Here is a 57,671-nt window from a genome sequence, read left to right on the forward strand (position 1 = left end):
GAGAACATCTCTTCCGTCGGGCCAACCTCCATCAGCCGACCGAGATACATCACGCCGATGCGGTCCGAGATGTGCTCCACCATGCCGAGATCATGGGTGATGAACAGATAGGTGAGCCCAAGCTGCTCCTGCAGATCCTGCAGGAGATTGATGTTTTGCGCCGCCACGGAGACGTCGAGAGCAGAAACCGCCTCGTCCGCCGCGATGAAGCTGGGATTGAGCGCCAAGGCGCGGGCAATGCCGATGCGCTGACGCTGGCCGCCGGAGAAGGCATGCGGATAGCGGGATACATATTCCGGGCGAAGACCGACAAGCCGCAGCAGTTCCGCCACCCGGTCCTCAATCTCCGAGGGACTTCCGACTCCATGAATCGTCAACGGTTCGCCCACGAGATCGAGAATCGTCATGCGCGGATTGAGGGACGAATAGGGATCCTGGAAGATCATCTGCATTTCGCGGCGGATCTCGCGCATCTCGCGGTCACCAAGCGAGGTGATATCCACGATCGACCCGTTCGAGCGACGAAACAGGATTTCGCCCTCGGTGAGATCATAGGCCCGCAGGATCAGGCGCGCGATGGAGGACTTCCCGGAGCCGGACTCACCGACGAGGCCGAAGGTTTCGCCCTTCTTGATGTCGAAGGTGATGTCGTCGACGGCACGCACTTCCCCGACTTTCTTTCGTAGCCAGCCGCCATGAACGGGGAAGTATTTCTTCGCCCCACGAATGGAGATGAGGGTATCGTCCTGCATGGCCTCGGCCTTTTCACTGGTAACAGTCATTCTGCGGCCTCCGAACGAAACTCTTCGGCGAAATGACAGCGCGACATCTGGCCATTCGGAAACCGGACTTCCGGCGGGGTGATAACATTGCAGATTCCGCCGACGGCCCGCATGCAGCGGGGATGGAAGGAACAGCCCGGCGGCACATTGAACGGATCAGGCACGGTGCCCGAAATAGTCTTAAGGCGCCGCGCCTTCTGTCCGCCGAGCTTCGGAATGGAGCGAAGCAAGGCCTGCGTGTAGGGATGTTTGGGCTCATAGAAAATTTCGTCGACGGTGCCCGTCTCGACCACACGCCCGAGATACATCACCGCCACGCGATCCGCGATGTCCGCCACCACGCCGAAATTATGCGTGATGAAGACGATGGCCATGCCCAGTTCCTGCTGCAACGACTTGAGAAGATGTAGGATCTGCGCCTCGGTCGTCACATCCAGCGCCGTTGTCGGCTCATCGGCAATCAGGAGCGTGGGGTCACAGGCAAGCGCCAGTGCAATCATCGCACGCTGGCGCATGCCGCCGGAGAGATGATGCGGATAACGATCGACGATATCGTTCGGGCGGGGCATCTGCACCTTGGTCAGAAGCTCGATGGCGCGCGCTCTTGCGTCTGCCTTTGAAACATTCCGGTGCAACATGACGGTGCGCATGATCTGCGTGCCGATGGTGTGAACCGGAGACAGTGCCGTCATCGGCTCCTGGAAGATCATGCCGATTTCGTTGCCGCGCAGGTCACGCATGGTGCGGCTCTGGCGGTCTTCGGAAGAGATCAGAACCTCTTCGCCGCTTTTGCGACGAAACCGAATTGCGCCGCCGGCATCGAGCGCCTGTTTCGGCTGCAGCCGCATGATGGAACGGGCCGTGACGGATTTGCCTGAACCGCTTTCGCCGACGATACCGAGAACCTCACCGCGATTGATGTGGTAGGACACGCCGTTGACGGCTTTCACAAGGCCTTCGCGCATGGGGAAGTGAACATTCACGTCATCCAGTTGCAGAAGGCGTTCCGGCGGGAAAGGATTGTTGGTCTGTGTCATAATTTTCTCCTGCCTCAGCGACCATAAGGATCGGCCGCATCGCGCAGGCCATCACCGAGGAAGTTGAAGGCCAGAACCACGAAGATGATGGCGATGCCGGGTGATAGCAGCCAGGGCGCCAGACTGATGGAGCGCAAGTTCTGCGCGTCCTGCAGCAGCACACCCCAGCTGACGACGGGTGGACGCAGGCCGAGACCGAGGAAGCTGAGCGCCGTTTCACCGAGGATCATTTCCGGGATCGCGAGGGTCACGGCGGCAATGATATAGCTGGTCATGGCAGGCAGCATATGGCGCGTGATGATGCGGTATTCCGATGCACCGGCCAGCCGTGCGGCGAGAATGTAATCCTCATTGCGCAGGGCAAAGAAACGGCCACGCACGACACGCGCCAGATGGGTCCAGCCGATCAGGGCCAGAATGAATGTGATCAACACATAGACGAACAGCGGATCCCAGGCGATTGGCAGCGCAGCCGCCAATCCCATCCAGAGCGGAATTGTCGGGACAGAACGGATGAACTCCATCAGACGCTGAATGAGAGCATCAACGAGGCCGCCATAATAGCCGGCGATCGCGCCGATGAAGAGGCCGATGACGAAGGAGAATGCCACGCCGATCAGACCAGCGGACAGGGTAACGCGAGCGCCATAGAGCAGCCGCGTGAACAGGTCACGTCCAAGGGAATCCGTACCCAGAAGGTTCACCTTCTGGCGTTTGTCGGCAGCACCGAAGAGATGGATCTTGGTGGGAACCAAGCCAAGCAGATCGTATTCCGGTCCTTCGACAAAGAAGCTGATCGGTACGATTTTCGTCGTATCTCGCTCATAGATCACGCGCGCCGTTTCCGGGTCGCGGGAGCGTTTCAGCGCATAGATGAACGGGCCCTGGAACTTGCCATCGTGGAACAGGTGGATGTTTGCCGGAGGCACGAACGTGTTCAACTTGTCGATGTCAGCCGGGCGATAAGGCGAAATGAAATCGGCAAACAGTGCCGAGAAGAAACAGAAGATCAGAAAGAACAGCGAAGCCATGGCAAGCTTGTGCTTGCGGAAGCGCCACCAGATGAGCGTCCACGGCTTAGCCGTATAGCTGCGGCCTTCCTTCGTGGTCTGCTCACCGGCAAGAGGCGGCACTTCGCGTTCTTCGGAAGCCATGACGGCATCGTAAATCGGATCGGACATGGTGTTGGAAATCTGGGTCATGAATCTAGTCTCCTTACGCCATGCGAATGCGCGGATCGGAAACCGCAAGCAGGATGTCGGATAGCACCGTGCCGATGACGGTGAAGACGCTAAGGATGAGGATAAAACTTCCGGCCAGATACATGTCCTGCATCTGCAAGGCTTTCAGAAGCAGCGGGCCTGTTGTCGGCAGGTTGAGGACCACGGCGGCAATGATATCGCCGGAGAACAGAGCGGGAAGCGCCCAGCCCACCGTCGAGATGAATGGATTGAGAGCAATGCGGACAGGATAGCGCCAGACAACCGTGCGTTCGGTAAAACCCTGCGCATATGCCGTTTCGACATAGGGCTTGCCCAACTCGTCCAGCATGTTGGCACGCATGACGCGGATGAGACCCGCCGTGCTGCCAAACGCCAAAACAACGATCGGTACCCAGAGATGTTCGAGCAGATCGACGAACTTGCCCCACGACCAAGGTGCCGTCTCGTATTGTCTTGAGAACAGCCCACCGACATCCATGTTGAAATAGGCGTAACCCAGCCACATCAGGATGAGCGCCAGCATGAATTCCGGAATGCCTTTGCCGATGAAGCCGAAGACAGTGAAGATGTAGTCAAAGAACGAATACTGGCGCGTCGCGGAATAAACGCCGATCGGGATCGCAATGATCCAGGTGAAGATCATCGAAAGGGTGGAGATCGCCAGCGTCAGGCCGAGCCGGTCCCAGATCATGTCCTTGACGTCCATGTTCCATTCAAGCGACCTGCCGAAGTCACCATGCATGACGATGGCACTGATCCACCGCCAGTACTGCACCAACAACGGATCGTTGAGGCCGAACTCCTGCCGCATCGCCGCTTCCTGCAGTTCAGTGATGTATTCGCCCGAATGCCGCAGCTGCGCCACGTAGGCGGTGACATAGTCGCCCGGCGGAAGTTGGATGATGACGAAGGAAATGAAGGACACGAAGATCAGAGTGGGAATGGCCCACAGGATCCGGTTGACGATGAGGCTGAGCATGGCTTCCCTTTCCGGGCACCGGGCGCATGGTCACCGGGCCTGTTGCCACGAAAGGTGACAAAAGGCTCGCCGAAACAGCTTTGGTCCGGTTCAGTTCAATGGAAAATGACGCCCACGATCACCAAGTGCCGCGGGCGTCTCTTCATCATTTTGCGAAGAAGAACTGCGCCGGGAAGGCCAATCCTTCGCCGCGCGTCACGTCGTCGTTGATCAGACCGTCGCGGACATTCTTCACGGTATTCTTGGCAATGACCAGCGCCGGGGTTTCACCCACGAGACCAATGACATAACCCTGTTCGACAAAGGTGCGGATCATCTCGTTGACGGCCTTGTCCGCCTCTTCCTGGGTGCCCGCAACGGAAGCCTTTTCCCAGGCAGCCCAGAGCTTGCGGATCGGATGATCCTTTGGCGGCTCAATGCCCGATACGCCCTTGGTTTCGTGCCACTTGTAGTATTCCTGACCGTATCCATCGTCACCAAGGATGAGGCGCGGATCGGAAGGCACGATGGAAAGGCGGTCGAAGGAGGTGTACTGCATCTCGAAGCTGTTGTTGTCGCGGTTTGCATCGAACGCCGTACGGTCGATAATACGCGCCTGAAGCTCGATACCGATGTCCTTCCAGCTGTTACGAACCAGTTCCAGCGTGTTCGCAAACGCATCCTGGTTGGCTTCAACAACGATGGTCACGCGCTTCCCATCCGGGCCCAAGCGGAAACCGTCGGCATCCTTCTTGTTCAGACCGATCTGGTCGAGCAGCTTGTTTGCCTTTTCGGGATCGAATTCAGCCCAGTGCTTTTCAAGGTCTTCCTGATAGTAAGGTGAACCGGAGACCGGCGATGCAGAGCGCGCTTCTCCGAGACCGGACTGGGCCAGCTCGTTGATCGTATCGCGATCGACACCGATGCTCAGCGCCTGACGGAACTCGGCCTTCGCATACAGCTCCTGCAATTGCTTGTTCTTGGTGGTGAGGTTGGGCACGAGCGACCAGACTTCGGAGTTGGTCCACTTCAGAACCTTGTAGTTCCCCTTCTTCTCGTTTTCCTTGTAGAAGGTGAAGTCACCATTGTTGGTGAAGCGCTGTTGCATATCCAGCTGGCCCTGCACGACCATCAGGTTGAAGCTTTCCTGCGCGTCGAAGAGCTTGTGCTCGACGCGATCGATATAGGGCAGTTGGTTACCCGCCTTGTCGACCATGTAGTAATAAGGATTGCGCTCCATCACCATGACATCGGCCGGTGGAGGTGTCACGATCTTCCAGGGCGTAATGACCGGCAGAGCGGGGTTCTGGTTCCAGGCCGTGATCGGGCCCTTGGAGCCCCACAGATCCTGCCACTTCTTGACGCCCTTTTCCGAAACGGCCTTGTCGAGAGCGGCCTTGTCCACATACTTCGGATGGAAGTTCTTCAGGTAATGCTTCGGCTGAATGAAGGTTGGGCGGTCAAGGCTTGGCTCTCCAATCGAGTCCTTCGCCATGATCGTCAGGAAGTAGACGTAAGGTGTTTCGAACGACACCTTGAAGGTGCGCGCATCTACGATATCGACCTTCATCGGCTTGCCGCCAGGCGCATAAAGCGTATCAATCACCGGCACGATGTCACGGTTCATGAACACGTCTTCATACCAGAACTTGACGTCTTCCGTCGTGACCGGCTGGCCGTCGGACCACTTGAGGCCTTCAAGAAGCGTGAAGGTGAATTCCTTCGCATCCGGGCTCATCTTGTAGCTTTCGATGAAGGTTGGCATCAGCTCAAGCTTGCCATCCTCGCCCATGACGAATTTCACGGCGCGTTCTTCAAGCAGCTTGGTCGGACCCCAGCGATCGCCAGGCCCCTTGTAGGCGCGATGCCACGTGCCCCCAAATGTACCTGCCTCACCGAGATCCAGCACACGGGGCTTTGCAGGAAGACGCTTTTCAACCGGCGGAAGCTTCCCGGCCTTCACCTGCTCGGCCAGCATCGGCGACTCCTGAAACGCAAGCGCCGTCGTGGCGGCACAACTCGTCAGAAGAGCAACTATTGATGCAATGAAAATTTTTCTATTATTGCGCATGCCCGTCCTCCCAGATGGAAAAATTTCGGCGATAACCACTATATTTCCCATTAAATCGCCCTGAAACGGACGATCTTTCATCGGAGTGTGAAAATCAAGGACAAAAATATTTTCATTTTTCGCATCAGCGAAGGAGGTTCGATGCCGCGCTATCCCGCTCGATGAGACGGCAACCCAATTCAATGCGTTGGGTCGGGTGATCGTGTCCGCTGATAGAAAGCCGCTGCTCCAACGCCTTCAGTGTGGCCACGGCGAGCGAGTCGAGCGGAACCCGGACTGTCGTCAGAGACGGAACTGTGAGGTCGCCTGGGGCGACCCCGTCAAATCCGACGACGGCGATGTCACCGGGAATCTGGAAACCTTGCGCCTGTAACTCGCTCAACGCCCCGATCGCAAGATTATCTGCGGCACAGAAGACTGCCGTGTGGCCATCCAGGCCGCCGTGGCGAGAGATGAACGACCTCAACGCCTCCCGCGCATGGTCTGGTTCATACCCATCCGCATAAATCGTGCGACCAAGGTCCATTGGAAGGTTCTGTTCCATATAGGCATCATGGAAACCGTCGAGGCGCCGCATTATGGTACTGCGTCCGCGCCATGTCAGATGAAGAATGCGCCGGTGGCCGCGCGAAAGAAGCCACTGCGTTGCAAGCCGTGCTGCATAGCGGTTCGCGGGCGCAACCGTATCTACCGACATGGTCGGGTCTTCGCCATTGAGTAAGACAATGGCGTAGTTCGAAGCCGCGAGCGGCCGTAGAAGTTTCGGATTATCATCGTAGACGAGGATGATCCCTTCTGCGTTGACCGCCTTGGCGCCCGCAAGAATCTCTGCCGCGTTCAACTCAGGTGAGCCGTTGTGCGCTACGATCTTGATACCGCGCCGCTCGCATTCGCGGGAGAGCGCAGTCAGCAGCGTCCACGAAACCAGGTTGATGTCGTTGTGCGGCAGATTGCCGGGCGGCACGGCAAGGTAGATCGTGCTGAGGGAGGCGATTGCGCCTTTCTGCTGCCGCTTGGCGAGATAACCCAGCCGCCGAGCCGCCTCCAGAACCTTGATCCGAACCTCGGCGGAAATCGGCGCCGTTCCATTCAGCACGTGCGACACCGTGCTGAGCGCAACGCCCGCCTCCTTGGATACATCCTTGATGCCGATCTTGCGCTCTGTGCGACGGTCCAAATTCTATCCCCTATTCGGCGTAAAATGGATTGGTGAACAGCTTGGGTTCCTTGCCATGCCACACTTCGAAGCGAACGAACTGTCCCTCGAAGCGGTGATCCAGCACAAAGCTTGCGGCATCGGCGTGTTGTACACCAATCTGCCCCTTCTCGGTAATCACCCGAACCTCGTCTCCTACACTCAGGCCACTGAATTCGACCGGAACACTTGTGCCAACAGACACCTGCGAACCAAAGTCGGGAGTAGTTTCGCCAAATGGCTTTGCCATCGCTTCGTCCGGCGAATGACATACGACATTGCGACCCGCCCGAACCGCCTCGAGGATCGCCGCAATAGAATGGCCTTTCGACAGAAGCCGGTTTGCGGGCCGTCCATGACGACGACGGTTCTTGAGATGGAAATCGCTGCCACCCGTCGCCGGGATCCGACGGCCCTGCACCAGCAATTCCTGCCAGAATGCGAGCCCCTGCTCGTTCATCACGGACCAGTTGCCGTTCCAGATTTCGTAGGCATCGAAGCACACATCGAAACCTGATTGCCAACGCCCACCATCGGAATTCTGAAATGGGTGGTTGATGACAATCGTTGCCCCGTTTGCCTTCGCCTCCAGCATCTTGTCGGCAACATCTTTCGGCGAGCGGCAGCGCCAGTCCTCGACGGGTTTTGCCACGCCATGAAAGTTCGTGTGGCCATAGAAGGAGGTCAGTTCCATCGCGGGGATGACCAAAATGTCGGGATCGTCCGGGCGAATGAAATTCTGCGAAATGGTGTTGTGGTCGGTAATGGATACGAAATTCAGACGCGCGGCGCGGGCGCGGTAGATTGCATCCAGAACCGTGACACCGCCATCCGAGTGCTCCGAATGACTGTGCAACTCCCCGACCAACCACTGCTTCTGTTTGTTGATCAAGCGGATCTGGACATCAACCTTGCAGTTCGGCCCGATTTTCACGATCCCGAGCACCACATGCCACGAGCCAGGCAGCGGCCCTGCATCATAGCCCGGGGTCGCGCGATCTTCTTCAACCGTGATGTGGCCGCGTTCTGAGCCGGTCCATCCACGCATGCGGCCGTTTCGCGCGACGCCGAGATCGATCACGCTGCCACCGCCGCCGAAGGGATAGTGATAGCTGACTTCGATGCGGTCTACATCAGGACCAACCTCGAAGGGAATTTCGACAAAGGATTTTTCGCCTTCCGGAAATGCGTCGATCGTTACATCGATCTGATGATAGGGCGCGTTCATGACTTGCCAGTTCCTGTCAATTTCAGTGTCACGATTTCAAATGGTTTGAACGTCAGCGCCACATGACCATCCGGGGAGATCTGCAATTGCTGCGGGTCGCGTTCGAGGAGATCCACGGTCTCGATTGTTGCGATGGCGCTATGAAGCCGAAGCGCAATTGTTCTCTGTCGTGCTCCCGTCTCCCACAGGCGAACGATGAGGGCATCATCGCCTTCCGCCCGTTTGACCGCTTCGACTGCGACGCCTTCTCCTTCAACCTCGAAGGGCAGCGCAGCCGCAAAGCGCCCAGAAACCACGCGGAGTGGATTGTTGAATTCCTCGGCTGCCTCATGGACTGCGACGAGATTGCCATCATGCAACATCAATGCATAGCGGAAGCGATGTTGGCCCTGATCTGCCTGCTCCCATGGATAGGTCGGCGAACGCAGCAACGTCAGTCTCAGCATATTGCCCTTGGCGTCGTAGCCATATTTGCTGTCGTTCAGCAGAGCCGCACCAAAGCCCGGTTCCTGCATCGATACCCAGCGCTGCATGGAGCATTCGAACCTTGCGCGATCCCAAGATGTGTTTCGATGGCTTGCCCGGCTGACATGGCCAAACTGGATCTCAGCCTCGACCGTTGCAGAGTTCAGCGCCAGCGGGAAGGCAGTCTTCAGCAGCGTATTATGCTCATGCCAATCGATATAGGTATCGAACTCCACTTGCCGCGCGTCCGCTTCAAGAGAAACGATCTGTACAATACGCGAGTTTTCATAAGCCCACTCGAAACGGAGGGCCGAGCGCAGAGGCCCCTGCTCCACAATCCGGCAATCAACCGGAGCGCCCAGCTCATAGGGCTGATCCTCGAAATCGGCATCGATATCCCAGGCATCGAACTGCACGGGCATGTCACGGAAGATCTGGAGCTGGTTCGCAATCGCTCCTGACGGTAGCAATTCCCGATCTGCGAGACGGTCGAAAATCGAGGTAATACCGCCCGTGTCATTGAAGCGCACGACAAGGTTCGGGTTTTCGAGCGAAGACAGCGTCACAACGGGCGCCGGGCCCTGTTCCGGCGATGCTTGAACGGAACTTAGGCCGAGCGCCGCCGTGTTGGCAATTGGGATGGCGAACTCTTCTGCGCCATCCGCGCGATGTATGACCTGCCGAGAGGCAGCGCCAATGTCCTGCGTGGTAACGGCCAGACCACTGCGCAGGCGCGGCAGCGTATTCAACACGGAAAGCCCCTCACCTGTCCGCAAGGCATCGAGAAGTTCGGCAGTCAGCCGTGCAGCCGTTTCAAAAAACTCTGCATAGTCGCGGTCACTGTCATCATAGACCGCGCCGATGGAGGAACCCGGCAGGATATCGTGAAACTGGTTCAGCATCACAATATCCCAAAGCGCGCGAATTTGCCTCAAGGGGTAGGCATGACCCGCTTGCCGCTGTGCGAGAACAGCCAGCATTTCGATCTCGCGCAAGGCGATTTCCGCCAGACGGTTGTTGCGCTTGTTCTTGGCAACCGATGTCAGCGTTCCACGATGGAACTCCGCATAAAGCTCGCCGACCCATACTGGATAATTCTCGGGGTTTGCCTTCATCCGCTCGATCAACCGCTCGAAGAAGGGTCGCATCGGGGCGTGTTCAACTTTCGGGCAGCCAGGAATGCCGCGTTCCATGCGCCGAATGTTCTGCAGCATTTCCCGCGTTGGGCCACCACCGCCGTCACCGTGGCCATAGACCAGGAAAAGTTCTGTGTTCAACTCTTGCTGGCCGTGCCTGCGCCAGGTGCCCATGACGTGGCTGGGTTTCAGATCCGGGCAGTAGGTCGTGCCGATGCTTCTTGAGTCGTAAGGCTGCGTTGTCAGGAAATAGGCGGGCACTTTCGTGCCATCGATACCCTGCCAGAACAGGGTCTCATCCGGCATCCGGTTGGTATCGTTCCAGGACAGCTTGTGTGTGACGAAACTGTCGAGGCCCGACTTCTCCATCAATTGAGGCAGGGAAGCGGAATAGCCGAACGTATCTGGCAACCAAACCATGCGTGGGCGGATGCCAAAGGTCTTTTCATGATAATCGACACCATACAGGATATGGCGAACCAGGGCTTCGCCACCGGCAATATTGACATCCGGCTCCAGCCACAGCGCGCCTTCGATCTCGAAACGGCCCGTCTTTACTTCAGCCTCGATCCGCTGGAACAGTTCAGGATAATCGTGTGACAGATAGTCCAGAAGCACGCATTGGTTATACATGAAGCGGTAGTCTGGAAAGTCCTGCATCAGCGCCAGCGCCGTCGCCATGGAGCGAGCCATTTTCTGGCGCGTTTCTCGCACCCGCCAGAGCCATGCAACATCGATATGGGTATGACCCGTCACGGTGATCGTCGGCTTCGCCTCGAAATCCAGCGTCTCATAAATAGGTTGGGCCGCAAGTCGTGCCGCAGCAACAGAACGGAGGAAGCGCGCATCATCGCCTGGCCGAAGGTCGACCAGATCCAGCGCCTTCTCCACATGGTTCATGATGAAATGACGGCGCGGATCATCTTCGGCCAGAAGGCGTGCAACATCGAGCGGTGCGCGCAGATCATAGTAGAGATCATCGACTTCAAGATCATGCGTGTAGAGCGCGCAGGCGAACCCCAGCTGCCTGCGGTCTTCGATCGTTCCAGCTTCAATGAGGATATCAAAGGCCTCGCCTCTTTTGCTCTCAGCGGTGAGCAGAAACTCGCGGTGATTTCCGTCCACTCCTTGGCGTATGGCGCCATTGACCCGCACGAGACATTGCGGATCGCTTCTGCCCATCACGCTGCCAAACGCCGCCTCTACTCTGACGACGATGCGTTTTCCTTCGGCTTCTGGCGGAAGCGTGATCTTGCCACCGAACCAGTAATAGCCATCCGGTTCACCCCAGATGAGATCCCGGGACACGGCCGTCCATCCGGCACGATCGCTGGCCACCATGGCAGGGCGATTGGCCGCGGAACCGGGCGCGTAAACCAGCGGGACATTGATGTCCAAAGGAGTAAAGATGCGCTCACGCAGGCGCGCCAGCAGGTTATCAAGCTTCTTCAGGCGTTTCATGAGGTCATTCCAGATGCAAGGTCAGGAGCAGATAGGTCTGTGTCGCAAAGCCCTAGCGGTAGCTTTCACGACCACACTGCAGCTTCGCGCTCGCGCACGACGATAGCCTCTGCGCCCCAACCAGACGGAAGCGGCGATGGGCGCCGGAATTCGACGTCGGAAAGCTGAAGCCCGACCACGTTCAATGCGAAGAAAGCAGGCATGCCTCCGGGATAAGGCACAAGACCGATCACCTGCCCGTTCTCGTCCTTGACGAAGGCATTGGCGCGACCTGCAGCATCTGGCGAAGGGGCCAGATCGAAATGCGTCGGGCGCATGTCATACCGTTGCCCACGGAAGCGGCCATCCCGCTGGTCAATCGCCAGTTTCCGGAAGGACACGTTGCGAATGCCGGACGCGCTGTCAGCAACAATGTTGATCGCGCCCTCCATCGTGCCGGTGATGTTTTCGAAGACGATATCCTCGACAGAGCCTGCGGGCGTGCCCGGCCGCCGGTCCACGACATTGATGGTGATCGCTTCGCCCGACCCCCAGAAACCGTCCGGCGTCTCGCTGGCCTCAAGGCGAATATTGCGATGAACGATATTGCGCACTCGGCCACCGTCTCGCGAAAAGATGCCGAGCGCGCGATTTGAGCGAACGATCTCGCAATCCTCGAACAGGATGTTTTCGAAATCGCCGTAGCTTTCGGTGCCGATTTTCAAGGCACAGCTTCGGCTTTCGATCCTGCTATCGCGAACCGTGATATCCCGGCAGGCACCGACGGCTTTGCCATCCGATCCCCTGCTCGTCTTCAGGACGACGCCGTCGTCGGCAGTCGCGATATCGCAGTCACGGATGGAAACGCGTTCGCAGGAGTCGATCACCATGCCGTCCGTATTTGGCATCTCTCTGTCATTATCCACTTTGACGCCGCTGATCGTCGCATCATGGGTCGAGATCAGGTGGATCGTCCACATCGGAGAGCTTCGGACCGAGAAGTCGGAGAGAGACACATTCCGGCAACGATCGAAGACGAGGACCCTTGGCCGGTGCGCCGCCGGAATATGCGTGCCCATGTCGTCCAGCCGACCGACAACGTAATCCGGTCCAGGCGCCTTGATGACGCCCTTGCCCGAAATGCGCACATCGGCGGCATCCTGCGCGAGAATCATCGCTGTGTTGGAGTCTTCGGCAATGACATCAATCGTGTTGTCGGCATAAGCCGCATAATCGGACAGAAACTGGAGCACTGCACCTTCGGACAGGTGCAGATCGAGACCGCTTCGTAGCCGCAGCCCCCCTGATATGTAGAGACCGGGCGCAAGTACCAGCCTCACTCTATCTCGCGCGGCCTTATCGATCGCTTCCTGTAACGCAACGGTTTGACAGCCTTCTAAAGCAATAAAAACATTTTCATTGCGTGACATGGCTTAATCCTCCCCAGGCATGCAAATGATGCAATGGCGTAGAGTTTTAGCCGGATTATCGAGCCTTACAAGTGAAAATAGGCGATCAAGCGCAAGTAAATTCGCTGGTATCACGCTCTCAATAATGAAATTATTTTTATTCCGCCGCTTTCAAGCGACTTTCAACCAGGAGACCACTTTCATCTAGGATGGGATGCGCCACGGAAACGATGTGCGCATTGATGCGCTTGAGGTCGCGTAGCAGATCAAGGTGCAGCGAGCTGGTCTGGAGGCTCTCGGTATTGCCTTCCTGCAATCGCTTCAAATGCTGCTCGGCGGACTGCTTTTCCATCCGGCGAACTTCGACCTTGATTTCCATCATCCGCTTGGCAAGCGCAAAATCTCGGGTAACGAAAATGGTCTGCGCAACGCGCAGGTTGTCCAAGGTAAGGTTCATGAGCTTGGTCAGCTCGGCATAACCATCCTCCGAAAACTTCAAACCAAGCGAGATCTTCTTGCTGATCTGCGGAACGAGCCCCTTTTCGATGATGTCGCCGATATGCTCGAGATTGATGGCATAGTCGATGATGTGGATCGAGCGTCGGCTGTTTTCCTCATCCAGTCCAACGCGGCCCAGTTTGGAGAGATAGACCTTCACTTCCTGCTGAAGATTATCGACGCGCTTTTCCAGTGGCCCCACGTCTGCGAGTTGCGAGAAGTCGCCGCGAGTGAATGCGTCGGATGTCTTGATCAGCATCCGTTCGATCAGGTCGCCAACCCCAAGCACTTCACGCGTGGCACTTGCCAGCGCGACAACGGGTGTCGATAGCTCTGCCTTGTCGAGGAAACGGGGTTGCGTGTCGTTCTCGACCTCCTGCGGAATGAACTTCGCCATAGCGTTAGACAGCAGCGAGGAAAACGGCCAGGCGAGCGCTGCCAGCACAAGATTGAAGGCGAGATGCGCATCAACCGCCAGCATTGAATGGGGCGTTGGGAGTGTTTCCAACAGAGAACCGCCGTAGCCTGCAAGTGGAAGTGCAACCGCGCATCCAACACCGCGGACCACCAGATTGCCGAGCGTGACGCGTCGCGCGGGTGCTGCTCCTCCAAGCGAAGCGATAAACGGTGGAATGGCGCCGCCAAAATTCGAACCCAGTACCATGACGACAACCAGTCCGGTTGGTACTGTTCCAGACGCTGCCATCGACAGGATCAGGATGACAGCCGCCAGACTGGAGGACGATACGAAGGCGATAAAGGCGGCGAGAGCAAACGCCACGATCCAGGCATTATCCAGAAGGCCGATGAATGCCACCAGCGCCTCCGAATGCCGCAGCGGTTCGGTTGCAGCGCTCATCAGATGCAGAGACAACAGCATCAAGCCGATACCGATAAGGGCGCTGCCAAGCCCTTGGCGGCTGGTCGAGCGCCCGCGATAGACGACGATCCCGATAAAGATCAGGAGGGGGGAAAGCCAGCCGATGCCAAACCCTACAATCCAGGCGGTGATCGCGGTCCCGACATTTGCGCCGAGAAGGACGATTTGCGCCATGCGTGGCTTGATCAGATCCTTTTCGACAAAGGAGGCTGTCATCAGCGCCGTCGCGGTAGAACTTTGCAGGGCAATAGTGGCAAAGAAGCCGGAAAAAAAGGATCGAAAACCGTTTTTTGTGCCGGATGCGAGGCCGGTCCGCAGTTTTCCGCCGAAGGCTCTGGAGACGCCATCCTTCACCTGTGCGAGACCGAAGAGCAGCAATGCAACTGCTCCAAACAGGTTTATCATGACGGCTGTCGAGCCCATTTCTCGTCTCTTTCTCTGACTCGCAAATCGGAATCGAGCGAACAGTATCTCAGGATTCAGCCAAAACTCTGAATGTTACGTTAGCGCCGGGCGCACTTTGGTCCTGACGATTCGCACGATGAACAGACTATCACCATCTGCGCGGAAAGATGCTGCTCGCGCGACCTCAGGAGACCACGCGAGCGACGGCTGGTACATTTCAGTCTATGCGAACACCATTTGCGTCGAAGTAGTGGAGATCTGCCGCAGACGCTGCGACCGACAGCTTATCACCCGTTTCGATCCGCGAACGGCCAGAAACACGGAATGTGATATCCGCACCGGACGGCAGGGTGCCGTAGACATAGCTTTCTGCTCCAACCAGCTCCACTGCACCGACGGTCACATCGGCGCTGAAGGCGGCATTGGCAACAGAGCCATCCTGCAGTTTCAGATCCTCGGGACGAACGCCAATCGTCGCGGCCTTCCCGGCACTGATTTGGCCCAGCGCAAAACCGCCGCGAGCAACATCAATGAGGTTCATGGAAGGAGAGCCGATGAAGGTTGCCACAAAGGTGGTAGCTGGTCGCTCATAGAGTTCGATCGGGGTTCCGACCTGCTCGATCTTGCCACCGTTAAGAACAACCAGCCGGTCGGCCAGGGTCATGGCCTCCATCTGGTCGTGCGTGACATAGACGCTCGTCGTTCCCAGTGCGCGCTGAAGACGCTTGATCTCGACACGCATCTGAACGCGCAGTTTGGCATCGAGGTTCGACAACGGCTCATCGAACAGAAACGCTGATGGTTCGCGAACGATCGCGCGACCCATGGCGACACGCTGACGCTGACCACCGGAGAGCTGGCGTGGCTTGCGCTCCAGATACTGCTCGATTTCCAGCGTCGCAGCAGCCTTCTTGATCCGCTGATCGATGACATCTGCTGGAGTGTTGCGGTTCTTCAGGCCGTAGGCCAGATTCTGGCGCACCGTCATGTGCGGATAGAGCGCATAGTTCTGGAAAACCATGGCGATATCGCGCTCCGACGGCTCCAGGTCGTTGACCACGCGGTTCCCGATGGAGATCTCGCCCGACGAGATACCTTCCAGACCGGCAATCATGCGCAGAAGCGTGGACTTGCCGCAGCCGGAGGGGCCGACCAGCACGAGCAATTCGCCATCTGCAATGTCGAGCGACACGCCCTTGATGGTTTCTACCGCGCCCGCATAGGTCTTGCGTACGTTATTCAGGGTAATCTTGGCCATTACTTTTCAGTCTCCACAAGGCCCTTGACGAACCAGCGCTGCATCAGAACCACCACCAGAATGGGCGGGATGATAGCAAGGATCGCCGTGACCATGACATAGTTCCACGGGGTTGCTGCGTCTGCGAAATCCACCATCTTGCGCAGACCAATGACGATGGTCGACATGCGTGCATCATTGGTTACGAGAAGCGGCCACAGATATTGTGTCCAGCCGTAGATGAAGAGGATAACGAAGAGCGCCGCGATGTTGGTACGCGACAGGGGCAGCAGGATATCCTTCATGAAGCGGAAGGGGCCTGCATTGTCGATACGAGCGGCTTCGACCAGTTCGCCAGGAATCGTCAGGAAGAACTGGCGGAACAGGAAAGTGGCGGTGGCCGATGCCATCAAGGGAAGCGTCAGCCCCATGTAAGTATCGATCAGCCCCAGATCGACAATGACCTTGTAGGTCGGCAGGATGCGAACCTCGACGGGCAGCATCAGCGTCACGAAGATCATCCAGAAGAAGACCATGCGGAACGGGAACTTGAAGAACACGATCGCATAGGCCGAAATGAACGAGATGATGATCTTGCCGATGGCAATGGCGAGAGCCACCACAAGCGTGTTGAACAGCATGCGCTCGAGGCTGACGCCAGCAACACGCTCAACACCGCCTGTCATGGCGCTGGTGTAATTTTCCACAAGGTGGTCGCCGGGCAGAAGCGAAATCGGCGGCCTGAGGATCTCTGCCGACGTCATCGACGAGGCAACGAAGGTGTAATAGATCGGGAAGGCCACGATAATGATGCCGATGATCAGCATCAGATGGCCGAAGAGGTTTGCGATAGGTCGTCTTTCGATCATCTCGGCCTCACGAATAATGCACGCGCTTCTCGACGAAGCGGAACTGGAATGCAGTCAGGGCAATGACGATGATCATCAGGATGACCGACTGGGCTGCGGAGGAGCCGAGGTCGAGGTTTACGAACCCGTCATTATAGACCTTGTAAACCAGGGTCTCCGTGGCCTTTGCCGGGCCACCATGCGTGACAGCATGAATGATGCCGAACGTATCGAAGAAGGCATAAACGGTATTCACCACCAGCAGGAAGAACGTCGTCGGCGCCAGCAACGGGAACACGATGGTCCAGAAGCGCCGCGATCCGCGCGCACCATCAATGGCTGCAGCCTCGATAAGAGACTTCGGAATAGCCTGCAGGCCCGCAACAAAGAACAGGAAGTTGTAACTGATCTGCTTCCAGGCCGCCGCGACGACCACCAGAACCATTGCCTGATCGCCATTCAAAAGCGGATCCCATGCAATGCCGTTACGGCGCAGGATATAGGCGAATGTACCCATGGCGGGGTTGAACATGAACAACCACAACATGCCGGCAATGGCGGGCGCTACGGCATAAGGCCAGATCAGAAGCGTGCGATAGAAGCCCTGGCCTTTCGTGACGCGATCGGCTGCTGTTGCCAGCGCAAGCGCGACCACCATAGCAAGAATTGCCGTGGCGGCGCTGAACACAACGGTTACCTGCAGAGAATGAATATAATTCTCATCCGACAGGACGTACCGGAAATTGTCCAGTCCAACAAAGCCGCTTGCAAGACCAAAGGGATCTTCCCTTTGCATCGATTGATAAAGCGCCTGACTGGCAGGCCAGAAAAAGAAGATCACTGTCAATATGATCTGCGGTGCGACCAGCAGATATGGCAGCACCTTGTTGGGAAAAACGACGCGTTGCACGGCGGCTGTCCTGTGAATGCGCGAGCCCGGAAGCAGATGTGCCTTCGGGTCAATCCACGCGATTTGAAATCAGGGAACGACAGGCATATCGAGGCCCGCCTGTCCCGGCAAAGGCAGCCCGCGACAAATCCATGTCGCGGGCGCCTTTTGGAGAAGTTAGCGGCGAGCCTGCTTGATGGCAGCGTTGCCGCGTTCAACGATCTTGTCCATCGTTGCCTTCGCGTCCTGCTTGCCTGCGAGCAGAGCTTCATATTCTTCGTTCATGATGTCACGCACCTGCGGGAGGTTTACGAGACGCACGCCCTTGGAGTTTTCCGTCGGAGCCTTGCCCATCATCTGAAGGATCGGCGTTTCGCGGGCCGGGTTCTTCTCGTAGAAGCCAGACTTCTTGGTGTCCTCATAAGCAGCCATCGTTACCGGCAGATAACCGGACACCTGGTGCAGACGAGACTGGATCGGGGTCTGGGACAGGAAGTTGAAGAACTGGGCAATGCCCTTGTATTCGGCATCGCTCTTGCCGCCGAAGACCCAGAGGCTGGCGCCGCCTGGGATCGTGTTCTGCGGACGGCCTTCGCCCGGATAGTAGGGCAACTGACCGATGCCGTAGTTCATGCCGGACTTGATGATGTCGCCCAGACCGCCGGAAGACTCGGTCATGATGCCGCATTCACCAGAGGTGAAAAGCTGCTTGGCTTCGGATGTACGACCGCCGTAACGGAAGGTGCCGTCCTTTGCGAGTTCAGCCAGCTTGCCGAAATGCTCCACGAAAAGCGGGGAGTTGACCTTAAGCTGCACATCCGTGCCACCGAGGCCGTTCTCATTCGTTCCGTAGGAGACGTTGTTCCAGGCCGCCAGGTTTTCGGTCTGGATCCAGGTCAACCAGGTGGATGTCATGCCGCAAGGGCTAGCGCCGCTGGACTTGATCTTCTTGGCGGCTTCAAAAATTTCTGGCCAGGTCTTCGGCGCAGCATCCGGGTTCAAGCCCGCCTTCTTGAAGGTGTCCTTGTTGTAGTAAAGGATCGGCGACGAAGAGTTGTAGGGGAAGGACAGCATGGTGCCGTCCGGCTTCGAATAGTAGGCTACGATACCAGAAAGGTACTTCGACTTGTCGAACGTGAAGCCGCCCTTCTTGAGGACATCGGCAACCGGCATGACGGCACCTTCGGCACCCATCATGACGCCGCTGCCTGCATCAAAGACCTGAAGGATTGCGGGAGCCTGCTTGGCGCGGAATGCGGCGATGCCGGCATTCAATGCTTCCGGATAGGTGCCCTTGAATACTGGTACGATCTTGTACTCGGTCTGGCTTTCATTGAATTCCTTGGCGAGCTGCTCCACAACTTCGTTGTTGGCGCCCGACATGGCGTGCCACCACTGCAATTCGGTGGCTGCAAAGCTTTGCGTCGCTGCCAAAATTGCACCTGCTGCGACGGCGCCTGCATAGAACGTGCGATAGGACATTCATTCCTCCCTGACATTTTTCATGGCGTGGCATTCAAATCTTGATGGGCCACATTCGTTGGTGGCGGACCTCCCCAGCCTCCAAGATTACTGTTTTAGAATGTCAGAGCCAGAAGGAGAAGTGAAAGATTGCAAAGCTGTGCAATTTTTGTTGAAAACGTCGAGAGCCACGGAAATCAACAATCCTGTCAGGGTCTTAAAGCGGCTATTTCAACTTTTGGGCGCGAAGTTCCGCTGTGAGCGGAGAGCATATTCAACGTTTGGCGCGGATCATGGGGCGGAATGCTTGCTGCTCGCGCTTGTTTTCATACATCAAGGCATCTGCACGCCGCACCACGGACTCGATCTTTTCGCCTTCGTCACTCGTGGCAACGCCAATCGATATGCTGAGAGGCGTGTTCGAATAGAACTGATTGTTGATCTTCAGAAGCTCATTCACGGTGTCTGCCATGGCCGCCGCCGCGACCTTGTCTGCACCGGGCATGAGGATCGCAAACTCATCCCCACCGATACGGGCGGCGTGATTGGGGCGGGAGACGGCGCCTGTCACCACCTCACCGAGACGGCGCAGCAGAGCGTCCCCGGCGTCGTGGCCCATCGTGTCATTCGTTTCCTTGAGGCCATTCAGGTCCAGAATGAGCACAGAGACCGGGCGCAACGGCTTGCGTTCCAATCTGTTCAGTTCGTCGATGTAGAAAGCCCGATTGTGAAGCTTGGTCAGGACATCATGCTTGCCGAGATATTCGAGATAGGCTTCGGCCTTTTTGCGCGCCGTGATATCGGTCAGCGCCACCTGCACCTGAGCCCAATCGTCCTCGTGACCGGGAAGCACGGAGAATTGCAGCAGAACGTGCTTTTCAGCCCCATCCAGCGCGTAGTTGACCACCTCGCGCTGATGGAAGAGATTGCCGTTCCATAGCTCGATCAACTGCTCCTTGAAGTGCTTCTCCATTTCATCGCGAAAGATTTCACCCTGACGGTGCAGAAGCGTGTTGCGGTCAGGCGCACAGAAGAGATCAAGCGTCGCCTGATTGACGTCGATGACACGGATCTCACTCATGCACTGGCGAATGAATTCCGGGTGCACATCCGTAAAGACACGGAAATCGCTGATGCCGCGATCGCGCAGATCCTCCAGCATGTGCTTGATGCGGCTGAAATCTTCCACCCAGAGCGATACCGGCGAATGCTGGAAGATACCTTCCGCATATTGACGGTTTTCTGCCTCCCTGCGGCGTGCCGTTTCTCTTTCGGTCACATCTTCCGTTGTCAGCAGGATCCGCTCCAGCGTATTCTCATATCCCGGCATCACGATACCACGCAGCTGGATATCGAGCCTATGGCCAGAAATCGTATAGTTCACAGCCGACCCTGCGAACTCGGTTTGCCCCTCGAACAGGGCTGAGAGCTCATTGATATGGCTCTCCAGCATTTCGCCGCGAAATATCTGCCCAAGACTCTCAACCAGATGGGCCTGGTCGGTCGCGCCGAAGAGCTCGAGCGTCTTGCGATTGACAGCAATGACCCGGATCAGACTGGCGCAGGCCGCAACGCGTGAGAGGTCAGCCCGCAAGTAGGAACGAATATCGTTGATGCCAGCGGCTCTCCACGCCTGCAACTGACGCTGTACGTCGCTAAAGTCTTCCATCCACATTGCAATGGGAGCAAGATTGAAAAGATCAGACTGATCGTTCGGTGTCATGGGAGAAAGCTTTCAAAACGACAGCGGCAGATTTCGATTCGGTAGACCGCGTCTCCAGTCTGATGTTTAGCCATCAAGAAGCAAGGCATCAGGACAAATTTATGATCCTGTGTTGTCTTAAGGCTGCGACGAACGGCAGCTCAGATTTTCAATTTTTCCATAATTCTGGATGCCGTGTTCGCTGCACCATCCAGTGATAGTGCGGGCTTCATTCGCTGCGGCGAGCAATCTGCGGCTGAGATAGCCGCCGCGAGGGTCGCGCCATTCAACCTTACCTCTGACACGACAGTCGCAAAACCGAGCGCTTCCAGCTTCTCGGCCCGAACGCTTTGTTCCGTCTCTCCACCTGACGCAAAGGGGATCAGCACGTTATTGCAGCTCGCCCGCAACAGGTCACAAACGGTATTGTACCCTGCTTGCGAAATGGACAACTGAGCATTCATCAGCAGGTTCGGAAAATCCTTGCGGAAGCGAAACAGGCTGACGCTTGCAGGCGTCTCGCGCTCAATCCGTTCGAAATCCGCCTGCGGCATATTCGGGCCCGTTATGATGCACCACCGACGTGTGTCGGAGAGCTCGACGCGAGCTGCAATCGCGGCTTCGATCAATTGCGCACCGACCGCGCCGCCACCCGCCGAGACGACGACATCAAAACGATCTTCGCTGGGCTGCGGCGGTTCCGGCGCGACCAGCCCCGTATAGAACACCTTGTCTGCCACGCGCCTTGCGAGGGGAAATGTGTCTTCCAGACGAACAAAATTCTCGTCGCCATGGACCAGGACCCCGTCGAAATGCTCTTCAATCAGGGTCGCGGTTTCTTCATCGCGGCCGGGCTTTCGATTTTCCTGCAGGATATCCCGCACCGAGCTAAATAGCAGCGGCTTGCGCGGATGCGAGCGAATGGCCTCCAGCAGCGGCAGAAGTTCGAAACGCATCTGGCGACGCCCGAATGGAAATGCCTCGATGATGACGGCGTCAGGATCTGCTTGGCGAAAGGCAGCGAGAAGCATCTCAACGCGCAAGCGCATAAACGGCTCATCCACCGGATTGCCACTCGCGTCAGACAGACCCGAAAAGCTGCTGTTCGACGACAGGATGACCGGCAACTGAACGTGACGGACGCCCTCCCCCGGAAACCCCTCTATGATACTGCCGCCAGTGACGACGGTGACATCCAGGCCCGCCTGCGCCATCGCCTTCGCAATACGGCTTGCACGCACAAGGTGCCCGATGCCCAGAAGATGCTGCACATAAAAGAAAACGCGCTTTCGGCTATCGGAGGCTTGCACAGCGGATGTCATGGGATCTTGGACCAGCTTGTCGTGAACAGTCTATCGAGATCGCGAATGCTGTTGTGATAATCGAATTCGCTTCGTACTTTGGCTTCGGCAGTCGTCGACAGCCGGTCTCTGAGCGCCGGATCGCGAATCATCCGATCCAGTGCGCCAGCCAGTTGGTCTATATCTTCGGATTCCACGAGAAGACTGTTCGTCTCGTTCTCGAACAACTCGACGATGCCCGACACTGTTGTGGATACTACGGGCAGACCCTGGCTGGCTGCCTCAACCATTACGTTCGGCAGGCCGTCACGGTCACCATCCGACGTGACACGGCAGGCAAGCGCAAATAGATCACTGGTCCGGTAATGCTCCAGCACATCCCGTTGATCCAGCGCACCTTTCCACGTCAACCGCTTCTGGAGATCCAGTTCATCCGCAAGCGCTTTCAATTTCGAAAGCTCGTCACCACCGCCGATATGGGTGAAATGCCAGTGCAGATCAGGCGGCAATTTGGCAAGCGCCTTCAGCAGAACGTCATAACCCTTTTTCTTGACAGCACGCCCGACGCTGAGGATCTGCACAGGATCGAACGCATCCGCACCGGTTCGTGAAGGCCTTGACCCCAGAAAATGCGGGAATCGATCAAGATCCAGCCCATGATAGCTCAGATGGACATTGTTACGGCCCCTCGAAAGCAGGGTCAGCTGTTCGAAACCAACCTTCGTGCACGTTACCGCCCAGTCGGCATGCGCCAGTTTTTCCTGAAGCTCCCAATCTTGCGATGTCCAGATGTCCTTGGCATGGGCCGACACTGTCCACGGCGTACCGCTGATCATGCTGGCATAGCGCGCGACCGAGGCTGGTGTGTGAATGAAATGCACGTGGAGCCACGCCGCATCGCGCGGCCATTCTGCCACAAGCACCGCAGCTTGACCGAAACGCCGGAAACGGTTGCGCGAAAAATCCCGCTTCACATCCGCCCAAAAGGCTTTCAGCGCGCTGGCAAAGCCCCTGGCGCGGCAAACCCGCACCAGCGCCTTCAGAACACGAAGCGGTTCTTCGTGCAGATATTCCGGGAGATACCAGACCTTGGCCTTGATCTCGTCGTGAACCGGATGGCGCTTCTTGTCGGTCGGCCTGCGCATGGCCACCAGTTCCAGCGGATAGCCCGCACGCTCCAGACCGAGCAGTTCCTGCGCGATAAAGGTTTCCGAAAGACGCGGATAACCCTTCAGCAGCACGACAATCTTCTTCTTTTCGGTCACGGCTTTCAACCCTGAACGATCTGCAGGTGGTTTTCGTCCTTGCGCTTGAACCACTCCGCAACAATGCGCGAAATATTGGGCAAGCCTTCAAGTTGCATGCCTGGGGCGCTGACGGATGGCGGATCGCGCTTTAAAAGCTCCTTGATGGCAGAGGCGAATTTCAAGCTATCGGCCGACTCGTCAGCGGAAAGCATGCTGACCAGTCCGAGCTCGGAAGCACGCGTCGCACGTATCAGCTGCTCTTCACGCGGCTGCGTCCTTGGCACGATCAGGGCGGGCTTATCAAAGGACAAGATCTCGCAATAGGTATTGTACCCGCCCATGGCGAGAACGGCCTTTGCACCGGCAATACGGTCTTCCATCCGGTTGTCGAACTCGATGATCTCGAGAAGCGGATGCGCGTCGCACGCCTCCTTGAACCTGCTTCGCAGGTCTGCCGACATGTAGGGACCCAGCACTATGACTGCCTTGTGCGTCAGTGTCGGATCGGCCTCATAGGCAGCGATCACATCGCGAACAAGATCCGCCCCGTCACCGCCGCCACCTGTCGTCACCAGCAGGTAATCGCCTTTTTCCGGATTGGGCAGGGCTGCATCCTTGGAAGCGTTACGCTGCAGAAAACCTACGAAATTCATCTTGGACCGCACACTCTGCGGCACATCGATACCGGTCAGCGGATCATAGAAATCCGGTGGCCCGTAAATCCAGACATCGTCGTAGAGAGCACCGATCTTGCGCAGAACATCGTTTCGCTTCCACTCTGCCTCCAGCAGGTGCGGCGCGTCCATCACGTCCCGAAGTCCGAGAATAAGCGTCGTGCCCTTGGTCTTGAGGTAGACCAGCGTATCCTCCACCTCGCTGCGCAGACCAAGAGGCTCCTTGTCGATGATGAAAATGTCGGGCTCGAATGTTTCGGCTGTGTGCCGGATGATGGATTGCCGCATCTTCATGGTCTCATGAAGATCGATATGCTGGTCCATGGACGTATATTCGCCGTTGCGCAGTTTGATGACGCTCGGAATCTTCACGAAATCAACGCGTGCGCGGTAGTCGAACGCGCCCGCGATTGTCGCACCAGAAATAATGAGCACGTTCAGCCCACGATAATCCTCGACCAGCGAGTGAGCGATTGTGCGACAGCGCCGCAGGTGTCCAAGCCCGAAGGTATCGTGGCTGTACATAAGGATGCGAGCGTTTCCAAGACGTTTCGACATGGATCTTGGTCTTCTCCTAGAACATTCGATTGGCTGGAAAACGCGACCCGCGCAATCCGGTCAAACTCATTTATACGGGTCGGCTGCATCTCTAAGACCGTCGCCCAGGAAATTGAAGGCGAGGATGACAAATATTACCGGAATGACTGGTAACAAGAGCCATGGGTAAAGCGCAAGAACACTCACGGAGCGGGCTTCGGTCAGAAGCACGCCCCAGCTGGTGATCGGAGGCCGAAGCCCAAGACCTAGGAAGCTGAGGGTGGTTTCGCCAAGGATCATGCTCGGAATTGTGAGCGTGGCACTGGCGATGAGGTGGGACATGAAACCGGGCACAAGATGCCGCCCGATGATACGCGGGCTTTTTGCTCCCATGAGCTGAGCGGCAAGAACATAGTCCTCTTCCCGAAGCGCAAGCAGCTTGGAACGTACGGCACGGGCAAGACCGGTCCAGTCTAACAGCCCGAGAATAAAGGTAATTCCGAGATAGACGAGAAGCGGACTCCAATCCACAGGCATGATTGCAGCCAGCGCGAGCCATAGCGGAATGGTCGGGATCGATTGCAGCATCTCGATGATGCGCTGGACCACGAGATCAAACCAGCCGCCCCAATAACCAGCCAGTCCGCCGATCACAATGCCGAGAACGAAGCTCGTGGCAACCCCCAGAAGACCAATGGTCAACGAGATGCGCGCGCCGTAGAGAATACGCGAAAAGATATCCCGGCCCAGCCTGTCCGTCCCGAGCAGGAAGAAGTGTCCGTTTTCGGCCGGGCAGACCAGATGCAGGTTCGCATCGACCAGCCCCCAGAAACGATAAGGCTCGCCACGGCAGAAGAAGCGCAGCTTCTGCACGTCGCCCGTATCGTCGGAATAGACCCGCCGGAGGGTCGTCATGTCGAGCGTCATCTTCTGCCCGTAGACGAAGGGGCCGACAAACTTGCCATCATGGAACAAGTGCACGCCCTGGGGCGGTGCAAAGATATGATCCATATTTCGAGTATGCACCTTGTAGGGCGCGAGGAATTCCACGATCACGATCATGAAATACATGATCAGCAGAGCGATGCCTGAAAACAATGCGAGCTTGTGACGCCGAAAGCGCCACCACATCAGTTTCAGCTGAGACGCTTCATCCAGCGTAGAACTGCCCGATGCGGCATCATCCGCGTAAGGATCGAAAGGTGCTTCGCGCACGTAATGCGGCAGAACGTCCCCGTCTGTGCCAGGCTTCGTCGTCACTTCGTGCTCCCTCCCCGCAGGCGGATACGCGGATCAAGGATGGCCAGTGCGATATCCGAAACCAGCACGCCAACGACTGTCAAGAAGGCCAGGAACATCAGGAACGAACCGGCGAGATACATATCCTGTGCCTGAAGTGCCCGGATGAGCATCGGTCCCGTTGTTTCCAGAGAAAGAACCACCGCCGTTATTTCAGCGCCGGAAATGACGGCAGGCAGGATCGACCCGATGTCGGAAATGAAGAAATTGAGCGACATGCGGAAGGGGTACTTCATCAGCACCTTGAAGGGATGAAGCCCTTTGGCGCGCGCCGTCATCACATACTGCTTGTGAAGCTCATCCAGAAGATTGGCGCGTACCCGGCGAACCATGCCCGCCGTTCCAGCCGTTCCGATGATGATCACCGGGATCCAGATATGCTCGAGGATGGATTTGAACTTCTCCCAACTCATGGGCTGGGAGAGATATTTCTGATCCATCAAGTGACCGATGGACGTGCCGAACCAGATATTGGCCAGATACATCAGAATGAGCGCGAGCACGAAATTCGGAACAGCGAGACCGATCAGCCCGAAGAGGGTCAGTCCGTAATCGCCCCAGCTGTACTGGTGCGTGGCCGAATAGATGCCGATGGGAAAGGCCAGCAGCCAGGTGAGGATGATGGTGACGGTGGACACGAGGATCGTCAGCCACAAGCGGTCGCCCACCACATCCGACACCGGCATTCGGTACTCGAAGGAGTAGCCGAAATCGCCATGAAGCATGCCGCCGACCCAGTTCAGATAGCGGATCGGCATTGGTTGATCGAAGCCATAGCGCGCCTTCAGATCCTCGATTTCCTGCATATCGGCCTTCTCGCCGATCGCCTTCAACTCTTCCACATAGCTTTCGAAAAAGTCACCCGGAGGCAGCTCAATGATCGTGAAGATCAGCATCGAGATAAGCAAAAGGGTGGGTATCATCACCATGAAGCGCCAGGCGATGTATCGGATCATCTCACGCATGGTCGTACCAGAAAGTGTCAGGCATGTAGACGCCCAGATAGGACATGGGATCGAATCCGTAGAGTCCATCCTTGGGAACGTTTCTCATGCGGCTGGAATGAACGACAGGCTGAAGCGTTGCATTGACGGTTCCGATGGTGAAAACTTGATCCGTATAGATGCTCAGCATTTCGTGCCAGATATGCTCACGCTCCTCGTGGCTTGACGCACTGCGCCAGGCGGCAAAGAGCTTCGACAAGGCGATCGCCTCTGGCAGATCGGAAGGTTTGCCATCGCTGCCGCCAGAGAGATGATAGAGGCCCCAAAGCGGCCAGTGCATCTGGTCGTCGGTCGTTGGCGCCAATTCCTTCGGCGACATGTCCGCCGTCGGGACCCCGTTGTCGAGCCCTTGAGCGACCGTCATGATCGTGTCGCCACCCTTGACGCGACGTCGCAGCAGTTCGCGCTGCGAGACACGAACGAAGATCTTGATCCCGATCTCCGACCAGTGGTCGCGAACGAGTTCCAGGACATCACCTTCAACCGTGTTCTCGCCCGCTGTTTCAATGATGATCCGGGCTGAGCGACCGTCCGGCAATAACCGCTCACCCTCATCGCCACGCCTGTTAAGACCCGCGTCGTCGAGCAGTTTATTGGCAAGCGAGGGATCGAATGCCGACCAGGCTTCGCGATATTCCGGCTTGAATAGCGGACTTTCGGGAAGGATCGTATTGGAACTCTCGCGCGCGAGGCCGAAGAACGCAGCCTTGTTGATCTCACGCCGGTTGATTGCCAGGGAAAGAGCGCGTCGCACACGCACATCCCGCCACAGGTTCCGCCAGACTTCATCCTTGCAATTGAGGTTTGGGAAGAAAACTACGCGCGACCCTTGAATCCGCTTCCAAAGGTCGACGTTCAGAGGATAGCGCTCCTCTGCATTCTTCAGGAAGGTGTAATCGGCGAAGTCCAGGTTTGTGACCTGCAGATCACTTTCGCCGGTTCCGGTCTTGGCAGCGACGAGGTCGCCTGCGCTCACATCCATGAATATCCGGTCGATATAAGGGAGCTGAAGCCCGTTCTCGTCGACGCGGTGATAATAGGGATTTCGCTCAAACACAAAGCGCCCCGCTGGCGGCGCCGTTCGCGGTCGCCATGCATCAAGGGTCGGCAGATCAGGATTTTCGGGCCGCACGGTGCGCGACATTTTCTGGTGCAAGGCTACCCAGTCCTCGACACCCTGCTGCTTGATCAGTTCCTCGAGCTTTTCCTTTGTCTGATAGCTCACATGGAACTGCTTGAGGTAGTTGGCTGGATGCATCAAGCGAAGCGGCGATGGCGAGGCGATATCCGCCATAAAGTCCGGATTCGCCTCATCCCAGCTGTAGCGGACAGTCAATCTGTCCAGCGCCTCGAACTTGGGCGGCTTGCCACCGATCTTGAGGCTGGCGGGTACGCCGCCCTTGTAGAGCTTCTTGTTGTGGAACATGTCGTCCCACACGTAGCGGAAATCGTCGGACGTAAAGTCACTACCATCCGACCACTTGTGCCCCTCGCGCAGGCGGAAGGTGAAAATCCGGTCTTCCTTGATCTCGAAGCTTTCAAGGATGTCCGGCTTCAGTTCGAGATGCTCGTCATAGCCTGCAAGCCGCGAATAGGAAAAAATCGGCGCATAGCGAATGTCGCGCTGGCTGCCGATCATCATGCGAACGGTGCCGCCATGCCGCCCGGGCAGTTTGCCGGTTTCCGCAAGCTTCACGACGCGCGGAGTTTTGGGCAAGCGTTCCGCCACCGGCGGCAAGGATGTGCCGTTTGCGCCAGATCTCAGGAACTCAGAATCCTGGAAGGCTGCAAAGACACGACTTGGGACAAGTGTTGATGCAAGAAGAGCAAGTGTATGCCGACGGCTGATCATGGGCGCAACTCCCGCACATCAACATTGCGGCGCGCGAGCACCAGATGCCCTTCACCGAGATCAGCATGCGCGAGATCGCCCGGCGCATCTTCCTGAAACTGGCGTGCCCATTGCTTCCTGGCCTCGGCGCTTGGTTGACCGATTGCAGCAAAGTCGAGAGGCCTGTCCAGATTCGGCGTCGGAACTGCAGCGAGAAGCTTCTTGGTATAGGGATGAACGGGATTGCGCATGATTACGTCACAAGGCGCAATTTCCACGATGCGTCCGGCATACATGACAGCGACCCTGTCTGCCATGTAGTTCACCACGGCAAGGTTATGCGAGATGAACAGGTAGGTCAGCCCGAGATCCTTCTTCAAATCCTTCATCAGGTTGAGGATCTGGGCCTGAATGGAAACGTCGAGCGCAGAAACTGGCTCGTCACAGATCAGCAGGTCCGGCCCAAGCGCCAGAGCGCGCGCGATACCAATTCTCTGGCGCTGTCCACCGGAGAAGCTGTGCGGGTAGCGACCCATGGCGTTTTCCGGCAGACCAATCGCTCTGATCAGACGCTTCACGGCGTCGAGACGCGCCTTGGCATCACCACGTTGATGGATTTCCAGTGGCTCGCTGACGATATTGCGGACCGTCATACGCGGGGAAAGCGAAGAGATCGGATCCTGAAAGACCATCTGAATTCGCTGGCGCAACAGGTTGAGATCTTCGCCACGTGCGTTCAGAACGTCGATGGGGCCGCGCTCGCTTTGAAACAGCACTTCGCCTGCATCAGCTGTGACGCCTCGCATCAGGATCTTGCTGAGCGTCGTCTTGCCGCAACCGCTCTCGCCTACAAGGCCTAGCGTTTCACCGCGCCGGATATCGAAACTTACGTCATTGACAGCGAGCGTCGAGGGCGAAGCGCCCAGACCGAAGCCGCCGCCGCGTTTTGTGACAAATGATTTGGAGACGTTCCGAACACTCAAGACCACGTCGCTATGGGCCTCGGCATGCTTTTTCCGGTCCACGAGACCCACCGCATCGACCTCGATTTCGCGCAAGGGCTTCAGTCTCGCGCTTCGCGGCATTTCGAAGTCTGGCACCGCGGCCATCAAGCCTTTCGTGTAGGGATGGCGCGCATTGCGGAAGATTGCGTCGACGGGGCCCGCCTCCATGACCTCGCCCCGATAGACGACAACCACTTCGTCGGCCATGCTTGCCACAACACCCAGATCATGCGTGATCAGCAGCATGGCCATGCCGAGGCGCGACTGAAGATCACGCAGCAGTTTGAGGATCTGCGCCTGGATCGTCACGTCCAGAGCGGTGGTCGGTTCGTCGGCAATCAACAGGGAAGGTCCGCATACAAGCGCCATGGCAATCATGGCACGCTGGCGCATGCCGCCGGAAAGCTCGAACGGATACATGTTGAAGGCGCGGGCAGGGTTGGAAAATCCGACCAGCGACAGCATTTCTTCGCACCGTTCCTGTCGCTCCTTCGGCGACAGCACTGTATGAATCTTCAGGACCTCTTCGATCTGATTGCCGACCGTATGCATCGGCGAGAACGAGGTCATCGGTTCCTGAAAGATCATTCCGATGCGATTGCCCCGGATACTCCGCATCTTGCGGCCCTCATTGGGCAGTGCCAGCAGGTCGATGCGCTCTTTAGTATCAGGATCGTTGAAAAAGATATGACCGCTCGTTTGCGCCGCGGGGGTCTCGATGCCCATCACGGCACGACCAAGCACGGATTTTCCAGAGCCGGACTCACCAACCAGCGCCGTTACCTTGCCGGGCCGGATACGCATGCTGATATTTTTGACCGCATGGATGCTGCCGCCCCATAGCGGGAAGGACACCGATAGTCCTTCGATGCGGAGCAAGTCGGTCTGCTCATTCATTCACGTATTTCCCGGCAGCCCTGTGCGGTCTATCGATCAGGGCGGGTTCCCTTTGTTTTTTAGGACCGTATCGCAGCATATTGCCTATGTCTATGTTCCAAGCCTACAACAACGCGGACCTGAAGCGCCATTTGCACCGGAAAGATTTCGGCAGGATGACGGCGACCTCAGATTGTTTGGCGAGCCTTGCGATTTTGCCACCCGTAACGTCAGCCGCCTTTGCGATGGATCAAATGTCACCATGACCAAGCCTGAACTGCAGAAGAAGGAAGCGCGCGAAAGGCTGGAAGAGGCGCGAAAGCTCATTTCGGCCGGGGAGTGGAAGGCTGCGGAAACAATCCTTGCCTCGATTGCAGCTCCTTCGATGGCGGATCCCGCCTTGCGGCTGGGAAGCGAAACCGTCCTTGGCATGCCGCGCAAGGTCCAGTCCGCGCTTCTGAAAATCGCTAAACTCCGTTCGGACAGCGTTGCCAAAGCTGGCCTCCAGTATCTGCTCGTCCCTCCACCATCGCTTCTCTTGCCGCTCACGGACTTCAGCCTGGAGGAGCGTCGAGACATGAACGAACTCAACCGCCAGCCTGTCCCGCGTATGCTGCATCAGATCTGGCTTGGGCAATTGCCTGTTCCGCCCTCGGCGGCGAAGTGGAAACGCCATGCTGAGCAGAACGGCTTTCGCTACCGGCTGTGGCGAGAGGCGGACCTGGAAGCCTTGAATGTTCCTCGGCATCCTGCCTTCGTCGAAATGATGGAGGCGGGTGACCTGCCGGGTGCGGTGGATGTCGCGCGCTATTTCATCTTGCATGCGCAGGGTGGGATTTACCTGGATTGCGACTGGTATCCGGCACGCGATGACCTGACCTTTTCGGATGTCCTGCCCCTCATCGGATTGTCAGCTCTGTTGGAGGATACGCCGCGTGACACGGGACTGGGAGGCGCCTTGCTGACGAATTCCTTCATCGCAACACCTGCGCGTCACCCGGTTTTTGCACGCCTTCTCGACATCATTCCGGAAGCTACACGCAGGTTGCCGGATGGTCCGGCCTGGTGGTCCACCGGACCGCTGATCATGACGCTCCTGTTTCGGCGAACGACATTCACCGTTCCCGATGCCGCTTTCGTTGCTGCCAATCTTCAGCGCCGAGCACCGATTGAGGAGGTTGAAGCAGCGCAGTCAGAAGCGCAGGCCTCGGGAAATGGTCTACTGATTGGTTGGAAATCCTGGTAGATCAACTGGCCATGAGTTCAGACGCACGGCGCCATTGGCACGCCTTGTGCTGAGCGGTCATGCGCAGGAAATTCTCCAGAAAGTTCCACGCGGCCTCGTCATGAACGAGATGATGAGTAAGCAGGCCCAAGGCAGGAACGGGTTGATCGACGTAACCCAACAACTCCTCGTACAAGGTCTCGGCATCTTTCCCGCCCCGTACGCCACGCCAGTTCATGATGTCTACATGCGTATTGAGGAGCGGAGGGTTTGAAGGCCTTTCACGCCCAAAAACAGACAGAGACCTGTAGCCGAGCTTTGGCAATTGCTCGGCGATCTCGGAGGAAATCCGGTTCCACGGCGGCACCATCATGGGAATGAACCGTTGGCCATGCAGAGCCTGCAGTTTGCCAAGGCCTGCCTGAATTTCGATCAAGATCACCGGAAGCGGGCGATCATTGCCGAGTTCCTGCTTCTTTGCGGGCGGCTTTGAGTAGCTCTGGTGAGACCAGCCATGCACAGCAACTTCAACCTCCGGGAAGCGCGCCAGATACTCGACTAGCGGAAACCCGGTCTTTTCCGGTATCACCGCCAGCGTTGGCGGAACAGAATGGCGTTCACATAACGTCAGCAGCCGGTCGAGAGCAGGCGTAACATCCACCGCATCGTCATCACGCAGCCACAGCGTCAGCGTGCGACCTTCGGCAGCCAGTTGATCCAGGCGATCGCGCCATAAAGTATCGAACATGCTTACCTCAAATTGGAACGAAGGATGGAAGCCAGTCGGCCCGCAGCCGCCTCAAGGGAATGGACACGCTCGGCGCGGTGCCGCGCGTTTCCGGCCAGTTTCGAACGCAGATCGTCATCCCTCAAGAGCAGTCGAATGGTATTTGCATAATCTTCAGGATCCGAAGATTTGGTCAACAGCCCGGTCTCTCCGTGAGATACGACTTCAGGCACGCCAGCGGTTTCTTCTGCGATGACTGGCACACCCGCAGCCTGCGCCTCGAGATAGGCTAAGCCGTAAGCCTCTCCATGCCCCGGCCAGGCGTAGATAGACGCGTGCGCCAGGTGATCCGCAATCTGCTGCGGCTGCAATTGACCGAGAAACGAGATACGGGCTGACGGAAAATCTGAAAAGCAGCCTTCAACCTCCGCTCTTGCTGGTCCGTCACCAATGATCGACAGCCGCCAGTCTTCGTCCTTTAGGAGCAGCAGCGCCGCAGCGAGCGCCCGGTAGCTGCCGAGCTTGTCGCCCTCGCGCATCATTGCGACTGTAATCAGTTGCCTCTGTTCGGGTTGAGGGGTCAGGTCGCGGAATGGCGTCACATCGATGAACGGCGCCAGCCGTTCGCATCGTGCCTTGGGAGCGGCATCCAGAATGCCCCGTCGGTCTCGTTCGGTCAGGCAGATGTTGACGGCTGCGAACTTCAATCCTTCAAGAACCCGCTGCTGCGAAAGCGCCCAATTTCCGATATTGCGCCGCCGCGAGTAGGATGATTCTGCAGTCACGTAAGGGATAGTGTGGGCGCGGCATAGCTCCAGTCCGAGGAGATCGGGTGACTTGTAGTACGGATGATAGCAAAACCAGAGGTCTGGCTTCCCCTGATCTGCCCATAGGGTATCTATGCGCTCGATTTCGCTACCCGCATCCATGGCGAACTGTTCCGCAGTATCCGGCGTCGCTGAATAACTGCGCAGTTCTGAAACGACGTCCACCTCATGACCGGCTATGGTCAAGGCCCTTATCAACTGCCGCGCCATCAGGCGGTCCCCCGAAGGAACAGGATGGTATGGCGATTTCAGTGGAGCATAGAAAGCGATTTTCATAGTGCTGAGATAGGAACGAGGATGCCACTCTTTGCAAGTCTGCCGATCAGAATTAATTGATGCGCTTCTGCCCGTGCTTGCCTATCTAACCTTTACCGCACCCTTGACACAGGTGGTATGGAACCTCAACTGAGCGCGACGGAAAAGCGCTTCGTGCACCATCGCACGCCACATCGCAGCATCACGGAGAAAACCCCTTGAGTCAGGCAGAGATCGCGAACCATCCTCTTGTCACCGCGATCCGCTCCAAGACGATCAAGGCCGGCGTGATCGGTCTGGGCTATGTCGGCCTGCCACTCGCCATGAGCATTTCACGCGCCGGCTTCCAGACGCTTGGTTTCGATATCGATGCCGAAAAAATGGTACGGATCGACGCGGGCAACAGCTACATCGAGGCGGTGCCGAGCGACGTTCTTGCTGCCGAGCGAACCGCGGGCCGCTTTTCCGCGACAGATGATTTCGGGCGTCTTGCCGAATGCGACGTGATTGCGATCTGCGTCCCGACACCCTTGACGCGTTATCGTGATCCAGACTTGAGTTTCGTCGAAAACACCTGTCGGCAGATCGCGAACGTGCTGCGCCCCGGCCAGTTGATCGCTCTGGAGTCAACGACCTATCCAGGAACGACCGACGAGATCATGCGTCCCATTCTGGAGGCCTCCGGCTTGAAGGCGGGTGAAGATTTCTTTCTCGGCTATTCGCCTGAACGGGAAGACCCGGGCAATCGCGACTTCAATACCTCCAACATACCCAAGGTCGTTGCAGGCGATGGCGAGCTTGCCAGTGAGATGATGAAAGCCTTCTACGGCGCCGTGGTCGATACGATCGTGCCCGTTTCTTCCGTGCGAACAGCCGAGGCGGTGAAGTTGACGGAAAACATTTTCCGCGCCGTCAACATCGCCCTCGTCAACGAGTTGAAGCTCGTCTACGACGCAATGGGTATCGATGTCTGGGATGTAATCGAGGCCGCCAAAACCAAACCGTTCGGCTATATGCCTTTCTATCCGGGTCCGGGTCTTGGCGGTCACTGCATTCCGATCGATCCGTTCTACCTCACATGGAAATCACGCGAGTTCGAACAACCGACCCGCTTTATTGAACTTGCGGGTGAGATCAACACCTCCATGCCACGCTACGTGGTGGAGAAGCTTGCCGAAGGGCTGGACCGTCGCCTTGGCAAGGCGCTCAGCCGCTCTCGCGTTTTGATCATGGGATTGGCCTACAAAAAGAACGTGCCGGACATTCGCGAGAGCCCTTCCCTTCGCCTTATGGAGTTGATCCTCGAGCGCGGTGCGCAGGTGGAATATCACGATCCGTACCTCGAAGAGATTCCCAGAACACGCGAATACGGGCACCTGAAAGGCCGTAAATCCGCGAACCTCGATCACACGACGGTTGATGCTTTCGATGCGGTTGTGATCGCGACCGACCATGATTCCGTCGACTATGCGAGCCTTGAACAATGGGCGCCGCTTATCATCGATACTCGCAACGTCTACGCGCGGCGAGGAATTTCCTCGGACAAGGTCATCAAGGCCTGATCGACTGGAGAAAATTTTGAGCAGACTCGATAGTTTCATCAACCGCATGAGCGCCCAACGGGACCTGTTGAACCATGTGCGTGATAACCTTGCCTTGCCGGAAGCCGGCGAGGTCTTCGAAATCGGCCTCGGCAATGGCAGAACCTACAGCCATTTGCGGGAGAATTTTCCCGGGCGGCGTGTCATCGCCTTTGACCGGAAGCTCGCTTCACATGCCTCTGCGACACCCGCAGCGAACGATTTTGTGGAGGGCGAAATCCGGGAAACGGGACAGGCTTATCTTGGCCGACAGGCTGCGCTGGTGCATGCCGATATCGGCACGGGCTATGATGACAAGGATGCGATCACCCTGACATGGCTTCCGCAAATGGTGTCCGGCATGCTTGCAAATGGCGGAGTGGCGGTCAGCGGCCTGCCCCTCGATCATCCAGACCTGGAACTGCTTCCTCGCCTTCCCAGCATCGCGGAAGGTCGCTATTTCCATTACAGGCGGCGTTAAAGAATTGCCTCTTGGGAAAATCTCTTTCCCAAGCCGCCAATCCGATCGCGAAGAGTTTCAGCGAGAACGCGACTAATTTCGAAACTCATTCTCGGATTGTCGGAAACGAGCCGCAGCAGGCAGTCCCGGCCGATCTTGAGCGCTTCGACATTCGTCAAGGCAGTTGCGGTCATGGCTCTTGGCTGATCGGAGAGAAGGCACATCTCGCCCAGCATGGAGTTTGGCTCCGCCTGCGTCGTTTCACACCGTCCGCATGGACTGGAAGCGGTCAACCTGACATTGCCGCTCAGGAGCACGAAGGTTGCTTCCGGAACATCGCCTTGCGCAAAGATCATATCGCCAGGCTCATAGGATATGCGATGAGAGGCGAATGCCAACAGTTTCAGCTTACATGGATCCACCCGGTTGAAGTACGGAATGTTCCGCAGTAGCTCGACTTCTTCCCTCAGCAACATAGCGCCGCATGCCCCCTTCACGCGTCGGATGCCTCCACCTCAGGCAACCAACGATCTGAATATTCCACTGTCTCGATCCAGCGCCTCGAACGTCCCGTCCTCAGCGACCGTGCCGCGGTCGAATACAATCACTCGATGAAACAATCGTGACAGGGAAGTGTTAGAAAGAACCCAAATGACTGTCGGATCATTGTCCTGTTCCTTCAGGAAATCAATAACAGCCTTAACGATTTCCTCCTGAACGCGCCTGTCCAACCCCGGCAGAGCGCGGTTGAAGATGTAGAAATCGGAACGTCTCACCAACGCGCGGGCCAGGCTCAGCTTGTGGCGCTGCGTAAGGGTCAATCGGCGCCCTCCCGTTCCAACCTCGAAGTTCAACCCAAGAGCGATGAAGCTCTCGAACAGTCCCTTCTCGCGCATGATTTCGCCAGCGATTTTCCTGATCTTCGCCGGAGCATCTGCAACACGATGAGACAACTTTCCGAAAAGCACATTCTCTCGAAGTGTCGCCGCGGCCATGTAGCGGTGTGGATCATATCTCTCGATCCGGTCCCGCAGGTTCGCGGGCAGATTGGCGTAGAATTTGTCGCGCGCTGCCACCACCGCATCCATGATATCCTGCGTCAACACACCGAAGCGATAGCGCGGCTCGACATAGTGCAGACTGAGGCGGACGATGGAACGTGCCTCCTCTTCCGTTATGCCTGCTCCGGTGCGGGATTGCAGGCGCTGCAACAGCTGCTGATACTTGGCGATGTCCTCGGCGCTGACGCGGTCGAGTTGCTGGAAGAACGGATGTTCCGGCGGCAGATCTGCGAAGATTTCGACCAGATCGTCTGCGATCTTCAGACCCATCTCATAGAGCATGTCATAAAGACCGCTGACTTCGAGCACCTCGAACAGATACTCGCTTTCCGTCACATCGCCGTCGGCGCTGGACGAAATGCGCGTCGCAGCAAACAGAAGGTTTTCCGCAACAGTCGCTTCGGCGTTATAGGCCGCCGGGTCAAAATGGGCGACAATGTTCGAGAGCCCTTCAGCCTGAAGCGTTTCTCTCAAGGAATGACGCATCTCGACGATCCGCCCCGCCAGCGCCGGGTTTTCCTCCGGATCCAGATAGGAGTGCAGAGCAAGCTCCATGACATCCGGCGTCAGTTGAACAGCATCGAGCGCGCGCATGAGTGACTGTTTGAGATCGTCGTCAAAACCGCGCAAGACCGATGTCGAGCGGCGATCTATCCAGTCTGCATTGAGGTCGAACGCACAATTCCCGGCCAGTTCCGCCTCCCGGATCTCCCAGTTGCGATGAGTGGCTTCCTCGCCGCTATAGGACACGGTCGTCGTTGGCGCGTGCTTCAATCCATAAAGCAGATTGTCTTTCAGGCTGCCATGAAAGAAATAGCTGTCTGCCGAAGCATAGGTGACCTTGCGGCCCGACACAGCCTCCGGCAGTTCCAGCAAATCGGCATCGCCAAGACTAACGCGCCCGGAGGCAGGCCAGACAATACGGGCAAAGGATTCCGCCAGGCTTTCGCCCCCGTTGCCTGCATTGTCGATGATGGCAACGGTTTCGCCACGCTCGATCTTCAGCGTCACATTGTCGAGGGTCTTTGCGCCACTTCCGTCAATGACCGTCAGATTGTGGGCCGCGAGAACCGTACCCGCATAGGCAGGCGTGACGGGCTTCACCTCATGCAGGGACGGATCGACGAGTTGTCCTGGCTCAAATTGTTCCAGAACCTGCTCATACTTGACCTGAACGTCCTGGCGTGACTGATCCCAATCGATCAGTTCCTTCAGAGGGCCTGGCAGATCTTTGTAGGCGTTGATGACAGCAACCAGCTGGCCAACATCGAGCGATCCCTTGAGGGCGAAATAACCGCCGATGGAATAGAAAAGGAAGGGGGTCAGCTGGGAGAGGAAGTTATTGACGAATTTGACGAGAAACTTCCACTGATAGAGTTCATACCGGATCTTGTAGATATGGCCGAGCCGATGCGCGATATCCGCGCGCTCGTAATTGCTCGTGTCATATGTGTGGATCGTATCGATGCCGTCGACGATTTCTCCAACCTTGCCGGCAAGATGACGCGCCGTGATCTGCCGCTGACGTCCAAGATCAATCAACCGACGCCGCATTTTCGGAATGATGCCCACCTGAATGGCAACCATGACGAAGGCAATCATCCCGAGCGCGAGATTCTGGAGAAAAATAAAGAAGAGCGCCGCAGCAGCCTGCCCGCCAAGCATGACCGGTTGGACGAAAGCATCTCCGGTAAAGCCACCAAATGGCTCCACCTCGTCTTTGACCATCGTCGAGACTTCAGCCCCATGGGCCTGTTTCAAGGCACTGGGCGGAAAGCGTAGAACCCGATCCACCAGTTCGAACCGGATTCGTCTCAGCAGCCTTTCACCCAGCCGACCCTTGTAGGTGTTGATGTAGAATTTGAAGAGGCCGTTGACGATGACAAGAAACAGAAAGACGCCGCTCAAGGCCATGAGCATGGACATACGATCCAGCTCGAAGCCCTCGAAACTCCAGCTCAGATCGGTGAAGGGCACCGCGAGGGTGAACTCCATGAACAGCGCCGTGGAGTCCGCCGTTTCGAAACCGCTTCCCTGAATGGGGCCGTTGATGATCTGCTTCGGCAAATCGAACGCGGCGAAATAAGGCACCATCGAAAGCAGCACGATGGCCAGGATGAACACCTGCTGCCGCCGGGTATGCTTCCAGATATAGCGTAGTAGGTTGCGTTCCATGGGCGGCGTTTCATCGATCTCATCACAAACCGATTTACGGCCGAAGCACGAGACGGTTCAAAGAATGGACCTATACAAAGTCTTGTGCGTGCAGCCAATCGGATTGAAATGCCCCTACGAGGCCATCATGCCGAAAGTTTGGTCGGGTGTGTCCGTTTCGCTGCATGAGACGGAGGCAGGGTTCACCCCGTCTTTGAAGATCCCGAATTTGCACAAAATTTAGTCCTGCAAATATTATAAACAAAGCATTGACACGAACCGAATCCAGCGTTCTATTTGTATAGTCAAAAGAGACCGGAAACATCGGTCCGAGGGGAACAGCGCTGCGGGCAACCAAGCTCGAAAACGGGAGCAACCATCATGCTGAAAAGACATTTCCTCAAGGCGGCCGCCTGCGCCGCATTCTTCCTGGGCGCATCACTGAGTGCCCACGCCGAAGATATCCTTGCAAAGGCAAAAGCAGCCGGGACCCTCAAGGTCGGTACCGAGACGGCTTTCGCGCCATTCGATTTCATTGATGCCGGTACGCATTCGGGCCTCAATGTCGATCTGTTCGCCGAAATCGGCAAAGAGCTTGGCGTGAAGATCGAATGGGTAACGCTGCCATGGGAAGGCGTGTTGCCCGGCCTTGAAGCTGGGAAGTTCGACGTTGTTGCGGGACCAGCTACGATCACCAAGGCACGCATGGAGCGTTATCGCTTCACATCGCCGATCGCCGAGGCGACTGTGGCAATTCTCAAAAAGGCCGGCGCGCCCATCAGCAAGCCGGAGGATATTGCAGGCAAGGCCGTCGGCGTCGGCAAGGCGACGGCGCAGCTGGCTCAATTGACCGAATTTTCCGCAACATTGCCGACCAAGGTCGATATCCGCGAATATCCGGCCTTCAACGATGCCTATGCCGATATGGCGGCTGGTCGTATCGTTGCGGTCGCAAACTCGCTCCCGAACATCGCATTCGTCGCCAAACAACGGGCCGGCATGTTTGAAGTCGTGCAGCCACCTTTCGGAAAGAAGACCTATTTCGGGTATGTTGGCCGCAAGGATGCAGACTACGCTCCGCTAATGGACGCCATCGATGCTGCTCTCATCAAGATGAAGGGTGACGGTCGCATGGCAAAGCTTCAGGAGAAGTGGTTCGGTACGAAGTTCGATACGCCGGACACAGTCAAGGAACCCGCGATCTGACAACGGGATCGATGAGGAACGGCTTCGATGGATCCTGAGCCGTTCCATTTCTCAGCTGCGCCTTCCCTGGCGCGACTGCTCCGGGTGAGCCTATGACGTTCAAGCTCTTCAACCTGCTGGTACAGGCTTCGGTCTGGACGATCGGCATCAGTGCCATTTCAATCGCGATCGGCTTCATCCTGGCTCTTGGTTTGTCTGCAGCGCTCTTGTCGGCACGAAAACTTTACCGGCGCCCTGCGGAGTTCTTCATCAGCTTTTTCCGAGGTGTGCCTCTCCTTGTGCAATTGCTGCTGATTTATAATCTGCTGCCCTTCATCGGCTTGAATGTACCAAGCATTGTCGCCGCCATCGTCGGGATGTCACTTTGTACCGCAGCCTATCAGGCGGAGAACCTACGTGGCGGTTTCGAGAGCGTACCGAAGGGCTTCATCGAGGCTGCCGACATGGCAGGTCTGTCCCCCCGGCAGATTTTCATGCGCATCAAAGCGCCTATTGCGCTCAGGTTGACGTTCCCGGCCCTTGTAAATGAGGCCATCATGATCCTCAAATCTTCTTCGCTGGTCTCGGTCGTAGGCATCGTGGAGATCACACGCATGGCTCAGGATCTCGCATCCTCAACCTACATGCCAATCGAGATCTTTTCGTCTGCCGCCATCATCTACCTGGCGATTTGCTCGATCGTTGCGATGACAGGCAAGTATGTCGAACGCTCTCTTCCGGGAGCTACAAAATGATGTTGGATCCAAACGTCATCCTGCGTCATATGCCAGAAATCATGAGTGGTACGGCGGTCACGCTGGCGCTCTGGATTGCAGGGATGTTGCTGGGCGTCATTCTGGGTTTCATTATCGCCACCCTGCGGCGCTACGGAAGCCCCCTGCTCGACGTGCCGCTGGGTCTGATTGTCGAAGTGTTGCGCGGAACGCCGTTCCTGATCCAGATTTTCCTCGTCTACTACGGCGGTCCGTTCATTGGCATATCGCTGGATCCGATACCCTGCGGACTGCTGGGCCTGAGCATTTATGCGGCCGCCTATTATTCCGAGATATTCAGGGCAGGATATGGGGCAGTGCCGCATGGTCATGTCGAAGCAGCAGAATGTCTCGGTCTGTCACGGTTGCAAATCATCCGCCGCATTCTGCTGCCTGAGATGGCGCTGATCGTGCTGCCGCCCTCGGTCAATCTTGCCGTGATCCTCTTGAAGGAGTCGGCAGTCCTGTCGATCATCACCGTGCCGGAGCTCACGACGACTGTCAGCGCGATTGGCTCGCAGGAATATGCCTTCCTCGAGGCCATCTTCCTTCTCGCCCTGATTTACTGGTTCATCGTGGAAGCCGCTGCCCGCCTGGGACGAGCGGCCGAAGCTCGACTTTCGACCTACAGGTTTGCCGCACCATGACGCTACCCGCCATTTCCGTTCAAAATCTCGTCAAGCGTTTCGGCACATCGACCGTTCTCGAAGGGATCAACCTGACGATTCCGGCGGGACAGGTCTCCTGCCTCATTGGTCCGTCCGGCTCGGGTAAAAGCACGCTGTTGCGCTGCCTCGCATTTCTTGAGGAAGCGAGCGAAGGCATGATCACCGTGAATGGAGAAGCTCTCGGCTTCTTCGAGAACAGTCGCGGCGAACGCGAAAGACTGCCGCTTGCGCAGATCCGGCGTGTTCGCTCGCAGATCGGCATGGTCTTCCAGCAGTTCAATCTCTGGCCACACATGACGGCGCTTGGAAATGTTGCTGAAGCTTTGAAGACCGTGCACAAGGTGCCGAAGGCCGAGGCTGAAGAGCGCGCATTGGCGCAGTTGACAAAAGTAGGCCTTGCGAACCGCGCGGGCCATTACCCGTCCCAGCTTTCGGGCGGACAACAACAGCGCGTTGCAATTGCCCGCGCACTTGCACTGCAGCCCAAGATCATGCTGTTCGACGAGCCGACTTCCGCACTGGACCCCGAACTCACTGGCGAAGTTCTCAACGTCATGCGCGACCTTGCCACCGAGGGGATGACCATGGTCGTCGTAAGCCATGAGATCGGCTTTGCCGCGACTGTAGCGCAGCAGATCAGCTTCCTCGATCAGGGCCGGATCCTGTTTACGGGTGCGCCAGGGGACGTTTTTGCCAAGCCGCGCCACCCGCGCCTTGAGCAGTTTCTGGATACTTATCTCGATCGCGGCGCATCCATGCTGGTATGACATCAATGGATACGATCCCGGATCCTGCTCGAAGAGATACAAGCGGCAATCGCGACTCGCTGCATCAGCGGATCATGCGCGACATAGAGCAACGCATTCTCTCTGCGGAATGGATGCCCGGAGACCGGATCCCCTCCGAACAAGCCCTCACAGAACAATATGGCTGTTCCCGGATGACCGTGAACAAGGCTCTGACACAACTGGCTCAGTCTGGCCTCATCCTGCGGCGACGCAAGACCGGAAGCGTCGTCAAGCGACAGGATACGCGAACCGCAATCCTCGCCATTTACGATGTGGCCGATGAGGTGAAGTCGCACGGTCTGACCTATCGTTACACCATCTGCGAGCGTCTCCAGCGTCACCCAACGATGCAGGAAACGACCTGTCCCGGCTTTCGGGAAAAAGAGGCCCTCCTCGCGCTCACCGTGCTACATCTGGCCGACGACGAGCCTTTTTGTCTCGAAGAACGGGTCATCAGTCTTTCCGCTGCCCCAGACGCCGCAGAGGAAAGTTTTGCGGACCTTGCACCCGGCGCGTGGTTGCTCAATCACGTCGCCTGGACCTCCGGCGAGCACAGAATCTCTGCCGAAAGCTCCAACGCACGTGTGTCCAAGCTGCTCAAGGTCACCAAGGGCTCGGCGCTCCTCGTGGTTCAACGCCTGACCTGGCGGCAAGGTGAGCCTGTCACCCGTGTTCGGCTAAACTATCCGGGCCATCAACACAGACTGACCGCTGACTTTACACCCATCCAGGGCTTGCGCCCGAACTCCTGAACACCTTTGGAGCACAGACCATGGCACGTCCAGACAAACTGAAACTTGGTACATTTGTCTATACATTCGGTTTTAATCCGGCCGCGTGGCGCCACCCGGCGGCAGATGTGCATGGCGCGAACCGGATCGACCATCTCCTGAACGTGGCCAAAATCTCGGAAGCGGCGAAGTTCGACTTCATGTTCCTGGCTGACTCCCCGGCGGCAGCCATTGGAGATGCCGAGGCGCTTTCCCGTTCTCCGACGAAGATGAACCGCTTCGAACCTCTGTCACTGATATCGGCGCTGTCTGTTCTGACCGAGCGACTGGGTTTTGTCGCGACGGCATCCACGAGTTTCTACGAGCCATTCAATCTGGCACGCATTTTTGCCTCTATCGACCACCTGAGCGGCGGACGCGCCTGCTGGAATGTGGTGACTTCCGACCACGATGAAACCGGCTATAACTACAATTTCGACGGACTTCCGCCACACAGCTGGCGTTATGAGCGCGGTGAGGAATTCGTCGATGTCGTGTTTGGCCTCTGGGACAGCTTCGAGCCGGACGCGCTCGTGCTCGATAAGGCCTCCGGGCTCTATTATGACAAGAACAAGCTGCATGTGCTGAACCACAAGGGCAAGCACTTTCAGGTGCGGGGTCCGCTCAACATCGCAGCATCTCCGCAAGGTCGCCCCGTCATCGCCCAGGCGGGTGGCTCGGAGCCCGGCATGGAACTGGCCGCCAAGACCGCCGAAATCGTTTTCAGTCTTGCCTCAAACCTGCAGCGCAACAAGGCGTTTGCGGAAAACGTCAAGGGGCGCATGGCGAAATACGGTCGTAGCACCAGTGACCTGAAGATGATGCCGGGCGTCGTCATCAATGTCGGCGCAACGAAAGCGGAAGCGCAGGCGAAGGTGGATTTTCTCATCGACAATCTGCATCCGGATGTTGGCCGCTGGATGCTGGGCGAGTTCCTGGAAACGGACCTATCCGGCGCACCGCTCGACCAGCCGTTTCCGATGGAACGCTTGCCCGCCGAGCCCAAGGGTTCGAAGGCGCTGTTCGAGGAACTGACGGATTACATCCAGCAAGGACATACGCTGGGAGAACTCATCCGCCATTATGCCGAGAAAAGCACAGGCAACGGGATCACCGGCACGCCCACGGAAATCGCGGATTTCATGGAAGAATGGTTCGAGGCGGGTGCAGCCGATGGCTTCATTCTGATGTGCCCTACACTACCGGCAAGCCTGACCGATTTCGTGGAACTGGTCCTGCCGGAACTGCGCAGGCGCGGGCTCTTTCGCGAAGAGTATGAAGGAAAGACATTGAGGGAAAATCTGGGCCTCTCCATGCCGCAGAACCGCTATACGGCGGCCGGCAACGCGTGAGAACAGGGGTGGCGCAAGGCCACCCCGTCCAATTCAACCCTCGTCAGAACCGGGCGTGCGCCCGGAAATGATCTCGCGCTTGCCGACATGGTTTGCAGGACCGACCAGGCCCTCTTGCTCCATCCTTTCGACCAGTGAGGCCGCACGGTTGTAACCAATGGACAGGCGGCGCTGGATGTAGGAAGTCGAGCACTTGCGGTCTTTCATGACGACCTTGATCGCCTTCTCATAAAGATCGTCGCCTTCTTCCGCACCCATGTTGGTCCGGTCGAACACTGCGCCTTCTTCCTCGGCCTCTGCTTCGATCTCGCTCTCATCTTCGGTGACGGTGCCGAGATAGTCAGGACGTCCCTGCGCCTTCAGATGCGTCACGACATGTTCGACTTCCGCATCGGAGACGAATGGTCCGTGCACGCGCATGATGCGTCCGCCCCCTGCCATGTGCAGCATATCGCCCTGCCCCAACAGATGCTCGGCACCCTGTTCGCCCAGAATGGTGCGGCTGTCGATCTTGGAGGTGACCTGGAAGGAAATGCGCGTCGGGAAGTTTGCCTTGATCGTGCCGGTGATGACATCGACCGACGGACGCTGTGTCGCCATGATCAAATGGATGCCTGCCGCACGCGCCATCTGCGCCAGACGCTGGATGGCGCCTTCGATTTCCTTGCCGGCCACCATCATCAGATCAGCCATTTCGTCGACGATGACGACGATATACGGCATCGGCGAGAGATCGAGTTCCTGATCTTCGTAGACGATCTCGCCAGAATGTCTGTCGAAGCCTGTCTGAACGCTGACGGTGATCGTCTCGCCCTTCTCCCGTGCCTGTGCTGCCCGCTGATTGTAGCCATCGATATTGCGAACACCGAGGCGCGACATCTTGCGATAGCGGTCTTCCATCTCGCGAACCGCCCATTTCAGCGCCAGAACGGCCTTCTTGGGATCGGTCACGACCGGGGTCAGCAGGTGCGGAATGCCATCATAGACAGAGAGTTCCAGCATCTTGGGGTCGATCATGATCATGCGGCACTCTTCCGGACGAAGCCGGTACAGCAGCGACAGGATCATGGTGTTGATGGCAACCGACTTGCCAGAGCCGGTGGTACCAGCGACCAGAAGGTGCGGCATCTTCGCCAGCTCGGCAATGACAGGCTCGCCACCGATCGTCTTGCCCAGGCACAGCGGCAGGCGATGCTTGGTCTCCCAATAGTCCTCGCACTCGATGAGTTCGCGGAAGAAGACCATTTCGCGCACAGCGTTTGGCAGTTCGATGCCAATGACGTTACGTCCGGGGACCACGGCAACGCGCGCCGAAAGTGCTGACATCGAACGGGCGATGTCGTCGGCCAGACCGATGACGCGGGATGACTTGACGCCCGGTGCCGGTTCGAATTCGTAAAGCGTTACCACAGGACCGGGGCGAACATCGATGATTTCACCCTTGACGCCGAAATCCTCCAGAATGCTTTCCAGAAGGCCCGCGCTCTGCTGAAGCGCATCAGGCTGCAGCGCCTCGGTCTGCTGTCCATAGGGCTGCTGCAAAAGAGAGATCGGCGGGAACTCGTAATTCTCGTCGCTCGGACGCACGGTGCGATGATCGTCAAGGCCCGGAAGCGTGATGGTTGGACGCGATGAAATCGGTACGATGGTTCTGTGCGGCTGAGCCACCTGTGCAACAGGCGGTTCAAACACCACTTCCGGAACAGGCGCGGCAATTTGGGATTCCGCGGCAATTTCCATCGCCTGAGATGTCGCTTCAGCAATCAGCGGAAGATCATCAAGCGAATGAGCGCCCTGCCAGACCGTGGTCCAGTTGAAGGAAACGGTATTCGAAATCGTCAATTGATTGGCAACAGCGACATAGGGTGCAACCGGTTCAGCAGCCGAAACCTGCGGAGCCGGGACCGGCTCGCTTGCGGCAACTGTTTTCTGCGGCTCTGCACGCCGAACCTCGCGATAAAGGGAAACGATCGAATTTTGCAATGCCGGGCGTGGCTGGCGAATGACTTCGGCAGGACGACGCGGCAGGAATGGTGTCGCGACAGGAGCAGAGGTCACAGCGACGTCGGCCACCGCAAAATCCCCCTCGAAGAACGCAAAATCGGAAAGCCAAGGCAGACTGGTTTCCGGCTTTGCAGTCATCGGCGGTGCCAATTCCGGCTGAACGGAAACCTCAGGGCTCTGCGGCGCTGATGGCTGCACCGCTTCGGCAACAGGTGCCGGGGCCTCGGCTGGCGCTACATCCGGCTTCTGTTCGGCCTCTTCCGGCTGATAGTTCGGGCGCGCACGCTTCACGATCAGGGCTCGTGGTGATGGCTGCGGCCGGACCTTGGGCTGAACCGGTTGCTGGTTGGCAACAGGCTGCTGCATGGCTTGCGCTGCGCCCTGCAGCGCATTGACGAGGAGTTCCGGTGCAAGTGTTTCCGCCGCCGCTTGGGGCTTTGCCATATCGAGCGGTTCAACCAGACGGCTTTCCGCCGCGGGCTTGCGCTCTTCCGGCGCCAGCGGTGAGAGCTCATTACGCATGCGCTTGGGAATAGCGCTCTCCGGTGTGCGGGTAAAGCGAACATTCGGCGCCAGCTTGAATGCGGCCTGCCACGGCGCCTGATCCAGCGGCACCTGCGGCGGGCGCTGAGCGGTCGTCATCCGGTTATCCCGAACGGGCTGACCCTGCGGATCCGGCTCCACAGAGGGTTCGTTCTGGAGGGAATTGGGGAAGTTGTTTCGATTGAATTGCATGATACCGACCGCGTACAAAATGGCATCACTATGAGTAAAAAATAAAGGTTAATGGCTCCTTTAGATCGAAGTCGAGGCGAGCTTGCAGGGCGGCGAAATTTGCCCATCAAAATCAAGGCGGCGGAGCACCATATACCTGAATATAAACAATAATTTTTCGACGCTTTTTCGGTCGGCCGCGTTCACTTTTTCTCTTTGCGTCTACCCGAAGGATTGCTCTGAGAGCAGGTCTTCCGCCTCATCGCGATCCATGGCGAATACCTTGGCTCCAACCTCGAACGAAAAACCCTGGCGGGCAAAGGCCGACAGCTCTTTCGCCTTCTGCTTGTCATCCAGCTCCGTACGTCTGAAGGGTCCAAAGGCACGGCGGCGGGCATAGATGACGGCTGCCACGAGGTCGTTTGCTTCGCTCACCGCCTCGTCGGCAATTTCGCGGGCCACACCCTTCTGCACCAGCGTCTGGCGGATTGCCTTCTTCGATTTGCCGGCGCGTTGCGACGAACGCGTCCGAATATCGGCATAGGCGTTGTCGTCCAGCGCCTTCACGTTGTAACCAAATGCGACAGCTTCCGCTGCCAGAGCAGTTATTTGCTCCGCAGTAATACCTTCGAATTTTTCGCGCGCCTTGCGTGCAATAGCATCGGCCAACTGTCGCTCGGTCATCATCCGCTTCGAAAGACGGTAGGCCGCAGAATTCTTGGCCCAGGCCAGCATGCGTGGCGTGGGCTTCGTATCCTGCTCTTCACTTTGACTCGTTTCCATCATCCCGTTCTATCGGATTGGAAGCTGATCTGTGAAGCAATGAACACGGAGATTCAGGCCGAGGCTATGGCCTCGATCTTTTGCATGCCGCCAACGATGGCACTGAATTCATTCCAGACGGATCTGGCGCCGTTTCTCCAGGCATCCAGGTTTTCCGGCTGGATTACCTTTCCACCCTTTGCAGCAGCCTGTTCCATGGACCGAGCCTCATCCTCGACAATCAGCCGATTGAAGTACTCCGCACCGTCCTGCGCAGCCTTGGTCAGAACTGCCTGCTCTTCCGGGGACAGCCCGCCCCAGAAACTCGCCGCAAAATAGACCACGCCCGAAGCGCGGATGTGGGCGGTCTCCGTCAGGTACGGCACGACCTCATAGAGCTTGAACCCGGCATAGGCCGACTTCGTCAGATCCATGGCATCCGCCACGCCGGTCGAAAGCGCGTTATAGGTTTCCGTGATCGGAATACCGATGGGAGAAGCGCCATAGGCACTCCAGAGCTTGGTATGGAGCGGGCTTTGAATGACCCGGATCCGCTTGCCGCGGAGGGCATCCGGCGACGTGATCGGCTCCTTCGTGAGCAGATGACGGGCGCCGTAGTCTATGAACGCAGATGCTATGAAATTCTGTGTCGCGAGTTTCGCTTGCAGCTCCGATCCGGTTGCTCCTGTGACGACCCGGCGAAGATGTGCCGGATCCTTGAACAGGAAGGGTAGATCAAGGATCTGAAGTTCTGGTACCCAGCCGGAAAGAGCCGAAACGGTCGAGAGGCTTGCCTGTACGGAACCGAGGCGGCTCGCCTCTGCCACTTCCTTCTCCCCTCCCAGCGCGCCGTTCGGCACGATGTTGAAGCGGAAGCGCCCGGGCAGTTTCGTTTCAACCTGCTGTGCGATAAAGCGCCAGATCTTTGTCTCAGGCTTGTCCTCGCCAAGGAGAGAGGCAACCGTGATCGTCGTCGTTTTGGCGGCTGCCGATCGCGCCAGAAACGGTGCCGCCAGCGCAGCGGTCATGGTGCTCTTCACAAAAATACGGCGCGAAATGGAAGACATGTTCTGAGACCTTTCAGAAAAGCAACGTGCCGAGGCACAGTAAAAACACGGATACAAGCAGCGCAGCCAGATAAGGCAGGACGGCGCGAAACAGTTGTGACGCGGGAACGGACGTTACGCCCGAGACGACATAGATGAGCATGCCGAGTGGCGGGGTCAGGCCATGGATCATCAGGTTGACGACCAGAATGACACCGAAATGGATCGGATCGAGACCGGCTGCGGCAGCCGCCGGAACAAGGATAGGACCAAGCAGCAGGATCGCTGCGCCAATATCAAGCACCAGACCGGCGACCAGCAGAACAAGATTCGCCATCAACAGAACGAGCACCGGCGAACTGCCGAGCGAATGAACGATTTCCGTCAGCGAAGCTGCCACGCCATCGACGGCAAGCAGAAAGGCAAACGGTGCGGCAGAGCCGATCAACAGACCGATGGCTCCCGCCTCCAGAGCCGACTGACGGAAACAGGACCAGATACGGCTTGAAGCCGAACGCGCGGCGAACGACAGCAGAAGCGTGAAGCCTGCAGCGAGCGCTGCGGCCTCCGTCGGCGTCACAATGCCAAAGCGGATTCCGGCAACGACGATAATACCCAATCCAAATGCGGGAATTGCACTTTTGGCCGCACTCCACCTTTGCCGAGTGCTCGCCTTCTGCATGGATGGACCGGCCTTCACGGACAGGCTTATCGCAATCGCCAGACAGAGCGCCATCAGACCTCCCGCGAAAAATCCTCCGGTCAGCAGCGAACCGACCGAGAGATTTGTCGCCGCGGCCAGCAGCAGGAATGCAATAGAGGGCGGGATGACATTGTCGAGCACGGAAGAGGCAGCGATGATCGCTCCCGCCTGCGCAGGCGGATAGCCATTTTTCACCAGTTGCGGCTGAAACGTGGAAGCTCCAAAGGCGGCATTCGCGACGGATGAGCCTGACGCGCCCGAAAAAATGACACTGGTCAAAAGGACAGTCTGCGCCAGTCCTCCCTTTCGATGACCGACAAGGGAAGCAGCGAAGGTAACCAGTCGCTCCGCGGTGCCGGAAACCGTGAGCAAGGCACCGGCCAGCAGAAAGAAGGGAATCGACAGGAGCAGGAAGCGCGACATTCCATTGATGGCAGAAGACACGAGTGCCGGTTCCGGCAATACACCTCCGAATAACGGAGCGAAACAGGCGGCTGCGAGGAAGGCATGTGCCAGTGGTGCCGAAACCAGGAGCCCGACCCCGGCGATCAACGCCATAAAAAGGCTGGGCGGCCAATCACTATCAACCGTCGCGATCTTCGATGACCCATAAAGCAGTCCGGCAATCACCAGCGAAACGAACAGCCCTCCTATCCTACCGGTAAGCACGCGATCGCAGCAAAGCATGGCGAGCAATAACACACCACCGGTGACGAAGAAGGAAAACCGGATCCATTCCGGCAGCCCAAGCGTGGGCGATACCCCACCAATCGCTGAAATGCTGGACAACGCCCCATTGACCAAAGCCAGCCCGGCTGTAACCGAGACTGCGTCGGCAGCGACATCGAAGGTCGTTGCGAACGAGGCTGGCAGCCATCGCCGCAAGACATCGAAACGCATCGAAAGGGGTCCGCGATAGGCAAGCGGGATCGCCAAGGCAATCAGCGCAAGATGCAGCCAGATCGCCAATTCTTCCTGCCCGAGAAAGCCGGTCCGGAACAGGTAGCGGGCGGCAACATTGGCCAGCACCAGCACGAGCAGGACTGCCATGAGGCCTGCAAGCGCATTCCCCAGCGACCGCTCCAGCCTATCCCGAAAGCCCGCAATCAAGCGGGCCACCAGCCATGGAAGTGATGGACCGGCCCCCGGCCTGAACCAACCTTCAACGCCACGCCCGCCTTCAAGGCAGCATGAAGATAAGATTTCGCGGATTTGGCGGCATCTTCGAGGGAGGCTCCCTTTGCCAGTTCCGCGGCCAGCGCGGCAGCCAGCGTACAGCCGGTTCCGTGATCATTGGTGGTTTCGATCCGCTCTGCTGTCAAAACCACTGTCTGGTCAGCGGTGATCAGGAAATCCGTACTTTCAGCCGAACTGCCATGCCCGCCTTTGATGAGAACGGCCTTTGCGCCAAGGGACAAGATCGCCCTCGCCTGCACCTGCATCTCATCTGCGTTTTTGGCAACCGGCTTGCCTGTCAGCAAGGCTGCTTCGGGCAGATTGGGGGTCACGACTGCAGCGAGCGGTATAAGCCGCGTTCGCAACGTTTCGATCGCGTCTTCCCGCAGCAGTCTATCGCCAGAGGTGGCAACTATGACCGGGTCGACAACGACCGGACCCGCAAAGGCGGCGAGTTCGTCGGCGATGGTTGCGATAGTTTCACTGCGCGAAACCATGCCGACCTTCAGGGCGTTGACCGGAAGATCCGAAAAGACGGCTCGCATCTGTGCTGCGATCGTGGCGGGTGATATGTCTTCAACGGCTGTCACACCGCGGGTGTTCTGCGCCGTGATCGCTGTCACAACACTGGCGCCATAAACTCCGAGTGCGGAAAAGGTCTTCAGATCAGCCTGAATACCTGCGCCGCCCCCGCTGTCTGATCCGGCTATGGTCAGGGCAATGGCAGTCATCGTGCTTTATCCTTCAAACTTGCATCCACAGCCTTGCGAAAGGATGCGGTCGCTTCGGCAATATTCGGCGCCCTGAACAGGGCGGAAATGGCCGCAACACCATCTGCCCCCTGCGCGATGACCGAGCCGATACGCTCCATCGAAATTCCCGCAATCGCTCCGACCGGCAGAGACGGGTTCAACTGACGGATCTGGTCACGCAAGGCGCGCAGACCTTCCAGGCAGACTGGTGGATCGGGGTTGACCTTCGAAAGCGTTTCGAACACGCCGCCGATGCAGGCGTAATTGACAGGCGCGCTTCCCGCATAGGCGGCATCGACAGGTTTCTTGACCGTCACGCCTATGATCGCATCCGGCCCCAGCAAGCGACGGGCCATTTCGGCATCCATGTCCTCTGCGCCCAGATGGACACCATCGACACCAGAGGCGATCGCGACATCCACCCGATCGTTGATGACGAGTGGAACCCCTGTTCCGGCAATCGCCTGCCGGATGGCCGAAGCCCGCTCGATCATCAGCCGAGTTGACGCGGATTTGTCGCGATACTGCAGAATAGTGGCGCCGCTCTTCGCAGCAATCGCTGCCAGTTCCGGCAGGTGACCGACATCGCTTAAGGATGCGTCGACAATGGCGTTCAATCGATAGTCTACCTGCCTCATGCTTCGATCCTTGCCCGTTGATTAAGTTCATGCTCGTCCAGCGAGGCTAGTGCATCGAGGAAGGCAGGTTCGAATGTTCCGGGTCCCTGTGCATGGGTGGCAGCGATCTCGGCGGCACTGCCGGTGACGGACAGCGCGCAGGCCGCAGCAGTCAAGGCATCGGGCTCAACTGCCATGAAGGCGGCAATGATGCCACCCGAGAGGCATCCGGTACCGGTAACCTGCGCCATCCAGGGATGACCGTTGCGGATCGAAACACGCCGTTCGCCATCAGCCAGTTCATCAACCGGCCCAGTCTGGATGCGAAGGCTGGCGCGCGTATCGCATATCACGCTCATCTCTGCCCGATTGCCGCGCACGATAGTGGGACCGAGCGAAATGAGTTCGCGAGCGAACTCCAGCCTGCCCGGTGAATAATCGCAATGGACCGGATCCATGATCCACGGCTTGCCGCTGGCATTCGCGATATCGACTGCGATACGAATCACGGCCCGACGCTCAGCATCTAATGTGCCGAGATTGATGGTCAGCGCATCGGCCTTCGCCACGAAATCGGCGATTTCATCGCGGGACGAAGTCATTGAAGGTATGCCGCCCACGACAGTGATACCATCAGCAGTAAACTTCTGGACCACGGTATTCATCAGGCAGTGAACCCGCGGCCGCTGGGCGCGAACACGGGCCAGAATCGCGCCGGCATCTACAGCAGTCGGCTGCCGCTTGACGTCACTCATTTCAGCTCCACGGCAATATCGTCCACAGCAGGCGCCTTGGGGATCAAGCCACTCTCGGCCATGAAGGTGCCAAAGCGCTGATAGCGGGTACGGTCCAGCGCCGCAGGCCGTTTGGCAAGACGTGGCAGCGTGTCGACGAAAGCCTTCCGGTTCAGCTCATTGTCCAGATCCGGATAGGCTTTGAGGAAGAGGCCAAGAGCCTCATCCGGATGATTAGTCAGATAAACTGCGGCCTTTTCCACGGCCTGGAGAAAGCGCGGGAGACGGGGATCGGCAACAAGCTGTTTGCGGGTCACGAAAACGAGCTCGTCGTACACCGGCACGCCGTGCTCCTCGGGAAAGAATGCCTTGCCCTCATGTCCTTCGATCCGCATCTGGGTCAGCTCGAAGTTTCGAAAACCGCCAATCGTGGCGTCCACTTTCCCGGCGATCAGGCTTGGCGAGAGCGAGAAGTTGACATTCACGAGTTCGACGTCAGAGAGTTGAACACCCTCCCCGGCCAGCATGCGCTTCAACATTGCATCCTCGAAACCGGAAACGGAAAAACCGATCTTCTTGCCTCTGAGATCCTTGAGCGACTTGATCGGGCCGTTGGCCAGCACCGTCACCGTGTTCAGCGGGGTCTCGACCAGCGTACCGAAGCGCACCAGAGGCAAGCCGGCGGCAGTATCGAGATAGAGGTTGGGTTGATAGTGGATGCCGATATCTGCCTCGCCTGTCGACACCAGACGCGGGACGGCAGAGGGATCCGCCGGCGGAATGAGCTTCACCTCAAGCCCTGCATCCGCAAAATAGCCCTTCTGCTGTGCCACAACCAGCGGCGCATGATCCGGGTTCACGAACCATTCCAGCAAAACATTCAGCTTGTCTGCGGCATAGGCAGACGCAGGCACGGCAAGGGCAGCCAGCGCGACGAGCGCTGCAAGAAAGCGTTTCATGAAGAAAGTCCCGATTTGAATTTGGCAAAAGAAGGAGTTGAGTGATTGAGCTCGCGCGCCCAGGGAGCAAGGCCCACCGTCAAGCGGTCCACCCCGAGACGGAGAGCCAGCGTGTAAAGCGCCAGCACGCCCATGGCGGCAAACATCACATCGGTCTGAAGACGCGCATTGGACTGCATCATGACAAAGCCAAGCCCTCCCGCCGCGCCTACCCATTCGCCAACAACCGCGCCCAGCGGGGCTAGCGGAGCAGCGATCCGCAGACCGGAAATCAGGGATGGAAGTGCCAGCGGAAGGCGTAGATATCGCAGTGTTTGCCAGTGGCTCGCCTGCGTCAGCGCCGCGGCATCCAGCATGGCGCCATCAGTTCTGCGCAAGCCATCGTAGAACGCAGATGCCACCGGAAAGAAGATGATGATGACGGTCATCGCCACTTTCGAGGCTATCCCGAACCCGAACCAGATGACCAGCAATGGCGCGAGCACAAAGACCGGAAAGGCCTGGAGGACCAGCACAAGCGGCCACACGATCTGCCCAGTCCTTGGAAAGGCTGCAACAGCGAGCGCCGTGCCAGCACCGAGCAGCGCACCCAGAACCAATCCAACAAGAATCTCGCTAGCCGTCAGCAGGCTGTGATGGAGGAGAAAGCCTGTCTGTTTCAGATAGACATCCAGCACTGCCATGGGCGTTGGCAAGAGATAGCGCGGCGGCTCCAGAAGAACGATGACACCCTGCCACACCAGCAGGAGAAGAATGACAGCAAGCAGCGTTCGTTGAACCGTCATGCGCGCCACTCACGGCGTCGCGACGTCCAGCAGTCAAACATGTCGGCAGGGCAATATGCCACGGCCCGCTCCCCGATCATCACATTCGATCAGGATCAGCGGATGAAGCGAAGCAGCGCTTTGCGAGCGATTTTCCGTTCCTACGCCGGCATGACCCGGATCAGGTTCAAGGGTCCGGCTCACCGCCATCTCAGCACCGTACAGGTGCTCCCCTCGGAATTTGCGCTGAATATGGTGAGAAACCAGCCGTTGTCAACGAAAAGTAGGATGGATGGAAATCGCTAGCCCATACCGATTCATGGTTGTGTGCAAAGATCGATAGGCGTTGAATGCTGATACTATTCCGGCTAGACCGGAGCATGGCTTTCAGGTTCGTACATACAGCCGACATCCACCTCGATTCTCCGCTGCGTAGCCTTTCACTGCGCAATCCGGAGCTGGCAGAACTCATTGGCGATGCCACACGGCAAGCGCTTGTGCGTATCGTCGATCTCTGCCTTGAAGAGAGGGTCGATGCGCTGATCATCGCCGGAGATCTTTACGACGGCGACCAGACCTCGATGAAGACTGCGCGATTCCTGGCGACGCAGATGCAGCGGCTGCATGAGGCGAATATCAACGTCTTCAAGATCCGCGGTAATCACGATGCTCTATCCCGCATCACCCAGGAACTGGTACTACCGCCTTCGGTCAAAGTATTTTCCGGGCGCGCCGAAAGTGTTGAATTGAACGCCGGGAACCACACGGTCGTCATCCAGGGCCTCAGCTTTGCCAAGCCACAGGCTCCCGAAAGCCTTCTGCCGAAATACAAACCGGCAGTTTCCGGCGCAATCAACATCGGCATCATGCATACGAGCCTCGCTGGCGCGCCAGGCCATGATCTCTATGCACCTTGCTCCGTCGGCGAACTGCATGCCTCCGGCTTTCACTACTGGGCTCTTGGCCATATTCACCAGCGGACGCATCACGCCGGAGAACGAACGGTCATCATGCCCGGCATGCCGCAGGGGCGTGATATCAACGAGGCAGGAGAAAAAAGCGTCACGCTGGTGACTGTTCAGGACGACGGTAGTCTGACGATCGAAGAACGCCTCACGAGCATTGCACAGTTCTCTCGCATCGACGTCGATGTGTCAGGCCTGACGGAATGGACCGATCTCGCCGAACACATCAGCTCCACTCTGGAGCGTGAAAGAACGCGTACTCTCTCCAGTCATCTCGTTGCGCGTCTGCGTCTGATTGGCGAAACGCCTCTGGCCTGGACGATGCGCCGTGACATGGATCTGCTTCTGGCTGAAGCCGAACAGCGCGCGGAAAGGACCGGACGGGTCTGGATCGAAAAGCTTGAGCTGGATGTGCGCCTACCGTCGGCGCCTGTCGGCGCGTCAGGTGGAGATCCAGTGGTTGAGCTCAAGGAGATTATTCACAGTCAGGTCATCCCCTCGGCGGGTTACAGGGAACAGGTGCGCGAGCTCGTCACCCAGCTTCTTGATGATCTTCCCGCAGAAGCAAGGCAGTTTGCGGGAAAGGATACCGAAAGTTTCGACAGCCTCGTCGATCAGCTGATCACACAAGGTAGCGAAGACATCCTTTCCCGACTGGCCGCCGTTGATCGGGAGAAGAACTGATGCGTCTTTCCCGGCTCGATCTCACGCGCTACGGCAAGTTTACCGATCGTGTGCTCGACTTTGGAGCACGTCGCGAAGGTTTGCCTGATCTGCATATCGTCTACGGTCTCAACGAGGCGGGAAAGTCAACGGCATTCTCCGCCTATCTCGACCTGCTGTTCGGTATTCCTGACAAGAGCTCCTACGATTTTCTGCATGCCTATAGCGCCATGCAAATTGGCGGGCGGTTGGAGATCGACGGTCGCGGACAGGATTTCATTCGCATCAAGAAGCGGACAAACGCACTCCTCGATCACTCTGGTCAACCACTGCCGGAAGCCGTTATTGCATCTGCACTGGGCGGGCTGACGCGCGACTCCTACAGAGCCATGTTTTCTCTGGATGAGCATTCGCTGCAGGATGGCGGACGTGCGATTGTTGAAAGCAAGGGTGATCTGGGGGAGCTTCTGTTTTCCGCAAGCGCGGGCCTTGCCGAACTGAGCCGCGTTTTGAACGCAACCGAAGAAGAGGCTTTCGCCTTCCACAAGAAGCGAGCCCGCACCACGCAACTGGCCGATTTGAAGCAACGACTGGCTGGGTTGAAGGCGGAGCGGGACGAGATCGACACCTATGCCCCGGCCTTCGCCGGCCTTGTTTCGACCCGCGATCAAGTCCAGAAGAATTACAGCGCAGTCCTTCAAGAACTTTCAGGCGCGCAGGTCGAGGCGTTAAGATTACAGGCGGAGTTGCGGGCGCTGCCTTTGCTGCGCGAACTGCGGCGCACGGAAGAAGCTCTGGCGCCCCTTGCAGATCTTCCGCGTCCGCCCAGAGAATGGGCCGCCCTTCTTGCCGAAGCTATGCGCGATGAAACGCAGCTGGAAACAGAGAGGGCCGGTCTTGCGGCATCTATCGAGCGCCTTGAAAATGAGATTGCGGCAATTGCGATCGACACGAAGATCCGCGATGCAGCAGATGCAATCTCTGCGCTGACGGTGGAAAAGGCGCGCCATATCACCGGTGTGAAGGATCTTGAGAAACGGCAGTTTGAGCTGGCCGAAAGTCAGGCACTTCTGCAGCAGGCTCTGCGGGCTCTCGGCAAAGAAGGTGAAAATCAGCCTGAGACGCTTATCCTTTCACCGGCCCTCACGGGCAAGCTTCGCGATTTGATCGAAACCCGATCTGGCATCAGTGCGACGTTGAAGACCGTTCAGCGCGAAGTTGAACGCATTGAAGCCGCCATTGAACTTGCCGCCGTAAAACTGGCGGACCATTCCTCGTCCGATCGTGATGAGAGAAAGGACCGGCAGGTGACCGCGGTCCTCGAGCGGCTTCGCAAAAGCGACACTCGTT

At 57.6% G+C, this 57,671-nt stretch carries 46 protein-coding genes and 1 riboswitch (2 of these 47 cut by a window edge); of the genes, 11 read left to right on the plus strand and 35 right to left on the minus strand.

Annotated features, from left to right (window positions below; translation table 11 throughout):
- The 22 genes from ASD54_RS22230 to ASD54_RS22335 form a co-directional block, all read right to left on the minus strand.
- Positions 1 to 752, minus strand: the 5' portion of a protein-coding gene (locus ASD54_RS22230; RefSeq protein ID WP_156379345.1) for an oligopeptide/dipeptide ABC transporter ATP-binding protein. The gene continues 271 nt to the left of window position 1, outside the view; only the first 752 of its 1,023 coding nucleotides appear in the window; it begins with the start codon at positions 750 to 752; the stop codon falls past the left edge of the window.
- Positions 753 to 778: 26 nt separating this feature from the next.
- Entirely contained in the window at positions 779 to 1,819 is a 1,041-nt protein-coding gene (locus ASD54_RS22235) for an ABC transporter ATP-binding protein (RefSeq protein WP_062556738.1), read from the minus strand.
- Between the two features lie 14 nt (positions 1,820 to 1,833).
- The gene (locus ASD54_RS22240) at positions 1,834 to 2,973 is read right to left on the minus strand and encodes an ABC transporter permease (RefSeq protein ID WP_156379346.1); all 1,140 of its coding nucleotides are present in this window, start codon (positions 2,971 to 2,973) and stop codon (positions 1,834 to 1,836) included.
- 61 nt (positions 2,974 to 3,034) lie between these two features.
- A complete protein-coding gene (locus ASD54_RS22245; protein ID WP_062556739.1) occupies positions 3,035 to 4,021 on the minus strand; it encodes an ABC transporter permease in 987 nt (328 codons plus the stop codon).
- A 145-nt stretch (positions 4,022 to 4,166) separates the two neighbouring features.
- Positions 4,167 to 6,071 carry an ABC transporter substrate-binding protein gene (locus tag ASD54_RS22250; RefSeq protein WP_062556740.1) on the minus strand — a complete coding sequence of 635 codons (1,905 nt, stop codon included), beginning with the start codon at positions 6,069 to 6,071 and terminating at the stop codon, positions 4,167 to 4,169.
- 124 nt (positions 6,072 to 6,195) lie between these two features.
- A complete protein-coding gene (locus ASD54_RS22255; protein ID WP_062556741.1) occupies positions 6,196 to 7,248 on the minus strand; it encodes a LacI family DNA-binding transcriptional regulator in 1,053 nt (350 codons plus the stop codon).
- A 10-nt stretch (positions 7,249 to 7,258) separates the two neighbouring features.
- A complete protein-coding gene (locus tag ASD54_RS22260) occupies positions 7,259 to 8,494 on the minus strand; it encodes a CehA/McbA family metallohydrolase (RefSeq protein WP_062556742.1) in 1,236 nt (411 codons plus the stop codon).
- The gene (locus ASD54_RS22265; RefSeq protein WP_062556743.1) at positions 8,491 to 11,556 is read right to left on the minus strand and encodes a glycoside hydrolase family 38 C-terminal domain-containing protein; all 3,066 of its coding nucleotides are present in this window, start codon (positions 11,554 to 11,556) and stop codon (positions 8,491 to 8,493) included. Before ASD54_RS22265 ends, ASD54_RS22260 begins: the two co-directional genes overlap by 4 nt.
- A gap of 65 nt (positions 11,557 to 11,621) precedes the next feature.
- Complete coding sequence (locus ASD54_RS22270) at positions 11,622 to 12,875, minus strand: glycosyl hydrolase family 28 protein (RefSeq protein ID WP_348272050.1); 1,254 nt, start codon at positions 12,873 to 12,875, stop codon at positions 11,622 to 11,624.
- Between the two features lie 226 nt (positions 12,876 to 13,101).
- Positions 13,102 to 14,745 (minus strand): Na/Pi cotransporter family protein, encoded by a 1,644-nt coding sequence (locus ASD54_RS22275; RefSeq protein ID WP_062556745.1) that lies wholly within the window; start codon positions 14,743 to 14,745, stop codon positions 13,102 to 13,104.
- A gap of 199 nt (positions 14,746 to 14,944) precedes the next feature.
- Positions 14,945 to 15,985 carry a sn-glycerol-3-phosphate import ATP-binding protein UgpC gene (locus ASD54_RS22280; RefSeq protein ID WP_062556746.1) on the minus strand — a complete coding sequence of 347 codons (1,041 nt, stop codon included), beginning with the start codon at positions 15,983 to 15,985 and terminating at the stop codon, positions 14,945 to 14,947.
- Entirely contained in the window at positions 15,985 to 16,833 is an 849-nt protein-coding gene (ugpE, locus tag ASD54_RS22285) for a sn-glycerol-3-phosphate ABC transporter permease UgpE (protein WP_062556747.1), read from the minus strand. The genes ASD54_RS22280 and ugpE overlap by 1 nt, the downstream gene beginning before the upstream one ends.
- Positions 16,834 to 16,840: 7 nt before the next feature.
- Positions 16,841 to 17,722: a sn-glycerol-3-phosphate ABC transporter permease UgpA gene (gene ugpA, locus ASD54_RS22290; protein ID WP_062556748.1), complete on the minus strand. Its 882-nt coding sequence runs from the start codon at positions 17,720 to 17,722 to the stop codon at positions 16,841 to 16,843.
- Between the two features lie 156 nt (positions 17,723 to 17,878).
- On the minus strand, positions 17,879 to 19,183 hold the full coding sequence (gene ugpB, locus ASD54_RS22295) for a sn-glycerol-3-phosphate ABC transporter substrate-binding protein UgpB (RefSeq protein ID WP_062556749.1): 1,305 nt from the start codon (positions 19,181 to 19,183) through the stop codon (positions 17,879 to 17,881).
- A 253-nt stretch (positions 19,184 to 19,436) separates the two neighbouring features.
- Entirely contained in the window at positions 19,437 to 20,885 is a 1,449-nt protein-coding gene (locus ASD54_RS22300; protein WP_062556750.1) for a sensor domain-containing diguanylate cyclase, read from the minus strand.
- A 140-nt stretch (positions 20,886 to 21,025) separates the two neighbouring features.
- Positions 21,026 to 22,186 carry a glycosyltransferase gene (locus ASD54_RS22305; protein ID WP_062556751.1) on the minus strand — a complete coding sequence of 387 codons (1,161 nt, stop codon included), beginning with the start codon at positions 22,184 to 22,186 and terminating at the stop codon, positions 21,026 to 21,028.
- Positions 22,183 to 23,430 (minus strand): glycosyltransferase family 4 protein, encoded by a 1,248-nt coding sequence (locus ASD54_RS22310; protein ID WP_062556920.1) that lies wholly within the window; start codon positions 23,428 to 23,430, stop codon positions 22,183 to 22,185. Before ASD54_RS22310 ends, ASD54_RS22305 begins: the two co-directional genes overlap by 4 nt.
- A 5-nt stretch (positions 23,431 to 23,435) precedes the next feature.
- The gene (locus ASD54_RS22315; RefSeq protein ID WP_062556752.1) at positions 23,436 to 24,644 is read right to left on the minus strand and encodes a glycosyltransferase family protein; all 1,209 of its coding nucleotides are present in this window, start codon (positions 24,642 to 24,644) and stop codon (positions 23,436 to 23,438) included.
- Positions 24,645 to 24,710: 66 nt separating this feature from the next.
- Positions 24,711 to 25,883: an ABC transporter permease gene (locus tag ASD54_RS22320; RefSeq protein ID WP_062556753.1), complete on the minus strand. Its 1,173-nt coding sequence runs from the start codon at positions 25,881 to 25,883 to the stop codon at positions 24,711 to 24,713.
- Entirely contained in the window at positions 25,880 to 26,878 is a 999-nt protein-coding gene (locus ASD54_RS22325; RefSeq protein WP_062556754.1) for an ABC transporter permease, read from the minus strand. The genes ASD54_RS22320 and ASD54_RS22325 overlap by 4 nt, the downstream gene beginning before the upstream one ends.
- 1 nt (position 26,879) lies before the next feature.
- Positions 26,880 to 28,778: an ABC transporter substrate-binding protein gene (locus tag ASD54_RS22330; RefSeq protein WP_062556755.1), complete on the minus strand. Its 1,899-nt coding sequence runs from the start codon at positions 28,776 to 28,778 to the stop codon at positions 26,880 to 26,882.
- A complete protein-coding gene (locus ASD54_RS22335) occupies positions 28,775 to 30,658 on the minus strand; it encodes an ABC transporter ATP-binding protein (RefSeq protein WP_062556756.1) in 1,884 nt (627 codons plus the stop codon). The genes ASD54_RS22330 and ASD54_RS22335 overlap by 4 nt, the downstream gene beginning before the upstream one ends.
- Before the next feature lie 241 nt (positions 30,659 to 30,899).
- Between ASD54_RS22335 and ASD54_RS22340 the strand changes: the two genes are divergently transcribed.
- Positions 30,900 to 31,883 carry a glycosyltransferase gene (locus ASD54_RS22340; RefSeq protein WP_062556757.1) on the plus strand — a complete coding sequence of 328 codons (984 nt, stop codon included), beginning with the start codon at positions 30,900 to 30,902 and terminating at the stop codon, positions 31,881 to 31,883.
- A gap of 1 nt (position 31,884) precedes the next feature.
- Here the strand turns inward: ASD54_RS22340 and ASD54_RS22345 are convergent, their stop codons facing one another.
- Together ASD54_RS22345 and ASD54_RS22350 are read right to left on the minus strand one after the other, a co-directional pair.
- Positions 31,885 to 32,610: a polysaccharide deacetylase family protein gene (locus ASD54_RS22345; RefSeq protein ID WP_062556758.1), complete on the minus strand. Its 726-nt coding sequence runs from the start codon at positions 32,608 to 32,610 to the stop codon at positions 31,885 to 31,887.
- Positions 32,611 to 32,612: 2 nt separating this feature from the next.
- The gene (locus tag ASD54_RS22350) at positions 32,613 to 33,626 is read right to left on the minus strand and encodes a glycosyltransferase family 4 protein (protein WP_244484821.1); all 1,014 of its coding nucleotides are present in this window, start codon (positions 33,624 to 33,626) and stop codon (positions 32,613 to 32,615) included.
- 263 nt (positions 33,627 to 33,889) lie between these two features.
- Between ASD54_RS22350 and ASD54_RS22355 the strand changes: the two genes are divergently transcribed.
- Together ASD54_RS22355 and ASD54_RS22360 are read left to right on the plus strand one after the other, a co-directional pair.
- Positions 33,890 to 35,233, plus strand: a complete 1,344-nt coding sequence (locus tag ASD54_RS22355) for a nucleotide sugar dehydrogenase (protein WP_062556760.1) — start codon at positions 33,890 to 33,892, stop codon at positions 35,231 to 35,233.
- A gap of 16 nt (positions 35,234 to 35,249) precedes the next feature.
- The gene (locus ASD54_RS22360; protein ID WP_062556761.1) at positions 35,250 to 35,732 is read left to right on the plus strand and encodes a class I SAM-dependent methyltransferase; all 483 of its coding nucleotides are present in this window, start codon (positions 35,250 to 35,252) and stop codon (positions 35,730 to 35,732) included.
- On the opposite strand, the gene ASD54_RS22365 is transcribed toward ASD54_RS22360, so the two are convergent.
- A complete protein-coding gene (locus tag ASD54_RS22365; protein WP_062556762.1) occupies positions 35,729 to 36,187 on the minus strand; it encodes a Crp/Fnr family transcriptional regulator in 459 nt (152 codons plus the stop codon). The genes ASD54_RS22360 and ASD54_RS22365 overlap by 4 nt on opposite strands.
- A 39-nt stretch (positions 36,188 to 36,226) precedes the next feature.
- Positions 36,227 to 38,947, minus strand: a complete 2,721-nt coding sequence (locus ASD54_RS22370; RefSeq protein WP_062556763.1) for an ABC transporter transmembrane domain-containing protein — start codon at positions 38,945 to 38,947, stop codon at positions 36,227 to 36,229.
- Positions 38,948 to 39,307: 360 nt separating this feature from the next.
- Here ASD54_RS22370 and ASD54_RS22375 point away from each other — a divergent pair, with 360 nt between their 5' ends.
- From ASD54_RS22375 to ASD54_RS22400, 6 genes are all read left to right on the plus strand, one after another.
- A complete protein-coding gene (locus ASD54_RS22375; protein ID WP_062556764.1) occupies positions 39,308 to 40,132 on the plus strand; it encodes a transporter substrate-binding domain-containing protein in 825 nt (274 codons plus the stop codon).
- 92 nt (positions 40,133 to 40,224) lie between these two features.
- Positions 40,225 to 40,866 (plus strand): amino acid ABC transporter permease, encoded by a 642-nt coding sequence (locus ASD54_RS22380; protein ID WP_062556765.1) that lies wholly within the window; start codon positions 40,225 to 40,227, stop codon positions 40,864 to 40,866.
- Entirely contained in the window at positions 40,863 to 41,531 is a 669-nt protein-coding gene (locus tag ASD54_RS22385) for an amino acid ABC transporter permease (protein WP_062556766.1), read from the plus strand. The genes ASD54_RS22380 and ASD54_RS22385 overlap by 4 nt, the downstream gene beginning before the upstream one ends.
- Entirely contained in the window at positions 41,528 to 42,319 is a 792-nt protein-coding gene (locus ASD54_RS22390; RefSeq protein ID WP_062556767.1) for an amino acid ABC transporter ATP-binding protein, read from the plus strand. Before ASD54_RS22385 ends, ASD54_RS22390 begins: the two co-directional genes overlap by 4 nt.
- 5 nt (positions 42,320 to 42,324) lie before the next feature.
- Positions 42,325 to 43,092, plus strand: a complete 768-nt coding sequence (locus ASD54_RS22395) for a UTRA domain-containing protein (RefSeq protein ID WP_062556921.1) — start codon at positions 42,325 to 42,327, stop codon at positions 43,090 to 43,092.
- 20 nt (positions 43,093 to 43,112) lie between these two features.
- Complete coding sequence (locus ASD54_RS22400; RefSeq protein WP_062556768.1) at positions 43,113 to 44,462, plus strand: LLM class flavin-dependent oxidoreductase; 1,350 nt, start codon at positions 43,113 to 43,115, stop codon at positions 44,460 to 44,462.
- A 33-nt stretch (positions 44,463 to 44,495) separates the two neighbouring features.
- Here ASD54_RS22400 and ASD54_RS22405 read toward each other — a convergent pair whose 3' ends face one another.
- The 9 genes from ASD54_RS22405 to ASD54_RS22445 form a co-directional block, all read right to left on the minus strand.
- Positions 44,496 to 47,108, minus strand: coding sequence for a DNA translocase FtsK (locus ASD54_RS22405; protein WP_156379348.1), 2,613 nt, complete (start codon positions 47,106 to 47,108; stop codon positions 44,496 to 44,498).
- Positions 47,109 to 47,402: 294 nt separating this feature from the next.
- On the minus strand, positions 47,403 to 47,963 hold the full coding sequence (recX, locus tag ASD54_RS22410; RefSeq protein ID WP_062556923.1) for a recombination regulator RecX: 561 nt from the start codon (positions 47,961 to 47,963) through the stop codon (positions 47,403 to 47,405).
- A 53-nt stretch (positions 47,964 to 48,016) separates the two neighbouring features.
- On the minus strand, positions 48,017 to 49,009 hold the full coding sequence (locus tag ASD54_RS22415) for a TRAP transporter substrate-binding protein (RefSeq protein WP_062556769.1): 993 nt from the start codon (positions 49,007 to 49,009) through the stop codon (positions 48,017 to 48,019).
- Positions 49,010 to 49,022: 13 nt separating this feature from the next.
- On the minus strand, positions 49,023 to 50,741 hold the full coding sequence (locus tag ASD54_RS22420) for a TRAP transporter large permease subunit (RefSeq protein ID WP_082547354.1): 1,719 nt from the start codon (positions 50,739 to 50,741) through the stop codon (positions 49,023 to 49,025).
- Positions 50,742 to 50,797: 56 nt separating this feature from the next.
- Entirely contained in the window at positions 50,798 to 51,598 is an 801-nt protein-coding gene (gene thiD, locus ASD54_RS22425; protein WP_062556771.1) for a bifunctional hydroxymethylpyrimidine kinase/phosphomethylpyrimidine kinase, read from the minus strand.
- Positions 51,595 to 52,257 carry a thiamine phosphate synthase gene (gene thiE, locus ASD54_RS22430; RefSeq protein WP_062556772.1) on the minus strand — a complete coding sequence of 221 codons (663 nt, stop codon included), beginning with the start codon at positions 52,255 to 52,257 and terminating at the stop codon, positions 51,595 to 51,597. Before thiE ends, thiD begins: the two co-directional genes overlap by 4 nt.
- On the minus strand, positions 52,254 to 52,991 hold the full coding sequence (locus ASD54_RS22435; RefSeq protein WP_062556773.1) for a hydroxyethylthiazole kinase: 738 nt from the start codon (positions 52,989 to 52,991) through the stop codon (positions 52,254 to 52,256). Before ASD54_RS22435 ends, thiE begins: the two co-directional genes overlap by 4 nt.
- Positions 52,988 to 53,929 carry an ABC transporter substrate-binding protein gene (locus ASD54_RS22440; protein WP_062556774.1) on the minus strand — a complete coding sequence of 314 codons (942 nt, stop codon included), beginning with the start codon at positions 53,927 to 53,929 and terminating at the stop codon, positions 52,988 to 52,990. The genes ASD54_RS22435 and ASD54_RS22440 overlap by 4 nt, the downstream gene beginning before the upstream one ends.
- Positions 53,926 to 54,714, minus strand: a complete 789-nt coding sequence (locus ASD54_RS22445) for an ABC transporter permease (RefSeq protein ID WP_062556775.1) — start codon at positions 54,712 to 54,714, stop codon at positions 53,926 to 53,928. The genes ASD54_RS22440 and ASD54_RS22445 overlap by 4 nt, the downstream gene beginning before the upstream one ends.
- A 120-nt stretch (positions 54,715 to 54,834) precedes the next feature.
- A riboswitch (TPP riboswitch) is annotated at positions 54,835 to 54,938 on the minus strand.
- Between the two features lie 135 nt (positions 54,939 to 55,073).
- Here ASD54_RS22445 and ASD54_RS22450 point away from each other — a divergent pair.
- Together ASD54_RS22450 and ASD54_RS22455 are read left to right on the plus strand one after the other, a co-directional pair.
- A complete protein-coding gene (locus ASD54_RS22450) occupies positions 55,074 to 56,342 on the plus strand; it encodes a DNA repair exonuclease (protein WP_062556776.1) in 1,269 nt (422 codons plus the stop codon).
- A protein-coding gene (locus tag ASD54_RS22455) for an AAA family ATPase (protein WP_062556777.1) crosses the window boundary here: on the plus strand, positions 56,342 to 57,671 show its start. The gene runs 2,138 nt beyond the window's last position; the window shows 1,330 of its 3,468 coding nt (coding positions 1-1,330); the start codon lies at positions 56,342 to 56,344; its stop codon lies beyond the right edge, outside the window. The genes ASD54_RS22450 and ASD54_RS22455 overlap by 1 nt, the downstream gene beginning before the upstream one ends.

The sequence above is a fragment of the Rhizobium sp. Root149 genome, from assembly GCF_001427345.1.
GTDB lineage: Bacteria > Pseudomonadota > Alphaproteobacteria > Rhizobiales > Rhizobiaceae > Neorhizobium > Neorhizobium rhizoryzae.

What these genes read in the sequence shown, in the direction of transcription:
- ASD54_RS22235 (WP_062556738.1), bottom strand. Translation starts at nt 1,819, where the DNA reads ATGACACAGACCAACAATCCTTTCCCGCCGGAACGCCTTCTGCAACTG.
- ASD54_RS22240 (WP_156379346.1), bottom strand. Translation starts at nt 2,973, where the DNA reads ATGGCTTCCGAAGAACGCGAAGTGCCGCCTCTTGCCGGTGAGCAGACC.
- ASD54_RS22245 (WP_062556739.1), bottom strand. Translation starts at nt 4,021, where the DNA reads ATGCTCAGCCTCATCGTCAACCGGATCCTGTGGGCCATTCCCACTCTG.
- ASD54_RS22250 (WP_062556740.1), bottom strand. Translation starts at nt 6,071, where the DNA reads ATGCGCAATAATAGAAAAATTTTCATTGCATCAATAGTTGCTCTTCTG.
- ASD54_RS22260 (WP_062556742.1), bottom strand. Translation starts at nt 8,494, where the DNA reads ATGAACGCGCCCTATCATCAGATCGATGTAACGATCGACGCATTTCCG.
- ASD54_RS22265 (WP_062556743.1), bottom strand. Translation starts at nt 11,556, where the DNA reads ATGAAACGCCTGAAGAAGCTTGATAACCTGCTGGCGCGCCTGCGTGAG.
- ASD54_RS22275 (WP_062556745.1), bottom strand. Translation starts at nt 14,745, where the DNA reads ATGGGCTCGACAGCCGTCATGATAAACCTGTTTGGAGCAGTTGCATTG.
- ASD54_RS22280 (WP_062556746.1), bottom strand. Translation starts at nt 15,985, where the DNA reads ATGGCCAAGATTACCCTGAATAACGTACGCAAGACCTATGCGGGCGCG.
- ugpE (WP_062556747.1), bottom strand. Translation starts at nt 16,833, where the DNA reads ATGATCGAAAGACGACCTATCGCAAACCTCTTCGGCCATCTGATGCTG.
- ugpB (WP_062556749.1), bottom strand. Translation starts at nt 19,183, where the DNA reads ATGTCCTATCGCACGTTCTATGCAGGCGCCGTCGCAGCAGGTGCAATT.
- ASD54_RS22300 (WP_062556750.1), bottom strand. Translation starts at nt 20,885, where the DNA reads ATGACACCGAACGATCAGTCTGATCTTTTCAATCTTGCTCCCATTGCA.
- ASD54_RS22305 (WP_062556751.1), bottom strand. Translation starts at nt 22,186, where the DNA reads ATGACATCCGCTGTGCAAGCCTCCGATAGCCGAAAGCGCGTTTTCTTT.
- ASD54_RS22315 (WP_062556752.1), bottom strand. Translation starts at nt 24,644, where the DNA reads ATGTCGAAACGTCTTGGAAACGCTCGCATCCTTATGTACAGCCACGAT.
- ASD54_RS22325 (WP_062556754.1), bottom strand. Translation starts at nt 26,878, where the DNA reads ATGATCCGATACATCGCCTGGCGCTTCATGGTGATGATACCCACCCTT.
- ASD54_RS22330 (WP_062556755.1), bottom strand. Translation starts at nt 28,778, where the DNA reads ATGATCAGCCGTCGGCATACACTTGCTCTTCTTGCATCAACACTTGTC.
- ASD54_RS22335 (WP_062556756.1), bottom strand. Translation starts at nt 30,658, where the DNA reads ATGAATGAGCAGACCGACTTGCTCCGCATCGAAGGACTATCGGTGTCC.
- ASD54_RS22340 (WP_062556757.1), top strand. Translation starts at nt 30,900, where the DNA reads ATGACCAAGCCTGAACTGCAGAAGAAGGAAGCGCGCGAAAGGCTGGAA.
- ASD54_RS22345 (WP_062556758.1), bottom strand. Translation starts at nt 32,610, where the DNA reads ATGTTCGATACTTTATGGCGCGATCGCCTGGATCAACTGGCTGCCGAA.
- ASD54_RS22350 (WP_244484821.1), bottom strand. Translation starts at nt 33,626, where the DNA reads ATGGCGCGGCAGTTGATAAGGGCCTTGACCATAGCCGGTCATGAGGTG.
- ASD54_RS22365 (WP_062556762.1), bottom strand. Translation starts at nt 36,187, where the DNA reads ATGTTGCTGAGGGAAGAAGTCGAGCTACTGCGGAACATTCCGTACTTC.
- ASD54_RS22370 (WP_062556763.1), bottom strand. Translation starts at nt 38,947, where the DNA reads ATGGAACGCAACCTACTACGCTATATCTGGAAGCATACCCGGCGGCAG.
- ASD54_RS22375 (WP_062556764.1), top strand. Translation starts at nt 39,308, where the DNA reads ATGCTGAAAAGACATTTCCTCAAGGCGGCCGCCTGCGCCGCATTCTTC.
- ASD54_RS22380 (WP_062556765.1), top strand. Translation starts at nt 40,225, where the DNA reads ATGACGTTCAAGCTCTTCAACCTGCTGGTACAGGCTTCGGTCTGGACG.
- ASD54_RS22385 (WP_062556766.1), top strand. Translation starts at nt 40,863, where the DNA reads ATGATGTTGGATCCAAACGTCATCCTGCGTCATATGCCAGAAATCATG.
- ASD54_RS22390 (WP_062556767.1), top strand. Translation starts at nt 41,528, where the DNA reads ATGACGCTACCCGCCATTTCCGTTCAAAATCTCGTCAAGCGTTTCGGC.
- ASD54_RS22395 (WP_062556921.1), top strand. Translation starts at nt 42,325, where the DNA reads ATGGATACGATCCCGGATCCTGCTCGAAGAGATACAAGCGGCAATCGC.
- ASD54_RS22400 (WP_062556768.1), top strand. Translation starts at nt 43,113, where the DNA reads ATGGCACGTCCAGACAAACTGAAACTTGGTACATTTGTCTATACATTC.
- ASD54_RS22405 (WP_156379348.1), bottom strand. Translation starts at nt 47,108, where the DNA reads ATGACGACCGCTCAGCGCCCGCCGCAGGTGCCGCTGGATCAGGCGCCG.
- recX (WP_062556923.1), bottom strand. Translation starts at nt 47,963, where the DNA reads ATGGAAACGAGTCAAAGTGAAGAGCAGGATACGAAGCCCACGCCACGC.
- ASD54_RS22415 (WP_062556769.1), bottom strand. Translation starts at nt 49,009, where the DNA reads ATGTCTTCCATTTCGCGCCGTATTTTTGTGAAGAGCACCATGACCGCT.
- ASD54_RS22420 (WP_082547354.1), bottom strand. Translation starts at nt 50,741, where the DNA reads ATGGCAGTCCTGCTCGTGCTGGTGCTGGCCAATGTTGCCGCCCGCTAC.
- thiD (WP_062556771.1), bottom strand. Translation starts at nt 51,598, where the DNA reads ATGACTGCCATTGCCCTGACCATAGCCGGATCAGACAGCGGGGGCGGC.
- thiE (WP_062556772.1), bottom strand. Translation starts at nt 52,257, where the DNA reads ATGAGGCAGGTAGACTATCGATTGAACGCCATTGTCGACGCATCCTTA.
- ASD54_RS22435 (WP_062556773.1), bottom strand. Translation starts at nt 52,991, where the DNA reads ATGAGTGACGTCAAGCGGCAGCCGACTGCTGTAGATGCCGGCGCGATT.
- ASD54_RS22440 (WP_062556774.1), bottom strand. Translation starts at nt 53,929, where the DNA reads ATGAAACGCTTTCTTGCAGCGCTCGTCGCGCTGGCTGCCCTTGCCGTG.
- ASD54_RS22445 (WP_062556775.1), bottom strand. Translation starts at nt 54,714, where the DNA reads ATGACGGTTCAACGAACGCTGCTTGCTGTCATTCTTCTCCTGCTGGTG.
- ASD54_RS22450 (WP_062556776.1), top strand. Translation starts at nt 55,074, where the DNA reads ATGGCTTTCAGGTTCGTACATACAGCCGACATCCACCTCGATTCTCCG.